Source organism: Aminivibrio sp., assembly GCF_016756745.1.
Lineage (GTDB): Bacteria > Synergistota > Synergistia > Synergistales > Aminobacteriaceae > Aminivibrio.
This window is the reverse complement of sequence record NZ_JAESIH010000022.1, coordinates 1-42,768: the sequence shown is the minus strand read 5'-3', so window position 1 is coordinate 42,768 and position 42,768 is coordinate 1. Positions and strand designations below refer to the sequence as shown.

The 42,768-nt window shown below is 61.4% G+C and carries 38 protein-coding genes; 21 read left to right on the top strand and 17 right to left on the bottom strand.

The genetic code is table 11. The features are described 5' to 3' along the window. Positions 1-234: 234 nt before the first annotated feature. Genes JMJ95_RS01775 through JMJ95_RS01750 form a run of 6 tightly spaced genes read right to left on the bottom strand, consistent with a single transcriptional unit; the run spans position 235 to position 3,707 of the window. A complete protein-coding gene (locus JMJ95_RS01775; protein ID WP_290681766.1) occupies positions 235-999 on the bottom strand; it encodes an Mrp/NBP35 family ATP-binding protein in 765 nt (254 codons plus the stop codon). A gap of 18 nt (positions 1,000-1,017) precedes the next feature. Beyond that, positions 1,018-1,356 (bottom strand): NifB/NifX family molybdenum-iron cluster-binding protein, encoded by a 339-nt coding sequence (locus JMJ95_RS01770; protein WP_290681763.1) that lies wholly within the window; start codon positions 1,354-1,356, stop codon positions 1,018-1,020. Further along, positions 1,353-2,228, bottom strand: coding sequence for an ATP-binding protein (locus tag JMJ95_RS01765; RefSeq protein ID WP_290681760.1), 876 nt, complete (start codon positions 2,226-2,228; stop codon positions 1,353-1,355). Before JMJ95_RS01765 ends, JMJ95_RS01770 begins: the two co-directional genes overlap by 4 nt. Then, positions 2,225-3,067: an ATP-binding protein gene (locus JMJ95_RS01760; protein WP_290681757.1), complete on the bottom strand. Its 843-nt coding sequence runs from the start codon at positions 3,065-3,067 to the stop codon at positions 2,225-2,227. Before JMJ95_RS01760 ends, JMJ95_RS01765 begins: the two co-directional genes overlap by 4 nt. Next, positions 3,064-3,450, bottom strand: coding sequence for a NifB/NifX family molybdenum-iron cluster-binding protein (locus JMJ95_RS01755; RefSeq protein WP_290681754.1), 387 nt, complete (start codon positions 3,448-3,450; stop codon positions 3,064-3,066). The genes JMJ95_RS01760 and JMJ95_RS01755 overlap by 4 nt, the downstream gene beginning before the upstream one ends. Further along, complete coding sequence (locus JMJ95_RS01750; RefSeq protein ID WP_133957903.1) at positions 3,447-3,707, bottom strand: DUF5320 domain-containing protein; 261 nt, start codon at positions 3,705-3,707, stop codon at positions 3,447-3,449. The genes JMJ95_RS01755 and JMJ95_RS01750 overlap by 4 nt, the downstream gene beginning before the upstream one ends. Positions 3,708-3,811: 104 nt before the next feature. Between JMJ95_RS01750 and JMJ95_RS01745 the strand changes: the two genes are divergently transcribed. Continuing rightward, positions 3,812-4,357: a Fur family transcriptional regulator gene (locus JMJ95_RS01745; RefSeq protein ID WP_290681748.1), complete on the top strand. Its 546-nt coding sequence runs from the start codon at positions 3,812-3,814 to the stop codon at positions 4,355-4,357. A 56-nt stretch (positions 4,358-4,413) separates the two neighbouring features. Here the strand turns inward: JMJ95_RS01745 and JMJ95_RS01740 are convergent, their stop codons facing one another. From JMJ95_RS01740 to JMJ95_RS01720, 5 genes are all read right to left on the bottom strand, one after another. After that, on the bottom strand, positions 4,414-5,715 hold the full coding sequence (locus tag JMJ95_RS01740) for an NCS2 family permease (protein ID WP_290681744.1): 1,302 nt from the start codon (positions 5,713-5,715) through the stop codon (positions 4,414-4,416). Positions 5,716-5,746: 31 nt separating this feature from the next. Further along, the gene (locus JMJ95_RS01735; protein ID WP_290681741.1) at positions 5,747-7,468 is read right to left on the bottom strand and encodes an adenine deaminase; all 1,722 of its coding nucleotides are present in this window, start codon (positions 7,466-7,468) and stop codon (positions 5,747-5,749) included. Positions 7,469-7,792: 324 nt separating this feature from the next. After that, on the bottom strand, positions 7,793-9,106 hold the full coding sequence (locus JMJ95_RS01730; protein WP_290681738.1) for a TRAP transporter large permease subunit: 1,314 nt from the start codon (positions 9,104-9,106) through the stop codon (positions 7,793-7,795). A 9-nt stretch (positions 9,107-9,115) separates the two neighbouring features. Then, the gene (locus tag JMJ95_RS01725) at positions 9,116-9,661 is read right to left on the bottom strand and encodes a TRAP transporter small permease subunit (RefSeq protein WP_290681735.1); all 546 of its coding nucleotides are present in this window, start codon (positions 9,659-9,661) and stop codon (positions 9,116-9,118) included. A gap of 100 nt (positions 9,662-9,761) precedes the next feature. Then, entirely contained in the window at positions 9,762-10,829 is a 1,068-nt protein-coding gene (locus JMJ95_RS01720; protein WP_290681732.1) for a TRAP transporter substrate-binding protein, read from the bottom strand. Positions 10,830-11,656: 827 nt separating this feature from the next. Here JMJ95_RS01720 and JMJ95_RS01715 point away from each other — a divergent pair. Beyond that, positions 11,657-12,502 carry an IclR family transcriptional regulator gene (locus JMJ95_RS01715; protein ID WP_290681729.1) on the top strand — a complete coding sequence of 282 codons (846 nt, stop codon included), beginning with the start codon at positions 11,657-11,659 and terminating at the stop codon, positions 12,500-12,502. Positions 12,503-12,504: 2 nt separating this feature from the next. Beyond that, positions 12,505-13,449, top strand: a complete 945-nt coding sequence (locus JMJ95_RS01710) for a hypothetical protein (RefSeq protein ID WP_290681726.1) — start codon at positions 12,505-12,507, stop codon at positions 13,447-13,449. Between the two features lie 32 nt (positions 13,450-13,481). On the opposite strand, the gene JMJ95_RS01705 is transcribed toward JMJ95_RS01710, so the two are convergent. Further along, positions 13,482-13,781 (bottom strand): hypothetical protein, encoded by a 300-nt coding sequence (locus JMJ95_RS01705; RefSeq protein ID WP_290681723.1) that lies wholly within the window; start codon positions 13,779-13,781, stop codon positions 13,482-13,484. Positions 13,782-13,797: 16 nt separating this feature from the next. Here JMJ95_RS01705 and JMJ95_RS01700 point away from each other — a divergent pair, with 16 nt between their 5' ends. The 7 genes from JMJ95_RS01700 (at position 13,798) to JMJ95_RS01670 (ending at position 21,433) form a co-directional block, all read left to right on the top strand. Next, on the top strand, positions 13,798-14,235 hold the full coding sequence (locus JMJ95_RS01700; protein WP_290681720.1) for a hypothetical protein: 438 nt from the start codon (positions 13,798-13,800) through the stop codon (positions 14,233-14,235). 175 nt (positions 14,236-14,410) lie between these two features. Beyond that, a complete protein-coding gene (locus JMJ95_RS01695) occupies positions 14,411-15,493 on the top strand; it encodes a hypothetical protein (RefSeq protein WP_290681718.1) in 1,083 nt (360 codons plus the stop codon). Next, positions 15,490-17,490, top strand: coding sequence for an Hsp70 family protein (locus tag JMJ95_RS01690; protein WP_290681715.1), 2,001 nt, complete (start codon positions 15,490-15,492; stop codon positions 17,488-17,490). Before JMJ95_RS01695 ends, JMJ95_RS01690 begins: the two co-directional genes overlap by 4 nt. A 24-nt stretch (positions 17,491-17,514) precedes the next feature. Next, positions 17,515-18,120, top strand: a complete 606-nt coding sequence (locus JMJ95_RS01685; RefSeq protein WP_290681712.1) for a LysE family transporter — start codon at positions 17,515-17,517, stop codon at positions 18,118-18,120. 373 nt (positions 18,121-18,493) lie between these two features. Further along, positions 18,494-19,612: an iron ABC transporter substrate-binding protein gene (locus JMJ95_RS01680; protein ID WP_290681709.1), complete on the top strand. Its 1,119-nt coding sequence runs from the start codon at positions 18,494-18,496 to the stop codon at positions 19,610-19,612. Positions 19,613-19,616: 4 nt separating this feature from the next. Beyond that, positions 19,617-20,684, top strand: a complete 1,068-nt coding sequence (locus JMJ95_RS01675) for an iron ABC transporter permease (RefSeq protein ID WP_290681706.1) — start codon at positions 19,617-19,619, stop codon at positions 20,682-20,684. Beyond that, positions 20,681-21,433, top strand: a complete 753-nt coding sequence (locus tag JMJ95_RS01670) for an ABC transporter ATP-binding protein (RefSeq protein WP_290681703.1) — start codon at positions 20,681-20,683, stop codon at positions 21,431-21,433. Before JMJ95_RS01675 ends, JMJ95_RS01670 begins: the two co-directional genes overlap by 4 nt. 7 nt (positions 21,434-21,440) lie before the next feature. Here the strand turns inward: JMJ95_RS01670 and JMJ95_RS01665 are convergent, their stop codons facing one another. Further along, a complete protein-coding gene (locus JMJ95_RS01665) occupies positions 21,441-21,806 on the bottom strand; it encodes a cyclophilin-like fold protein (RefSeq protein WP_290681700.1) in 366 nt (121 codons plus the stop codon). Positions 21,807-21,930: 124 nt separating this feature from the next. Between JMJ95_RS01665 and JMJ95_RS01660 the strand changes: the two genes are divergently transcribed. The 9 genes from JMJ95_RS01660 to nudC all read left to right on the top strand — a co-directional run bounded on the left by JMJ95_RS01660 (position 21,931) and on the right by nudC (position 34,651). Next, positions 21,931-22,668 (top strand): HAD family phosphatase, encoded by a 738-nt coding sequence (locus JMJ95_RS01660; RefSeq protein WP_290681697.1) that lies wholly within the window; start codon positions 21,931-21,933, stop codon positions 22,666-22,668. Between the two features lie 173 nt (positions 22,669-22,841). Beyond that, positions 22,842-25,334 carry an EAL domain-containing protein gene (locus JMJ95_RS01655; protein ID WP_290681694.1) on the top strand — a complete coding sequence of 831 codons (2,493 nt, stop codon included), beginning with the start codon at positions 22,842-22,844 and terminating at the stop codon, positions 25,332-25,334. 105 nt (positions 25,335-25,439) lie between these two features. Further along, the gene (locus tag JMJ95_RS01650; protein WP_290681691.1) at positions 25,440-27,110 is read left to right on the top strand and encodes a glucan biosynthesis protein; all 1,671 of its coding nucleotides are present in this window, start codon (positions 25,440-25,442) and stop codon (positions 27,108-27,110) included. Beyond that, entirely contained in the window at positions 27,094-27,486 is a 393-nt protein-coding gene (locus tag JMJ95_RS01645) for a hypothetical protein (RefSeq protein WP_290681688.1), read from the top strand. Before JMJ95_RS01650 ends, JMJ95_RS01645 begins: the two co-directional genes overlap by 17 nt. Beyond that, the gene (mdoH, locus tag JMJ95_RS01640; RefSeq protein ID WP_290681685.1) at positions 27,479-29,647 is read left to right on the top strand and encodes a glucans biosynthesis glucosyltransferase MdoH; all 2,169 of its coding nucleotides are present in this window, start codon (positions 27,479-27,481) and stop codon (positions 29,645-29,647) included. The genes JMJ95_RS01645 and mdoH (JMJ95_RS01640) overlap by 8 nt, the downstream gene beginning before the upstream one ends. A gap of 142 nt (positions 29,648-29,789) precedes the next feature. Further along, positions 29,790-30,170 carry a hypothetical protein gene (locus JMJ95_RS01635; protein ID WP_290681683.1) on the top strand — a complete coding sequence of 127 codons (381 nt, stop codon included), beginning with the start codon at positions 29,790-29,792 and terminating at the stop codon, positions 30,168-30,170. Then, positions 30,163-32,313 (top strand): glucans biosynthesis glucosyltransferase MdoH, encoded by a 2,151-nt coding sequence (gene mdoH, locus JMJ95_RS01630; protein ID WP_290681680.1) that lies wholly within the window; start codon positions 30,163-30,165, stop codon positions 32,311-32,313. The genes JMJ95_RS01635 and mdoH (JMJ95_RS01630) overlap by 8 nt, the downstream gene beginning before the upstream one ends. Before the next feature lie 528 nt (positions 32,314-32,841). Further along, positions 32,842-33,681 carry a hypothetical protein gene (locus JMJ95_RS01625; protein WP_290681678.1) on the top strand — a complete coding sequence of 280 codons (840 nt, stop codon included), beginning with the start codon at positions 32,842-32,844 and terminating at the stop codon, positions 33,679-33,681. Positions 33,682-33,865: 184 nt separating this feature from the next. Continuing rightward, the gene (gene nudC, locus JMJ95_RS01620; protein WP_290681675.1) at positions 33,866-34,651 is read left to right on the top strand and encodes an NAD(+) diphosphatase; all 786 of its coding nucleotides are present in this window, start codon (positions 33,866-33,868) and stop codon (positions 34,649-34,651) included. 329 nt (positions 34,652-34,980) lie between these two features. Here the strand turns inward: nudC and JMJ95_RS01615 are convergent, their stop codons facing one another. The 4 genes from JMJ95_RS01615 to JMJ95_RS01600 all read right to left on the bottom strand — a co-directional run bounded on the left by JMJ95_RS01615 (position 34,981) and on the right by JMJ95_RS01600 (position 39,506). Then, positions 34,981-35,805, bottom strand: coding sequence for an aspartate dehydrogenase (locus JMJ95_RS01615; protein WP_290681673.1), 825 nt, complete (start codon positions 35,803-35,805; stop codon positions 34,981-34,983). A 15-nt stretch (positions 35,806-35,820) separates the two neighbouring features. Continuing rightward, positions 35,821-36,792: a TAXI family TRAP transporter solute-binding subunit gene (locus JMJ95_RS01610; protein ID WP_290681670.1), complete on the bottom strand. Its 972-nt coding sequence runs from the start codon at positions 36,790-36,792 to the stop codon at positions 35,821-35,823. Between the two features lie 35 nt (positions 36,793-36,827). Beyond that, positions 36,828-38,699: a TRAP transporter permease gene (locus JMJ95_RS01605; RefSeq protein WP_290681667.1), complete on the bottom strand. Its 1,872-nt coding sequence runs from the start codon at positions 38,697-38,699 to the stop codon at positions 36,828-36,830. Positions 38,700-38,783: 84 nt separating this feature from the next. Continuing rightward, positions 38,784-39,506: a FadR/GntR family transcriptional regulator gene (locus JMJ95_RS01600; RefSeq protein ID WP_290681664.1), complete on the bottom strand. Its 723-nt coding sequence runs from the start codon at positions 39,504-39,506 to the stop codon at positions 38,784-38,786. Positions 39,507-39,744: 238 nt separating this feature from the next. Here JMJ95_RS01600 and JMJ95_RS01595 point away from each other — a divergent pair, with 238 nt between their 5' ends. After that, the gene (locus JMJ95_RS01595) at positions 39,745-41,271 is read left to right on the top strand and encodes an alkaline phosphatase (protein ID WP_290681661.1); all 1,527 of its coding nucleotides are present in this window, start codon (positions 39,745-39,747) and stop codon (positions 41,269-41,271) included. A 75-nt stretch (positions 41,272-41,346) separates the two neighbouring features. Further along, a complete protein-coding gene (locus tag JMJ95_RS01590; protein ID WP_290681659.1) occupies positions 41,347-42,462 on the top strand; it encodes a YibE/F family protein in 1,116 nt (371 codons plus the stop codon). The last annotated feature ends 306 nt before the right edge of the window (positions 42,463-42,768 follow it).

The window sequence follows — 42,768 nt, the reverse complement described above, 5'->3', positions numbered from 1 at the left end:
CTTCGCCTTTTCAGTCATAATGATTGCACCTCTCTGGTGAAGGGTTGTGCCTTCGTAAACACTACCTTACCACTGTTCTCCGAACAGTCCAGAGAGGTTTTTTATTTTTTAGGGTGCGGATTTAGGAAGTCCCCAAATCCGCAGGCAGCGGGGAGTGTCACCTGTGCCTGCGGATTGAGGGAACCAATAAAAAAACGCCCCTCCGGAGAGGGGCACCCATGGAGTCGAATCCGGCTACATGTTTCCATGCAAGCCTTTCGTCAGAACCGAGAAGACTTCTTCGTTGTGGTAGTTCTCGATAGCGCCGCTGTCGGCCATCTCCGCCAGGGAGGGATCAAGGGGGAGGCTCCCCCAGAAGGAAGTGCCGAGGTGCTCCAGGAGAGCCGGGGAATGGCTTTTGCCGAAAAGCTCCACCCGCTTGCCGCAGTCGGGGCAGACAAAGGCGCTCATGTTCTCCACTACGCCCATAAGGGGGATGGAGAGCATTTCCGCCATTTTCGCCGCTTTCCGCACCACCAGGGAGGCGATCTCCTGGGGGGAGGTCACCAGGAGGAAACCGTCGAGGGGAATGGTCTGCATCACCGTGAGCACGGCGTCGCCTGTTCCCGGGGGGAGGTCGATGAAGAGCACGTCGAGATCGTCCCACTTCACTTCAGTAAAGAACCGAGTCACGGCGTTGCCGAGCAGAGGCCCTCTCCAGACCACGGGCTTCGCCGGGTCATCCAGCAGGAGGTTCATGGAGATGACCTTGATTCCGAGCTTCGTTTTCGGCGGATCGATCCCATCGGCGTTCCCGAAGGGGAAAGTGCTGAGCCCGAAGAAGGCGGGTATTGACGGTCCCGTGATGTCGGCGTCCATGATGCCCGTTTTTTTCCCCTCACGGGCTGCTGCCACGGCGAGAAGGGACGTGACGGAACTCTTTCCCACGCCGCCCTTTCCGCTGCCTACGGCGTAAATTTTCTTGATCTGCTTCCTGTCGCTTTTCGGCGGTAATGTCATGAATGAAGTCCGCTCCTTCTATTTGGCTATTTTTTCAAGGGATGAGTTTTTGTATCCGTCCAGGGCCTGCCTGACCGTCATTCCTTCGGCACAGTATGCCTCCATGTTCGCCTGTTGTATAAAACCGAGGGCGTTCGGCCCCATCCTGGGAGCGAGCAGCACGGAAACCTGTTTCTGCGATAGGGTCATAAGGGCCCTCGACGCCGCTCCGTGCTGCTCCGCCCCGGCGTCGTTTTCAACAGCCTCCAGGATCTTCCCTTCTTCGTCCGCTATGATAAAAAAAGGGGCCCGTGCAAACCTGTCCGCCACCTTGGATGTTTCTTCTTTTCCTGATGCCGCGACCGCGATACGGATCATTGTTCCAGCCTCCCTGTTTTTCGTATTGAACCCCACAGTGCCGGCAGTGCGTTCCCCATCTCGGGGACGGGTATGCGGCCTGCTCCTACGGCCTCCGCGATTCTTTCGTCGAAAGGAACCGTGCCGAGCAGGGACCATCCTTGCTCCCTGCACGTCGTTTGTATCGTTTCCGTCAGCTTTTCCGAGAGGTTCCACCGGTTGATCACGATCCCGAAAGGCACCGTCAGTATGCCGCACAATTCCGCAGCCCGACGGAGATCCGACAGGGCGGACCGGGAGGGCTCGGAAACAATTACCGCGAAATCGGCCCCCGTTACCGACGAGGTCACCGGACAGCCGATGCCCGGAGGCCCGTCGGTGATTATGAGCGGTGCCCCGGTTCTTTCCGCTTCCTTCCGGGCTTCCTCCCGCAGAAGGGCCACCATCAGGCCGGTGTTCTCGCCGCCCGGATTCAGCCGGGCATGCCACAGGGGCCCCAGGGCCGTATCTCCCCGGCGTATGGTTCCCCGCTCGATACTTTTCAGGGAAATGCACCGTTCAGGGCACACAAAAAGGCACACCCTGCACCCCTCGCAAAAGCCTTCGTCGACGACGGCCTTTCCGTCCCGGACATGGATCGCGTCGTACCTGCAGGCCGATTCGCAGATCCCGCACCCGGTGCACCGCTCACCGTCCGCGTCAGCTATGGACATGCCTGAAAAGGGATCACGGTGCGTTTCTGCGGGATGCAACAGAAGGGCCAGGTTCGGCGCGTCCACGTCGGCGTCCGCAAGGATTTTCCTCTCATCCGCGACGGCTGCGAGAGAGGCCGCCAGGGTGGTCTTTCCTGTTCCGCCCTTGCCGCTGATGATCACAACCTCTCGGATGCTCATGAGAATCTCCTTTCGATCTCCGACCAGAGCGACCGTGTGGTTTCAGCCCATCCGGCGTCGGTCAGGAACGGAGATTCCCCCCGGGCCCCGGATTCCGCTGCTGAACGGGAGAAAGGGAAACGGGCGAGGATCTCCACGCCGAACCGTCCGCACAGGTCCTCGAGCGAAGTGTTGCCGATGCCCGTCTTGTTGATCACGAGAGCGGAAGGAATTTTCATGTCCGCTGTCAGTTCGAGCATACCCTCCAGGTCGGACCTTCCGAAGGGTGTGGGCTCCGTCACCAAAAGGGCCATGTCGGCACGGCGAAGGGACGCCGCCACGGGGCAGGCCGTGCCGGGAGGGCAGTCCATCACCCAGTCGGAGACTCCCAGCGTTTCCGCCTTTTTGACCGTTTCCCCGATGACGTGCACTGTATTGACGCTTCCGACCCGGAGTCTTCCCTCAAGAAAAGAAATGCCGCCGCAGTTTCCTGACCTGACCTCGCCGACCGTCTGTTCTTCCTCGAAAATCGCCCTCGGGGGGCACACCCTGGAACAGAGCCCGCACCCCCGGCACAGGGATTCGTTGATGACGGGAATCCCCCCGCCCAGCCAGGCGATAGCCCCGAAGACGCACGCCTTCGCACATGTGCCGCACGAAACGCATGCGCTCCCGTCGATTTTCGCCGACGGCATCGTTACGGACAGGGCTTCAGTTTCAGCGCAGCCGAGCAGAATGGAAAGGTTCGGCTCCTCCACGTCAAGATCGACCGCCAGTACCCGAGGCCTCGCAAGCACAAGGGAGGCCGAGATGCTTGTCTTTCCCGTGCCTCCCTTGCCGCTGGCCACCGCTATTTTCATTTTCCGCAGTCGTGACCGGATTCGGGGCTGCAGTCATGGTCCGCTCCGTGACCGCAGTCGGTTTCCACTGTCCGGACTGTTCCCAGAAGAAGGGCTTTCACACCCTCTTCAACATCCATGGAAGGCACCGTGAGGACCCGGACTCCGAGGGCCTGGAAAAACTGCTTTGCCTTGACGCCCATGCCCCCCGCCATAACCATGTCCGCCCCCATGGATTTCACCCAGTTGGGGAAAACGCCCGGCGCATGATCGGCCGAAGGGGCGGGGATGACCTCCCTGGAAAGCTCTTTCCCATCCTCAAAGGTCACGAAAAGGAACTCCCGGACTTTCCCGAAGTGTTCCGAAATGATATTCCCGTCCAGAGCGATGGCCGCCTTCGTCATTCTCCCCTGTCCTTTCCGAGCCGCGCCTGCAGCTCATCCATCCTGGATCTGAGCATTTCCATCTCCTGCCGGAGAGCCTGCTCCTCCATCTCCGGCGTGACCGGGGCCGCCCATACGCCGCCGAACCCCCGTCCCATGCCGAACCTGCCGTATCCGGCGAAGCCGCGGCCCATACCTCTGCCGCCGCCGCACCATCCTCTTCCCCAACCTGTCATGGGCCCCATTCCGAGGGGTCCCGTTCCGTTCCGTGCAGGCATTGTTCATTCCTCCTTTAATGATACTGATTATCAGTTGCATAATAGACCCCTTTGTGCCATTATGTCAAGAGGAAAACCATGATTCCCCTGCAGGAGGAGATTCTATGGACGAACAGCAGCATGAAAGCGCCGTGACCGGCTTTCTTGAAAAACTGAAAGGCAGGGGCCTCCGGCTCACTGCCCAGCGGGAAGTGCTCTTCCGGGTAATCGCCGAAAACCTCGGCGTGCCCTCCACAGTGCAGGACATCTGGGGGAAGACGAGGGATCTCGACCCCTCCATCGGCATCGCCACGGTCTACAGGACCATCAACCTTCTCGCCGAGATGGGCGTGGTGAACGTCATCTACCTGAACGAGGGGGAATTCCGGCTCGAAATGCCGGAGCAGAAGCTCCATATCTCCGCCTTCTGCCGCCATTGCGGATCCCTTTTCCCTCTCGGGGGAGAGGACAGGAAACAGGAAACCCTGGAACAATGGCTTGCGGATATCGGAATGGAGCTTCTCCCCCAGTCCATCGCCATTGCCGGGCTGTGCGGCAAATGCCGGGAAGAGCTGAAGGACGAGAACGCCTCACCGGCGGACCAGGGACCCTTCGGACGGTCGGGGCACTGCCCGAGACGCCGGAGGTTCCGCGGAGGGCTGGGCAGGTAAAAAAACCAGGGCCTCCCGGACAATCCGGAAGGCCCTGGTTTCGATGAAAAAAGATTTTAGAAAAAGATTTCCTTGGCGATGAAGAGGACCGCCAGGCCGAGCATGATGGAGCTGACTTCCTTCGCCTTGCCGCCGAGGATCTTGAGCACAGCGAAAGAGATGATGCCGAACTCGATGCCGTTGGCGATGCTGTAGGTGAAGGGCATGATGAAGAGGGGCACGCATGCGGGAACGAAGTTCGTCCAGTCGGAGAAGTCAAGGTCCTTGAGGCCCGCCATCATGAAGATGCCGACGAGTACCAGCGCCGGAGCGGTGGCACATGCCGGGACGATGGAGACGATGGGGGAGAAGAAAAGGGCCAGGAGGAAAAGGACTCCCGTGACGAAGGCCGTGAGGCCCGTCCGGCCTCCCTGCTCCACGCCGCTTGCGCTTTCCACGTAGGAGGTGACCGTGGAGGTTCCGAGCACGGCTCCGGCCGTGGTTCCGATGGCGTCCGCCATGAGAGCCCGGCCGGCCCTGGGCAGCCTGCCCTCGGAATCGAGCATGCCGGCCCGGTTTGTGACACCCACAAGGGTTCCCACCGTGTCGAAGAAGTCGACGAAGAAGAAAGAGAACATGACGATCCAGAAGTTGGGGTTGGCTATCCCCGAGAAGTCCATCTTCCCGAAGATGGGCATGATGGAAGGAGGCATGGAGACCACGCCGTCGGGCATTTTCGTCACGCCGAGAGCCACGGCGATCCCGGTGACGGCGAGGATGCCCCAGAGGATGGAGCCTCTCACCTTCCGGACTTCCAGGGTGACCATGATGAAGAACCCGGCAAAGGCGAGAAGAACCTCCACGGACTTCATGTTCCCGAGGCCGACGAGGACCGCGTCGTTTTTCACGATGATTCCGGCGCTCTGGAGGCCGATGAAGGCGATGAACAGGCCGATTCCTGTGGAGATGCCTATCTTGAGAGACTTGGGAATGCCGTTGACGATGTTCTCCCGGATTTTCGTGAGGGTAAGCAGGATGAAGAGGATACCCTCGATGAAGATGGCGGCCAGGGCCACCTGCCAGGAGATTCCCATGCCGAGGACCACGCCGAAGGCGAAGAACGCGTTGAGCCCCATGCCCGGCGCGAGGGCGATGGGGTAGTTGGCCATGAAGGCCATGAGGAACGTGGCCAGGGCGCTCGCCAGACATGTGGCCGTCATGAGGGCACCGAAAGGCATGCCGGCGTTCTGCAGAATTCCGGGGTTTACGAAGATGATGTACGCCATGGTCATGAACGTGGTGATTCCTGCCAGGACCTCCGTGCGGACGTCCGTTCCCGCCTCCTTCAGATGAAAGCGGTTTTCAAGCAATGAAGCCATTGCAACTCCTCCCCTTCTATTGAGAATGAATTCATTCCGTAAAGAGTGACTGGATGCCTCCCCTGCCCAGATCCACGTACCCCTGGTCGGTGAGCTTGAGTTCGGGGATCACCGACAGGGAGAGGAAGCTCATGGCCATGAAGGGATGGTCCACGGTGGTGCCGAGGGACCGGGCCGCCTCTTCCGCCGCCTCCAGGCCCTTTATGACCTCATCGGCGCTTCCCGGATTCATGAGGCCTCCCACCGGAAGGCCGAGGGAGCCAAGGACTTCCCCGCCCCGGACCGCCACAATACCGCCTCCCTCGGAGGCCAAAAATCCGAGGGCCGTTCTCAGGGAAAGGATGTCCGTTCCGGCGGCCACAAAATTGTGGGCGTCGTGGGCCACGGAGGACCCTATGGCCCCTTCTTTCAGCCCCAGACCATGGACGAAGCCCAAGGCAAGGCGTCCGGTGCCGCGGTTCTTCTCCAGAACGGCCAGCCAGCAGATGTCCCTGGAGGGGTCGGCGGCCGCCAGCCCGTCTGAGACAGGGGGATCCATCACCAGGTGGTCCGTCACCACCTGCCCGGGACGGAGTCCCACCACCCGGATCTTCGCTCCACCGGGAACAAAAACTTCAAAAGCTTCTTTTTCGGGGACGGAGATGTTCCCCCGGGCGGAAGCAGGCGCCTCCACCCTCGGGACAGGTCCGCAGAGGAGCCTGCCGTCCCGGGCAACGAGCCTTCCCCGCTTCCATACTCTTTTCACGGAGCAGTTCTCCAGGGAGTCCACCGCTGCAAGGTCGGCGATCCTTCCCGGCGCCACCGCTCCCCTGTCTTTCCACCCGAAGTATTCCGCCGGGGTGAGGGTCACCATACGAAGGGCCGCCAGGGGCGAAATGCCGGACTTCACGGCGAGGCGGATCTTCTCGTCCATGTGCCCCCGGTCGCGGAGATAGCGGGCGGACAGGTCGTCGCTCACCATCATGCACCGGCTCGACCGGGCCTCGTTTCCCCGCACCAGGCAGGCCAGCTCCTCCAGGTTGTGCTCCGTGGCCCCTTCCCGGATCATGAGCATCATGCCCCGCCGGAGCTTGTCGAGCCCTTCCCCGGCGGTAAAACTTTCGTGGTCGGAATCGCACCCGCTGAGGAGATAGGCGCACAGGTCCTTCCCCGTCAGGCCGGGTGCGTGGCCTGACTTTGCCCTCGTACCCGAGGCGTAGAGTTTCGCCCAGAGGGCCGGGTCTCCGCCTATCACCCCCGGATAATTCATCACTTCTCCGAGGGAATCGCACCATCCCCTGGCGAACATCTCGGCCACCGCCCCCGCGTCGAGCTCCTCGAAGGGGGTCTCGAAGGATGAAGCGGGAACACAGGAAGGCGCCGTGAAGAAGAGGTCCACCGGGCAGTTCAGGCTCTCCCTCCACATGTACTCCACTCCTGCCATGCCGCAGGTGTTGGCGATCTCGTGGGGGTCGGGGGCCGCGGCCGTGGTACCCCGGACCGCGGCGAGTTCCGAAAATGCGGCGGGGGTGAGCATGGTACTCTCGATGTGGCAGTGGCCGTCGATGAAGCCGGGGACGATTACCATCCCCGACAGGTCTTCTTCCCTGACGCCCTTGTAGTTCTTTCCGACCCCGGCGATCCGTCCCCCGAAAAGGGCCACGTCCGCTTCCTCGTATTCCAGGGTGAAGACGTTGGCCACCCGGGCTCCCCGGAGCACCAGGTCCGCAGGCCGGTCACCCCTGGCCACCGCGAGATAGTCCGAAACATTCACCGGTTCATCCCCCCGTTCTTTTCCATGGTGAAGTGTAGCGGAAAGGCTTGCGGAGCGCAATACCGGAAGACATCCCCAAATCCGCGCCCCAGCGGGGAGCGTCACCTTATGCCCGGCGACACTCCCTCTGCCTGAAAAATTTGCGGATTTAGGCCTGGAACAGGGACGCACCAAAACCACGCAGCCGTATCTCCCCATTCATATCCCCATTCATAGCCTCCTCCCGTCCGTGCGGCCATGAAAGGACCGGCCGGCGTCTTTTTTACGCGCCCCTGCGGGAATAAAAAAGGCGGGGCTGCCCGCCCCGCCTTTTCGTCTGAACGGTTATTTGAAAAGCAGATCGGGAAGCCAGGTAACAATCCTGGGGAACATGATGCACAGCACCAGGCAGAAAAGCTGAGTCGCCACGAACGGCACGATGGAATAATAAATGTCGGTCATGGAAACTTCCTTCGGAGCGATGCCCTTCATCATGAACAGCATGGTGCCGAAGGGAGGCGTCAGGTACCCTGTCTGGGTGTTCACGGCGTACAGCACCCCCAGCCACAGGGGATCGAAGCCATACAAAGGCAGGAGCGGAAGAATGATGGGAAGGGTTATCATGAGGATACTCCAGGCGTCGATCACGCACCCGAGCAGGAACCATACGACCTGTATGCCGATCAGCATGGTCCACCAGCCTACCTGGTAAGTCTGGACCAGGTTGACGACCATCCTGGAGGCTCCAAGGCCCATGTAGACGGCCGCGAACCCCTGGGCGGCAAAGAGGATCCACATCATGAACCCCTGGACCTGTATGGTGGTATAGGCCACGTTTTTGATCAGGTCCCAGGTCAGCCGCCTGTGAAGTGCGCTGCAGACGAACGCGCCCAGGGCTCCGACCGCGGCCGCTTCCGTCGGGGTGGCGATGCCGCTGTAGATGGAGCCCAAAACAGCGGTGATAAGGAGAAGGGGAAGGATGACTCCCTTGAGGGAGGATATCTTCGCGTTCCAGTCGGCCCGTTCTTCCACGGGAATGGCCGGGCCCAGTTTCGGATTGAGGTGGCACCTGATCAAAATGTAGCCGATGATCAGCAGGGAACAGAGCATTCCCGCAGCCATCCCTCCGGCAAAGAGGGCGCCTATGGAGACCTGGGCCATGGTGCCGTATAGCACCAGGGCGATGCTCGGAGGAATCAGGGGCCCAAGGACGCCTCCGGCCAGGATGCAGCCTGTGGCGATTCTCTTGTCGTACCCCCTCTTCAGCATTGCCGGGAGAGCCATGACGCCCATCATGACGACTCCTGTGGAGGCAATGCCTGACATGGCGGCGATCAGGGTACAGGCAAGGACGGTTCCCACCGCCAGCCCTCCCTTGATGCCCCCGGACCACCGGTACATCATTTCGTAGAGGTCTTCCGCCACGCCGGAACGTTCAAGCACCACGGCCATGAGGACGAAAAGGGGCGCCGCCACGAGGGTCGTGGTGGACATCATGGAAAAAGTTCTGGCAAGAATGATGAACAGAGACTCCGGCCCCCAGAAAACACCGGTAAAAACCACTGCGAGGCCTCCGAGGACAAACGCGACGGGAAGCCCCAAGGCGAGCAGAAGGAGCATGCTGCCGAAAAGCAGAACGGAAATCATTTCAATACTCATGAGCTCACCTCAGTTCCCGGCGGCAGCGCCGGCATCCGGCGCGACCAGGAGCTCTCGCCCCGTTACGACCAGGTACGCGTCCTTGATTGTCTTGGTCATTCCCTGGAGAAGCATCAGAAAAGATGCAAAAGGGATACTCATCTTGACGGGCCAGACATAGGGTCCCCACGTGCTGTCGGAGAATTCACGGACCAAGAAGCTTTCCCATGCCCATGGAAGGCTCTCCCAGAGCAATACACCCACAAAAACATAGAACATGGTCCAGGTAAAAAGATCAAGGATCGCCTGCGTCCGTCGTGAAAACCGCATATAAAAAGCTTCGACGTTGACAAAGGCGCCCTTTTGCAGGGCATACGATCCCCCGATTATAAAGTGTGCGCCGTAGAGCATGCAGGACGTCTCGTGAGCCCAAATGGTCGGTCGGGTAAAATAATAGCGCATGACAACCTCGTACACCAGCACGAGCATGGTCGGATAAATAAGAAAGCTCGCGGCCTTGCCGATAAAGTCAATCGCGGCGTCGACACATCGAATGAAACCTCTTAAAAACTGCAATCGCCTCACCCCATTGAAAGATTCCGCCGCGGACGGCGTAAAAAGAAATACCCCCTCCCGGAGAGAAGAAGGGGGTACCCGTACCCTCACGGATCAACTCTTATTTGATATAGCCGTAGTCCTTCATGAACTGCTTGATTATCTCGACGGCCTTGATGACCCTCGGGTCCTTCTTTCCCTGCTCTTCGGCGATCTTGTCGAGGTAGGGAAGGCTGAATTCCTCGGTAATCCTGACCACTTCTTCGGGGCTGAATTCGGTGTAGGTGGTTCCCCACTCCTTGAAGGATTTGTTGAACATTTCCCTTTCCTCCATGGTCACGGCGTCCATGAAATTCGTGTTGAAGACTTCAGCCGCAGTCTCGACGATTGCCTGAAGATCCGCAGGCAGCTCATCCCATGCTTTCTTGGATGCCCACAGCTCCATACCCTGGGGTACCTGGAAGGCGGGGCCGATGAAATACTTGCAGACCTCGTAGAGCTTCAGGTCGCGGTAGAGCCACCAGGCGGTGCCGCTGCCGTCGAGAGTGCCCATGGCGATGGCCATGTAGGTCTCAGGATGGGGAAGCATGACGGGAGAGGCGCCGAAGTGCTCCACGAAATCGGACATGGAACCGAAGAAACGGATTTTGAATCCCTTGAGGTCTTCCAGTGAATTGATGGGCTTTTTGCTCCAGAAATAGGTGTTGCCCACGCTGTGGCATCCGAGGTACTTGATGCCCCGCTCAGCAAGGGCTTCTGCCACCAGCTGGTCAATTCCCCTGTGATGGAACAGCTCGTTGAACTCGTCGTTGGACCGGGTGACAAAGGGCGGCATGTTGGGCGCCGTTACCCACCCCATGGGGATAGCTCCCCTGAAGAAGAGGGAACTTGTATTGGCTATCTGGATCATGTTCGCCTGGAGGGCCTTGTCTACTTCAGCATAATCAACAAGTTCTCCCGCATAGTGCAGGCTCATTTTCAGCCTGCCGCCCGACATTTTTTCCACTCTTTCGATAAACGGCTTGATTACGGATTCGATTGCAAGGGAACCGGGGGTATGATGGCTCTGGAATTTCCACTGATACACCTTTCCCTCCGCGGCAAGGGCGGGTGAAATAAAACCGACTGCAAAAACGCTTGCGACAAATGCTGCGGCCACGAACAACGTACCTAGGTTTCTGTTCCTCATTAAAGCACCTCCCTTAAATTAAATCCGTTTTTCTTGAAAACTCACATATTTTGGTGCGTGGTTTTTTATTATCCTCAACATGGTTATATTGTCAAGGTGCCGGGCCGGGCCTAAATCCGCACCCCAGCGGGGAGTGTCACCGGAACTTGCTTGGGCGGGGGGTGCAGATTGTCGTTCGTGACAACTGCCCAAGCGAGTCCCGCGGCTCCCTGCGTTCGCCGGTTGCCTGCCTGTGAAACCGACATCCGTGTCGGTTTCTCTCACCTCAGGCGCCCTTCCCCAGGGGATAATCTCTTCGCCCCTGGGGAGGGCGAATTCACCTTATGCCCGGCGACATTCCCTCTGCCTGAAAAATGCGCAGATTTAGGCCGGGTATAAAATGCCGCCGCACTTGACAGGGACGCACGGAAGATATACCCTGTCGCCATGTTTGCAAAATGTTGTTTTGACAGTCAAAACAAGACCGTCGGAATGAAATCGGAAGATCGGTTGCTTGTCGTCACGATAGTGTCAATCTTTTTGGGGTATATGCCCTGGTACGGTTTTTCGGCCGTAACATCGCTGATACCGGGAGAGTTCGGCCCGGCTGCCCCGGACACGGATTTCATTCCCGCAGTTTTCCAGCCGGGGGTATGTCCTCGCGGTCATCGCGAGCGGCATGCCTGCCGACAGGACAGGAATCAACCCCGTCCCGTGGACGCCACCCTCGCCACAGACATCTTTTCGCGGGGCTTCATGAGTCCGGCCCTGGGGGCGGCGATCGCGCCGCCGGCCGTCTCTTTTCTTCCGTATGGCCGGACGGGGAAGAAATTGGGAGGGTCTCCATCGTGAGAAGGAAAGAAAATCCGCGGCAGTTGCTCCAGTCCGTCATCAGGGCGTTCCGGATTGCCGAGATGCTGGCCGAAGAGGGAGAACTCGGAGTCACCGAGATCGACGGCCGCCTCGGCATCGACAAGAGCACAGCCTATCGGATTCTCGCGACCCTGCGGGAAATGGGCTATGTGCGGCAGAACCCCCTGAACAGCAAGTACTCGAATACGCCGAAGTTCTCCCTTCTCGGGGGAGCCGCTCCGGATATGCAGCAGATCAGGGAGCGGGCCCGGCCGGCGCTGCGCTCCCTGTCCGAAAAGGTGGGCGAAGCCGTGAATCTCGGCTGTCTTGACGGGACCGACATCGTGTATCTGGAAAGGATCCAGTGCGACGAGACGATCCAGGTGAATCTTCCGGTGGGCCGGAGGATGCCCGCCTACTGTTCGGCCCTCGGGAAGGCGATCCTTGCCTTTCTGCCGGCGGAAACCGTGAAAAAGCTCTTCTCCGGCACGTCCTTCGTGCCGTACACGGAGCGGACGGTGAAATCGCTGAATATGCTGATGGAGGAACTCGAAACGATCCGGACGGACCGCTTTGCCCGGGACATGGAGGAATCCCACCCGGGACTTTCCTGTCTTGCGGCCCCGGTCTTCCATGCCTCGGGGAAGGTCACCGCGGGCATCAGCGTTTCCTTTCCATCCTTCCGGCATCCCGACATGGAGAAAGCCGAAAGTACCATCGTCCCCCTCCTTCTGGACGCAGCGGAAAGCATCAGCGGGGAACTGGGATACAGCGGACGGAACCGGGAACACGACCATCCGGGCGGACAACCGGTCCCGGAGAGAAAACGACAGGAGGAATGAACATGGCAGTAACGATGGATGCGGTATCAAAAATGATGGAACAGGCGGGAATTCCCGGACGGGATCTCTACGACCGTCCCGCGAGCGGAAAGAGCTTCCCGGACGGATGCCACTACCGCATCGAAATGTCGGGCGTGGAGGGGCCGAAGGTCCTCGAGGCCCTGATCCGGGAGCGGAGAAAGCGGAACGTGCCCATTCACCGGCTGGTCTCTTTCTGCCAGGGAGGCACCCTCTACGACGACGCCGAACTGAAGGACTTCGCCCAGATGGCCGCCGAGGAAAAGATGGAAGTCATCGCCATCCCCGGGCCGAGGAACGCGTGGGACATCGGGCGGCAGTTCGTCACTCCGGACGGCCAGCGCTGCGGGGGACTGAACCATCGCGGATCGGACGAAATCCGCAAGGTGATCGCCGATATGCTGAGGATGTACGAAATAGGTTTCCGGGGTTTCATGCTCGTCGACCGAGGCGTTCTGGCCCTCGTGGGCAAAATGCAGGAGCAGGGGAACTTCCCGAAGGATATCGTGATCAAGCTCTCCGTCTGGGCCGGAGTTTCCTCCCCCGCCGGGGCTCTTCTGGCCCAGCAGCTCGGCGCAAGTTCCTTCAACCCCGTGGCGGACCTCACCCTGCCCCAGATGGTCGCCATCCGGTCCGTGACCGACATTCCCATCGACTTCTACATCTGGACCTTCGACACCTACGGCGGATCGAACCGCATGTACGACGCCCCGGAGGTCGCGAAGGTCTACGCACCCTGCTACTTCAAGTTCGAGCCGGCGCCGACCGCGGGCTACTACAACCCCTTCAACTCCGACGAGGAGCACATGCGCCTCATGGAGAAAAAGGTCAAGTGGGCTGAATGGGCAATCGGGCACGTCACCCTCAACGAGCCGGGGGTGCGGGTTTCGCCCCAGGGAGCACCGGACCTGCACGTTCCGAAGATCTGACGGACAGATATCCTGCCCGGAAAAGCGGTCCCTCAAAAGGGTCCGCTTTTGCTTTTCTCCGCCTCCCGTGGTCCCGTGGGGACCCGGCAGTCCGGCATCGAGAGAGACAGGCGCTCCCGTCGTAGGTTTAGCCCAGCCTCCGAGCGGTATCGGAACGAGGACATGCCGTCCTCGTGGAAGTGCTCCTCTTCCGCAGAGAGAACGACCGCAACGGAGGCTCCGGAAAACAGCCTCGGCTTCCCCTTCTCCACAAAGCCCACCACACCATCGAGAAAGTCCGCGAACCTCTGGGCGGCCTCATCCACAACATGCTCCCGGGCCGGTAGCTCCATTTTCCCCGGATTCATCGTGGCGACCAATCACTTCGTCGCAAACCACAGCTATGATGCCAACAACGAGAGAACTGATTTCCCAATGACATTCTTCGGCGATGAAGACTATGCTCCTCTGAGCGCAACCCGTTATCACACCGCATTCTGGCAGGCAAAGATGAACTTCGGAAAACTCGATGCCGACAAGATCAGGAAGATATGGACATCCCACTCCTACATCACCAAGAAGGGCGAGCTGGTGGAAAAGATTACCAATGGGAAAGAGTGGCTTCCTGCCCATCTTGCAAGCCGCACTATCTGCAGCCATGACGGAGGGTATCCGGAGACATATATCGGTTCGACCACGGACACCAAGATTGCGACCGTGGACTTCAACCAGGTACGGTACTCCGTAGGAAGGCCCTGCGAATACGAGGGCATGGCCAGGACCTTCGACCTGCACCCGAAATATTAATCACAATACCCCACACGTACCGCCAAAGAAGCGGAACTCCTTTCCGGAATTCCGCTTCTTCTTTGCGCCGGCCCATGGAATGAACCTTCCGCTTTTTTCGCGAAATACCCCTTGCCCTTCCGCCCCGGGAAGGATACGCTAGTGCCCATCCATAAAGAATAAAGGAGGTGATCCCGTGAAACCGGGACCATTGACCCTTGATCAGTTTTTAAAGACAACGGAACCTTTTCGGAAAAAGGCGGCGGAGGAAGGCAGGGACGCCTTCCTGGCCCTCCTTCCCGAAGAGGGGATTCCCGGAACCGGGGCCTTCCGCACGGCCTGCGGCCGCGCGGAAGGCCGGGCGCTGGAGGTTGTCTCGCCCGGGTTCGCCCGGGCCCTCGGTCTGGAGGACGAAGGAAAGGGCGCTCTCTTCGCCCTGAGGCTGCAGGAACACCTTCCACCCTTCCCGGCGTCCGCCCCCACGGTGGACCGGAGCGCTCCTCCCCTCCGGACGGGGCTGGCGGCGGGGGCGGGGGCCCTGATCGGCATGGGGTTTTTCTCTCCCCTCACGGCCTTCTTTTTCGGCTCCCGGGAGGCGGGATTCCTTCTCGGCGCGCCTCTTGGAGCCTTCGGCCTCTCCCTTGCCGCCCTCCGCCTTCCCGAAAACCGGAAGCTGCTCGGGGCACTGGCTGGGCTTCTCGGCCTGGCCACACTTCGGGAGGCTCTCGCCTTCCTCGGATCCGGATCCCTTCTCTCCCGGGGCTGGAATCTCCTCCGGACAAACCGTGGCTCCCTTTCCCGCCTTGTGCTTTTTCCCGCCCTCCTGGCCCTGCTGCTCCTGCTCGGCCGAAGAACGGAACGGCTGGACCGCACGGCATGGGCTGAAAGGATCGAAGAAGACCTCTCTGCCTGGCTCGAAGCGGCCGCCCGGGTTGCCTTCCTGGTCGGCCGGGCGGAAACAGGCGCGGAACCAGGTGCCGAAACACCCCTCGCCGACAGGGAAATGCCGGCCCTCGCGGCGAAAATTCTCGCCCTGGAGGGGGCTTCCCGGGACGACCTGGCTGCCGGAATGGACGAACTCGCTGGTGACGTCCGCAACCTCGGATTCGGCAGCGCCGGAGAAGCTGGGGAATTCGGGTGGAATCCCGAGGCGGCGGAGAGGTTCGAGGTCTTCGGGTATGTCGAACCGGGCGACCGGGTGAGGGTGGAGCGCCCTCCCCTCCTGAGGGACGGCAGGGTTCTCCGCCGGGGTCTGGTGCGGAAGGTGCGCAATCCATGAGCGGCCGTTCCGTGCTTGCCGCCGACTTCGGCACTACGAAAACCTACTTCTCCAAGTGCCCCGGCGACGACCCCTCACCGGTGAGCATCGATTTCGGCGACGGAAGGGACGGTATACCCTCCGCCATCCTCTACCGGGAGGGAAAGGACCCCCTTGTGGGCCAGACGGCCCTGGACGCCTACGGCGAGGCCTCCCCGGAAGAGCGGCGGACCCTTCGCCTGCGAACCAACTTCAAGGCCGACCTGGCCCGCTCGGAAGCGGCAAGAACCGCGGCATCCGATTTCCTTGCCGCCGTGCTCGCCGGTGCGAGGAAACAGCATCTCGACCTGGAGCCGGACCGCAGGCAGGTTCTTTTCGGCGTTCCCAGCGAGGCCGACGAGGCCTTCCGGGCCGCCCTCCGGGAAACAGCCCGGCAGGGGGGCTTCGGCCTTCCGGATCTCGTGGACGAGCCGAAGGGGGCCCTGCTCTACCACCTCAGACAGGGGGACATTTCCGCCGAACAGGCCCTGGAGGGCGTCCTTGTGGCGGACTTCGGAGGGGGCACCTGCGACTTCGCCTTCCTGGAAGGGGGGAAACCCGTCCACTCCTGGGGAGACATGAACCTGGGGGGACGGCTTTTCGATGACCTGTTCTACCAGTGGCTTCTCGACCGGAATCCCGGCCTGGAAGAAAAATTGGAGGAACAGGGATCCGCCTACTTCGTCCAGTCCCACCTCTGCCGGGAGGCGAAGGAGTTTTTCTCCCGGTCCATGGCCCGGGACAGGGACGAGACCGTATCGAAAATCCTTCCTGGCTACGGAGGGATACGGAACATGACGTGGGCGGAATTCCAGCGCCGGGGGTCCGTCTACTCCCCCTCGGCCTTTCTCCGGCGAACGGCTCAGGCGGAAGGGGTCCCGGGGCTGACGCCGGAAGGAACCGATCTTTTCCTCATGTTCAGGGAGTGTCTGCTCTCGGGACTGAACGAGAGAGGCATAGAGCCCCTGAGGATTTCCCTGGTCATTCTCGCCGGAGGAAGCAGCCTCTGGCCCTTCGTCCCCGACATCCTCAGGGAGGAACTCCGCTTTCCCCTCTCCGACCGGCAGACTTCGGAGCGGAGGATCCTTCTCCGGAGCGAACGGCCCTACGCGGTCATCTCCATGGGGCTGGCCCTTCTCCCGGCCCTGACGGCGAAGTTCGCCTCCGTCAGGGAGGCGCTCGCCTCCGAGCTTCCCGGCTTCCTGGAGAACGAGATTGGGCCCGTTCTCGTCCGCAGGTGTACCGCCGTTAAGGAACGCATTCTCGCCGAGACGGGGAACGAATTCTTCCGGAAGAAGCTGCGCCCCCTCCTCGAGGAGTTCAGGAGCACCGGGGGGTCCCTCGCATCCCTCCGCAGGCGGCTCGACGAACGGCTCGCCGCGGAGGCCCCCCTGATTCGGGAAAGCCTGGAGAAAAATTTGCCCGGGGTGCTTCCGGGCCTGGCGGAGGAAACCCGGGAGCTCACCGCCCGGTGGTTCGCCCGCCACGGCGTCACCCCTCCTCCGGGAAGAGCTTCCCTAAGTGCAGACAGCGGCCGGAAGGAAGATTCCATCTCCATTGAGATTTCGGGAATGGACGGCGTGGTGAACGTCCTCGCCGGGGTTCTCGGAAGCCTGGTCACCGCCGGGACAGCCCTGCTCTGCGGGGGGGCCGGTACGGCCCTCGTGGCAGCCGGACCCCTGGGGCTGGCAGTAGGCGGCGCTGCCGGGCTTGCCCTGTCGGTACTCATGGTGCGCTGGGGACGGGACAGGGTCAGGAAAATGGCGGAAGAGATTCCCCTCCCTCCGGCGGCAGCGGTTTTTCTCATGACGGAAGCGGGAATGGAGGAAGCGGAGAGGAATCTCGAGGAAGCCATGGCTGCCTGGCTCGATTCCAGGCTTGCCGCGACCAGAAACGAGCTTGAAGACCATGTCCGCGCCCTGGTGGCGGACGAACTGAAATCCCTGACGGAGATCGGGGGGCTGCGGCCTGCCCCCTGACCCGCCCCCCGAGGAGGAACCACCATGGAATGGACCGCCTTTCTCACCTATGTTCTCATCGCGTCCCACACCCCGGGGCCGAACATCATCTTCGCCATGAACACCGCCAGGATCCACGGCTTCGCCGGAGCCCTGCCCCTGGTGTCCGGCATGATCTCCGGGCTCGTGATCATCATGACGGGCTGCGCGGCCTTCAACCTGCTGCTCGTCCGGCTTCTGCCGGCAGTCCTCCCCTGGTTCAGGGCGGCTGGGGCGGTCTACATTCTCCGGCTCGCATGGAAGATCGCCTTCCCGAAATCCCGGGGAGGAGAAGAAGAGACCGTACCCTCGGCTCCGGGCTTCCGGCAGGGTTTCGTCCTCCAGTTCCTCAACCCGAAGGTGATCCTCTTCGGCCTGACGGCCCTCTCCGCCTTCGTCATTCCCTGGACGTCCTCGAAAGCCTGGCTCTTCGGGACCGGTCTCTTCCTCGCCCTGGCCTGCTCCAGCGGGGTCATCCTCTGGACCGCCCTCGGGGCGGCCCAGAAGCGGGTCATGTCCAGGCAGGGAAGGGCGGTCGACCTCGTCATGGGCGGCCTGCTCGCCTGGTGCGCCTTCTCCGTCTCCGGCCTCGGGAATGTCCTCTTCGGATAACGCGTTTTGGTGAGCGGCGCCTCCACCGAGCTTCATCATGAGCGACATTCCGCGCACGTTCTTCTTTGCCTTCATCGGAGCACCTCTTCCATAAATACAGAATTTTTCTTATTCCAGAAAAGAGTATTCCAGGGATAGCCCCTACCTTTCGAAATGTACTCTTTCACGATAAAAACAAAACGCTTCTTATGACAAAAGAAATTTGAATACCGATCAGGGGTTTTCGTTTCCCTTACGGCCTTTTTGCTCCGCCGGCGAACCTTTCCGGAGTTGTTCCGTTTGGGGATCCCGGAGGAACGCAATGGCACAAATACTCCTATTCGTGCTACTATATGGGCCGTCCAGGTTCATCTTCCGTAAAGGAGTGGGTTTCATGCAGCGGTTCCGCGCGTGCTTCCTGTACGTCTTCGTTTTTCTTTCCATCGCCTTCCCGGCCCAGGCCGGGAAGATCACCGTGACCGACAGCCTGGGGCGGGACGTCGCCGTGCCGGTGTCACCGGAGCGGATTATCGGCTCGGGTTCCGGGGCGCTCCGTCTGATCGTTTATCTCCAGGCCCAGGACAGGGTGGTCGCCGCAGACTCGGCGGAAGGGCGGGGGGGCGGCCTCGCCGTCCCGGCGTCGGTCCGGCCCTATTCTCTCGCCAACCCCCGCTTCCAGGATCTGCCCATATTCGGCGAGTTCCGGGGGATGGACAACCCCGAGCTGATCGCCGGACTCTCTCCCCTGCCCCAGGTGATCTTCAAGGTCTCCCCCCTCTCGGGCCCCCATCCGGACCAGCTCACCGCCAAGACTGGAATCCCCGCGGTAGGCCTGGAGTACGGCAACCTCACCGACAAAAAGGGCGACTTCTACGCCACCCTGCGCCTGATGGGGAAAATTCTCGGCACGGAGGAACGGGCGGAGGAGGTTATCGCCTTCTTCGAGGGACATCTGGCCGAACTCGCGGCCCGCACGGCGAACATCCCCGAAGAGAGGCGGCCTTCCTGCTACATCGGCGGCGTGTCCTCAAGGGGAGCCCACGGCTTCACCTCAACGGAGCCGGGATATCCCCCGTTCCTGTATACGGGGGCGAACAACGTGGCGGCGGCGCCGGGAGAAAAGACCTCAGCCGTCGTCCAGGTATCAAAGGAAAAGCTCCTCGAATGGGATCCGGACATACTCTTCGTGGACCTGAGCACCGCAGCGGCGGGGGAGCAGGCCAACTCCCTTCATCAGCTCCGGCACGACCCGGTCTTCTCCGCCCTGACCGCCGTGCGGGAGGGGCGGATATGGGGCGTGCTGCCCTACAACTCCTACACCATCAACTACGGGTCGGTGCTCGCCAACGGCTATTTCGTCGGCAAGGTCCTCTACCCCGAACGGTTCGAAGACGTGGACCCGGCGGCGAAGGCGGACGAGATCTTCACATTCCTGGTGGGAAAACCGGTCTTTTCGGTCATGAACGAGGGATTTTCGGGGCGGGCTTTCTCGAAGATCCTCCTTGAGGAGTAGCGCAGTGCATCTGGAAGGACATCATCTCTCCCCGAACTACGAACGGCACGTGGGACGCAAGAAACTCTTTCTTTTCGGGCTGGCGGCTGCCTGCCTGCTGACGGGAATTTTCTCCGTCTCCCGGGGGGCCGTCTCTATCCCGATCGCCGACGTGGTAAGCACTCTTCTCGGAGGCGGGGAGGGGAAGTGGCGCATCATCGTGCTGAACATACGCCTTCCCCAGACCCTTGCGGCCCTCCTTGCCGGCGGAGGGCTCTCCCTGGCGGGGACGGTGATGCAGTCGGCGCTCCGGAACCCCCTCGGTTCCCCCTTCACCCTCGGCCTGTCCAACGCCGCAGCCTTCGGCGCCGCCTTCTCCATCATCGTGCTGGGAACGGGCAGCATGCAGAGCAGCGCCGTGAACGCAGTCACCATCGTCAACCCGTGGCTGACCACCGGTGCGGCCTTCCTCGCGTCCCTCCTCTGCATGGGGGTGGTGCTCGTCATCTCCTCGGTCACCAGGGGCATGCCGGACGTGATGATCCTCGCCGGGGTAGCCCTCAGCTCCCTTTTTACTGCAGGGACCATGTTCCTGCAGTACTTCGCCGACGACAGCCAGATCGCCGCCACGGTCTTCTGGACCTTCGGGGACGTCTCCCGGGCCTCCTGGCGGGACATACCCCTCATGGGAGGGCTGCTGGCTGCCGCCTTTGTCCTGTTCTTCCTCCGCCGGTTCGACCTCAACGCCATCGACTGCGGCGACGAGACGGCCCTTTCGCTGGGGGTCTCCGCATCCCGGATCCGCATGGAGGCCATGGTGGTCACGTCCCTGCTGTCGGCGGTGATGGTGGCCCTCCTCGGCGTGATCGGCTTCGTGGGGCTGGTCTGTCCTCACATGCTCCGGCGCTTTCTCGGTTCTGACCACCGTTTTCTCATCCCCGGATCGGTGCTGATGGGAGGTCTGCTTCTGCTGGCGGCCGACACGGTCGCCCGGCTCGTTTTCGCGCCCCGGACCCTCCCTGTGTCGGTTTTTACGGCCTTTCTCGGGGCGCCGGTCTTCCTCGCCCTCATCGCCCGGAGGCGGCGGACATGATCCTCTCGGTGAACGGAATTTCCTTCGCCTACAGGGGTGTACCGGTGCTCGAGGACGTGACCTTCACCCTGGCGGAAGGAGAGATGGCGGCCCTTCTCGGCCCCAACGGCACGGGGAAGACGACCCTGCTGCGGACCATAGGCGGCATCCTCCGCCCGGCGGGGGGCACGGTGCTCATGGAGTCCAGAAACGCCGCGGCATGCCTTCCCCGGGAACGGGCAAAGTTCTTCGGCTACGTTCCCCAGCGGGGAGAACCGGTCAGGCTCACCGTCTTCGACGCCGTGCTGCTCGGCCGCCGGCCCCACCTGGGGTGGTCCGTGGAGCGGCAGGACATGGAAAAGGTGGAATCCGCCCTCGAAAGCCTCTCCCTTGAGCGGTTCGCCCTGCGTTACATCGACGAACTGAGCGGAGGGGAGTTCCAGAAGGTGCTCCTTGCCCGGGCCCTGGTGCAGGAACCCCGGGTGCTGCTCCTCGACGAACCCACCAGCAGCCTCGACCTGAAAAACCAGCTCGACATGCTGGCCACCCTCAGGAAGGTGGTCAAGGGACACGGCGTGGCTGCTCTGCTGAGCCTCCACGACCTGAACACCGCCTTCCGGTACGCCGACCGGCTGCTCTTCCTGAAGGACGGATGCATCCGGGGGGTGTTCCTTCCGTCGGAGGTCCCGGGGGAGATCATCGCCGATGTCTACGGCGTGCCCGTGGACATCGTCCGCCACAAAGGCGTTTCCCTGGTGGTGCCGTCGTGAAGGGGGGTCAGGGCAGGATCCGGACTTTTTTCAGCGACCTGCCGCAGTCCCGCAGTACCGTTGCGTCGCCGGCGATTCTTCCCAGAAGGACGCCGGGGGAGGCCATCCGGGGCTCGGTTCCCTCACTTGCCGGCGTGGGGCCGAAAAAGATGCACAGGGCGTTGCCCGCCGGCCAGAGAGCCACGTCGCCGATTTCGAAGACATCTCCGAGCTTGTCGGCGCCGGAGTCCACCTTTTCTTTCAGCGTGCCGTAGAATTCATCGCCCCAGCGGGACATGGAAATCTCCTGGGGCAGTGTTTTCTCAAGGTTTCGCGCGGCGTCACCGCCGCAGAGCTCCACTTGGAAGGTGTGCTTTCCCGTCTCAATGATCATGATATTTCAAGCCTCCTTTGATTTTCTCCGCCCTCATTCTATACCATGGCCGGATGCTGTATGCAGAAGAGGGATCCATGGTACAATTTGGGAAAACGGAACCGAAGGGAAAGTGGGAATAACCATGATGGAATCTCCTCTGGCTTTTCTCGCCGGAGAGAAAGGAACCTCCTCCGGCCCCGTCAGGCGAACTCTGGAGCTCGCTCTTTTCGACCTGGACGGAACCCTCATCGACAGCGAAGACAACCACTACGAAAGCGACAGGATCCTCCTCTCCCGGCGGGGCATTTCCTTCTCCAGGGAAGACAAGGCCGCTTACGTGGGGAAGGACATCCACGAGATGGTCCGGCGCATCAGGGCAAACTACGGCCTGGAGGACGACGTGCAGGCCCTGGTGGACGAGAAGAACGCTCTGTACCGGAAGATCGCTCTCTCGTCAAGCCGACTCTACCCGCCCATGAAACCCCTTCTCGAGGGGCTTGCCGGAAGAGGGCTTCCCATGGCGGTGGCCACGGGATCCAACAGCGCCATCGCCTCGGAAATCCTGGAGGTTCTGGGCGTCCGCTCCTTTTTCACCCACATCGTCTCTTCCTCGGAAGTCCGGCGGGGAAAACCCGCTCCGGACATTTTCCTCGAGGCTGCCCGAAGAATGAACACAAAACCGGAATCGGTCATCGTCTTCGAGGACACGAAATACGGCGTGGAGGCGGCCCTGAACGCCGGAATGACCTGCGTCGCCCTGCCCGCCCCAGGCGAGAGGACCGACGACCCTCTCTTCCGGAGAGCTTCCTACCTCGTTCCGGGAGGCCCTGACGCCCTGGTCACGGACGACTTTTTCCGGTGGCTCGACCCCCTTCTCTAACCGCCCGCTCTCCCCGGGAAACCTGCGGGGAGTTTTTTTCTCCCTTCCGGGGTCCGAGGACCCAGAATTATTGAGGACAAGAGCTTCTGCCTGGGGCATTTTTTTCCTGATATAATACAGGAATGGCTCGGAAAACGGTTTCCGGCCTCTTATACCGGAAGGAGAGCCTCCCCATGGCGGAAAGACCCCAGGCTCCGGCCTACAACATGGAAAAGGTCGTTCAGCTCGCCGGAGATCGGGTGTTTCTCCGAACCTTCCTCCAGACCATGGCTCCTGTTTCCTTCCTGCTGGTTATTCTTTTCGCCGTGATTTTCGGCGTTCTGCTTCCCCTCCTTGAAGAAAGCCACATGGCGGAAAAAAGGGACCTCTGCAGAAATCTGATCCTGGTGCAGCTCCATTACCTCGAAGCCCTGCACAGGGAGGAACTCGCAGGGAAGATCCCTCCGGGGGAGGCCAAGGCCCGGGCTCTCACCCGCATCCGCTCCCTCCGCTTCGGAGAAATGGAAAAGGACTACTTCTGGATCCTCGGGCCCGAAAGAACCCTCCTCATGCACCCCTACCGGCCCGATCTCGAGGGCGCGAACCCGGACACCACCGCCGGGCCGGACGGCGTTCTCCTCCGCAGGCTCTTCGACAGGATCGAAACCGCCGTCTCCTCCCCCGAACGGAGGGGAATAGTGGACTACCAGTGGCAATTCAAGGACGATCTGAACACCCTGACCCCGAAAACATCCTGCGTGGCCCTTTTCGAGCCGTGGAACTGGATCGTGGGGACGGGAGTCTACATCGACGATGCGAAAAAGAGCATGGCCGCATGGAAAATGCGCTTCGTGGCCGCGGGACTTCTTTCCATCGCTGCGGCGGGGGCGGTCTCTCTCTTCCTGAGCCTCAGGGCGGTCCTTCTCGGAAGAAAGGCAGCCCATGCCGCGCTCCTGGACCGGAGCCTGAAGGAAAAAACCCTGGAGCTTGCCCGGTCCGAGAACCAGCTCGCCCTCATTACCCAAATCTACCGGAACGCAGCCGAGGGGATCATGATCACCGACACCGAGGGGCGCATTCTCGAAGTCAACCGGGCCTTCACCGCCATCACAGGGTACGGTCCGGAAGAGATCATAGGCAAAACGCCGGACATGCTGAAGTCGGACAAGCACGGCCCCGATTTTTACCGGAAAATGTGGGACGCCCTCAGGAAAGACGGCCAGTGGTCGGGCGAGATATGGGACCGCCGGAAGAACGGCGAAGCCTTTCCCTCCCGGCTGAACATCTTCGCCTACGCCGGCGGCGAAGGGAAAGTAAGCCGCTACATCGGCGTCTACCAGGACCTGACCGAACTCCACCAAAGCCGGCACCTGCTGCTGCACGAGGTGAACCACGACGGGCTGACGGGCCTGCCCAACCGCTTCCTCTTCCATGACAGGCTCTCCCTCGCCTTCTCCAGGGCCAGGGAAAAACAACAGATCCTTTCGGTGATCATGATCGGCCTGGACCGGTTCGGGTCTGTAAACAAGACCCTGGGCTACCCCGTGGGAGACGGGCTGCTCCAGGAGGTGGGCAAAAGGCTCGCCGGGGCGGCCGCCGAACCGGGAGCCGTGGCCCGATTCGGCGGGGACGAATTCGTCGTTCTGCTCACCGGGGGAGACTCCTACTCTTCCTCTCTCCGGACGGTGGAGCGAATGTTCGCGATCCTCAGAAACCCCTTCTCCGTGGGGGGCCATTCCTACAGGATCACCGCCAGCGCCGGAGTCACCTTTTATCCCCGGGACGGGGAAACCCCCGAGGAACTCCTCCAGAACGCCTCCCTCTCCATGGAGCGGGCCAAGCGGGAAGGGGGGAACACCTGGAGGCTTTTCACCGAGGACCTCGACAGGAAAATCCAGCGCAGGATGCGCCTGGAGTCCGACCTCCGGCGGGGTTTCGACGCCGGGGAGTTCCACCTTTTCTACCAGCCCAAGATCAGCCTGGGAGAACGGAAAACCGTGGGGTTGGAGGCCCTGCTCCGCTGGACTTCGGCAGACGGGACCATGATCCCCCCCGACATCTTCATCCCCCTGGCGGAGGAAATCGGCGAAATCCGGGCCCTCGGCGCTTTTGCCCTCGAACAGGTCTGCCTCCGGTGGGTGGAGTGGGCCGCCCGGAAAATGGAAATCCCCGTGGCGGTGAACATCTCGGCGAAGCAGATCTCCTCGGAATCGTTCGTGACGGGTGTCCTGGAAATCGTGGAGCGGACGGGCATGAACCCCTACTTCCTCCAGCTCGAGATCACCGAGTCCGCCTTCATGGAGAACCCGGACCACGCCCGGGAAGTTATGGCGAAACTGGGAGAGAAGGGCATCCGCTTCTCCCTGGACGACTTCGGCACCGGGTTTTCCTCCCTTTCACAACTCCGCATGCTGCCCATATCGGAACTCAAGATCGACCGGTCCTTCATGCTGGACATGGAAAACGAAAAAACCCGGGGTGTGGTCTCCACAATGATCCACCTCGCGGCAAACCTGCGGATGGAGGTGACCTTCGAGGGGGTCGAGACCATGGAGCAGCTCAAAAAGCTGAGAAGACTCATTCCTGAGGGGATGGCGGCCTCCATCCAGGGCTACATCTTCTCCCGTCCCCTGCCGCCGGAGCGGATCCCCCAGTTCGTCGTCTCGGAACTTCCGGATGTTTTCTGAAAACAGGGAAATTTCCCTCCCTCATTGCGCTCCGGCAAAAAAGGCTTATCATGATGTATGTTATTTCACAACCGGTCCGGAAAATCCGGCCAAGGAGGGTCCTTCGTGTTCCCCTGCATTCGGCGCCATCGCTCATACCGTCAGATAGCCGTCGCCGCGTTCCTCGCGGCGGCGTTTTGCTTGCTTCCCGCGTCCCCCGGGGCATCGGAGACGCCCCCGGGGGACGCCGTTCAGTCCGGCCCTGCGGCAGTCCTCCACTTCTCCTTCGACGATGTAAAGCAAAAGGCCGAAGAACTGGCATCCCGGCCCTTCGAGAACCCGGAGGGGCAGGTTCCCGATTTTCTGCTGAACATCAGCTACGACCAGTGGCGGAAAATCCGCTTCCGTCCCTCCGAATCCCTGTGGAGGGCGGAAGGCCTGCCTTTCGAGGTGCAGTTCTTCCACCCCGGGCTTTTCTACAACAGGTTGGTCACGATCAACATCATTGAAAACGGACGGTCGGAGAAGCTCCCCTTCTCCTCTTCGGCCTTCGACTACGGCGACAACGAATTCGCTTCGAAAGTGGCATCAACGCCCCTCGACTTCGCCGGTTTCCGGATTCACTGCAACCTCAATTCCGGGAATTACAAGGACGAGGCGGTGGTCTTCCTGGGGGCCAGCTACTTCCGTGCCGTGGCCCGGGACGTGCAGTACGGTCTTTCCGCCCGGGGGCTCGCCGTCGACACGGCCCTCCAGTCGGGGGAGGAGTTCCCCTACTTCCGCGAGTTCTGGATCGAGAAGCCCGCCCCGGAGAGCACCCTCATCAGGATCTACGCACTCCTGGACAGTCCCGGCCTCACCGGCGCCTACGCCTTCACCGTCATTCCAGGGAAGGAGACCGTCATGGACGCCGAGAGCACCCTTTTTCTGCGGAAGGACCTGCAGAAGCTCGGCATCGCCCCCCTGACGAGTATGTTCCTTTACGGGGAGACGGAAAACGGCCGGCAGGGGGATTATCGCCCCGAAGTCCACGATTCCGACGGTCTCCTGATGCACACCGAGTCCGGCGAGTGGATCTGGCGTCCCCTGGCAAACCCCTCCCGCCTTGCCGTTATCCTCTACCCCCAGGTCAATCCTGCCGGCTTCGGCCTGATGCAGCGCGACGGGACCTTCGACCACTACCAGGACCTGGAGGCACGATACGAGAAGCGCCCCTCCCTCTGGATCGAACCCCGGGGTTCATGGGGACCGGGAAGGGTGGAGCTGGTGGAAATTCCCTCGGAACTGGAGATTCACGACAACATGGTGGCGTACTGGGTTCCCGATAAAATTGAAGAGACGGGCGCAGACGGTCTGCCGATAAATGACGTGCGGAAATACCCCGGCGAGATGTCCTTCGCGTACCGGATGCGATGGATGCACCCCTCGGAAACCGTCCACCCCCTCGGCAGGGCCGCGGCGAGCAGAATGGCCGCCGGGAACCAGGAAGGGACGGTGCGCTTCGTCCTGGACTTCGAGGGCGGGCAGCTGGCCGACCTTCCCGGGGACTCGGGACTGACGAGCGTGGTCACCGTGGGTGAAGGGGGCCGTCTTCTCGAGAAGCAGTTGCTGAAAAACGAGGTCACCGGGGGATGGCGCCTCGTCCTGCACATTGCCGTCGACCCGAAGGGCAAACTCAAGACCATTTTCCCGACCCAGGCGGCAAGGCCCTACATCCGGATCACCGCCCTTCTCAAAAAGGGAGAGAACCTCCCCGATCCCCTTACGGAGACGTGGACCTATGACCTCCATCCCTGAGACCGGAATGAATAGGCCCGCCGGATCCCACGACGAGTGGCGCTACTCCAGGGACCGGGTTCTCCTCTACGTCCGTGCCCTTGACCTGCCTCCCTTTCGAGGGCTCGACCTGGCCGTGGAGAGCCTCAAGGCAACCGGCCCCGCGTCCACCTCGGAGGCCGTGAAAAAACTCCGGGAACTCCTGGCGGAAAACGGCCTCGACAGGGGAATCCTCGACGAGGAAGGGAAGCACATCTCCTCGATGCCTTCCCTGAACAGGGGAGTCATGGTGGCGGAGCCCCTCGACCGGGTTCCATGGAAATCAGCCCTTGGCCGCTTCCTCCGCCGGTGGAGGCGGAATCTTTTCGGCCCCTGGGAGACAAACGGCCATGCATGACACCGGGATGCCCAACCCTTCGTGGAACCGCGCCGCCAGTTGGCGGCGCATTCTGCTCATCGTCCTGGTCATCCTTCCCACGATCGCAGCCGCCCGCACCATGGCCGCGCTGCTGCCCTTCCGGGGCGGCACGGCCATGGAGTTCCTCCTCGTGGCGGTGTTCGCCGTCCTTTTCGCCTGGATTTCCGTGGGATTCTGGACGGCCTCCATGGGCTTCTTTCTCCTCCTGGGGAAAAACAACCGTTTCTCCGTTTCCCGGGCCTGCGAGCATATGGACTGGTCCATCGCCGACAGAACAGCTCGGACCGCCGTCCTCATACCGATCTACAACGAGGATGTAAAACGTGTGATGGCGGGGCTCCGCACCGTGTTCACCTCCCTGGGGAAAACCGGCTCCTCAGACCTGTTCGACGTCTTTCTGCTGAGCGACACCACCGACCCGGACATCTGGGTTGAGGAGGAAGAAGCCTGGCGGCGATTCTGCCGGGAGGAGAACGCCTCAGGGCGGGTTTTCTACCGGAGGCGTTCCAGCAACTCACGGCGAAAGAGCGGCAACGTGGCCGACTTCTGTCGCCGGTGGGGGAAAAACTACCGCTACATGATCGTCTTCGACGCCGACAGCATCATGGCCGGCACAACTCTGGTCCGCATGGTGCAGTGCATGGAGGCCCGGCCGGACATCGGCATCCTCCAGACGCCTCCCGCCGGAGTGAACCGGGAGACCCTCATCGCCAGGGCCCAGCAGTTCGCAAACCATGTCTACGGCCCGATGTTCGCCGCAGGCCTCCATTTCTGGCAGCTCGGAGACGCCCAGTACTGGGGACACAACGCCATCATCAGGACGGAACCCTTCATGAAGTACTGCCAGGTACCCCGCCTTCCGGGAAAAGGCCCCCTGGCGGGGGACATCCTCAGCCATGACTTCGTGGAGGCCGCCCTCATGCGGCGGGCGGGCTACGGCGTCTGGCTGGCCTACGACCTCGGGGGAAGCTGGGAGGAAACCCCGCCCACCCTGCTGGACGAACTGAAGCGCGACCGGCGCTGGTGCCAGGGGAACCTCCAGCACATGCGCCTTCTCTTCACCAGGGGGTTCTTTCCCACCCACAGGGCCCTGTTTCTTAACGGCATTCTCTCCTACGGGTCCGCCCTCCTGTGGCTTGCCTTCCTGCTGCTGAGCTCCGCCCAGGCCGTTGCTGAAGTTTTCTTCGAGCCGGTGTACTTTCCCGGGACGAAGACCCTCTTCCCCCAGTGGCCCGTGTGGCACCCCCACTGGGCGCTCACCCTACTCGGCTCCACGGCGGTGCTCCTCTTCCTCCCCAAGCTCTTCAGCATGGTCCTCATCCTCCTGAGGGACCCATCGGCACGGGCTTTCGGCGGCAGGACAAACCTTGTTTCGGGCATCCTGCTCGAGGTGGGGCTTTCCACCCTTCTCGCCCCGGTGCGGATGATCTTCCACAGTCTCTTCGTCACCGCCACACTGCTAGGAAAAAGCGTGGGGTGGGGCAGCCAGTCCCGGGACGACCGGGGAACATCCTGGAGCGAGGCACTTTCCGCCCACTGGTGGGGAACCCTCTTCGGCGCTGCCTGGGGCGGCCTGGTCTACCTGGCCAACCCGTCCTTCTTCCCGTGGATTTCCCCCATCGTCGTCTCTCTGGTTCTCTCGGCGCCCCTCTCGGTCTTCACGAGCCGTGCGTCCCTGGGGAGGGCTTTCCGGAACTCCGGCCTGCTCCTGATCCCGGAGGAAGTGGAACTCCCCGCCGAACTCGCCGACCTCGAGGAAAACCTCCGGCGTCCCGAACCCTATACGCCCTTCCCCTTCTCCCGGAAACAGGGATTTCTCCGTGCGGTGGTGGACCCTCTTGTCCACGCCCTCCACACATCTCTCCTGCTGCGCTACAAAAAGAAAGCCCCCGCCCGGGAGAACGCCATGGAAGGGCTGGTGGAAAAAGCCATCGCGAAAGGCCCGGGCAGTCTCACCCAACGGGAGAAGATAGAGCTTCTGAAGGACCCCCGCCGCCTGGCGGAACTCCACCGCCGGGTATGGGAACTGGAAGACCGGGACGCGGCCGCCCTCTGGGGACTGGTCGTGCTCCCGCCGGCCGGGGATAGGAATTCCCCCTTCCTTGCAGGACGGAAGGAATGCCCGTATGATGTCTCATAGGCTTCATAAACACAAGACCGAACCGCCAGGAGGTTTTCCCGGTGTATCCAGAGAAGACGTTTCCCGGAAGGGGCCTTCCGTCCCGACGCCCCTCCTTTCATTTCCGCTCCCTCGCTGCATCCCCCTTTTCCCGGAGGCTGCCGTGACCTGTCCGGGCGACCGCACCGCACCCTGTTCCGAAGAGCCCGCCCCCGGGCAGTGGGCTGCCGGGGACAGGGTCCTTCTTTATATCCGGGGGCTCGGCATCCAACCTGCCAGGGGTCTCTCCCTCGCCGCGCGGAGCCTTGAGGAAGCCCCGTCATCCCCTGAAGAAGCCATGGACGCCCTTGAGCGGCTGCTCCGGGAAGAAGGATTTTCACCCGACATCATGGATCGGGGAGGACGGCGCATCTCCTCCTTTCCTCCGCTGAACCGGGCCGTCATGGTGGCGGAGGAAATGGACCGCCTGCCCTGGAGGACGTCCCTCGTCCGTTTTCTTCGGCGGTGGAGCCGGGAACTCTTCGGAGGGAAAACCAATGGCTGACGGCGGACCCGTTCCGGCCTGGAGGCGCACCGGCAGCAGGCGGCGCCTGCTGCTCCTCCTGATCGTCCTCATCCCGACCATCATCTCCAGCAACACCATGGCCCGGCTCCTGCCCGACCGAGGAAGCATCCTGCTGGACACATTCCTCGTGGCGGTGTTCACCACCCTGTTTGCCTGGATTTCCGTGGGCTTCTGGACTTCCATCGCGGGGCTGGTCATCCTGCTGACGAAAAAGGACTCCTACCGGGTCTCCCGGGCCTGCGACGGTCTCGACTTCACCATCGCCGACAAAGCGGCACGAACGGCCATCCTCATCCCCATCTACAACGAAGATGTAAAGCGGGTCGTCGCGGGATTGCGGACGACCTACGCGTCCGTCCGGGCGACGGGCTCCCTGGACCGGTTCGACTTCTTCCTGCTCAGCGATACCACCGATCCCGACGTCTGGGTGGAGGAGGAAGAAGCCTGGTACAGGTTCTGTTCGGAGGAAAACGCCTTCGGACGGGTCTTCTACCGGAAGCGGACCAGCAACACCAAGCGGAAAAGCGGCAACGTGGCCGACTTCTGCCGCCGGTGGGGCAAAAGCTACCGGTACATGGCCGTCTTCGACGCCGACAGCATCATGAGCGGCGAAACTCTGGTGCGGCTGGTGCAGATCATGGAGGCTCGGCCGGACATCGGCATCCTCCAGACGCCTCCCAAGGCGGTGAACCGGGAAACGCTCATCGCCCGGGTGCAGCAGTTCGCCAACCACGTCTACGGCCCCCTGCTGGCTGCGGGTCTCCATTTCTGGCAGCTAGGCGATGCCCAGTACTGCGGCCACAACGCCCTAATCAGGGTGGACCCCTTCATAAAGCACTGCGAGCTTCCCCGCCTTCCCGGCAAAGGTCCGCTGAGCGGGGACATCCTCAGCCACGACTACGTGGAGTCGGCCCTCATGTGCCGGTCAGGGTACGGAATCTGGCTCACCTACGACCTCAAGGGGACATGGGAGGAAACGCCCCCCACCCTCATCGACGAGCTCAAGCGGGACCGCCGGTGGTGCCAGGGCAACCTCCAGCACACCCGCCTGCTCTTCACCCGGGGCTTCTTCCCCGCTCACCGGGCGCTGTTCATCAACGGAATCCTCTCCTACGGCTCGGCCCTTCTCTGGCTGTCCTTCCTGACGGTCAACTCCGCCCAGGCCATTTCGGAAGTCCTCTTCGAACCGGTGTACATGCCCATACTGCGAAAATTCCTCCCCGAGCTTCCCGTATGGCGTCCCCACTGGGCCATCTCGCTGCTGGGCTCCACCACCCTGCTCCTCTTCCTCCCGAAGTTTCTCAGCGCTTTACCCATTCTCCTCGCCGATTTCAGGGCCAGGCTCTACGGTGGGAAGTTACGTCTTTTCCTGAGCATCCTCCTCGAGGTGGTTTTGTCCATAATTCTCACCCCCATCAGGATGGTCTTCCACAGCCTCTTCGTAGTGTCCACCCTCCTGGGAAAAAGCGTGGGGTGGGGAACCCAGTCCCGGGACGATCGGGGAACCACCTGGAGGGAAGCCCTCCGGGCCCACTGGTGGGGCACCCTCCTCGGCATCGGCTGGGGCACGGTGGTCTACCGGATCACTCCGTCCTTCTTCTGGTGGATCTCCCCCGTCATCTTCTCCCTGGTCCTCTCCGTCCCCATCTCCGTCGTCACAGGACGGGCCGCCGTGGGACGGCTGTTCCGGAGATCAGGGCTCTTCCTCATCCCCGAGGAGGTGGAGCTGCCCCCCGAACTGCAGGTCCTGGAGGAGAATCTCCTGCGCCCGGAACCCTACTTCCCGTTCTTTTTCGACCGGAAAAAAGGTTTTCTCCGGGCGGTGGTGGACCCCCTGGTCCACAGTCTCCACACATCCCTGCTGCTCCGATTCCGGCGGGGAGCTCCTTCCCGTGAACGGGCCCGGGACAGGATCGTGGAAAAGGCGCTGGCCTCGGGGCCTGACGCCCTGAACCGGAAGGAAAAGACGGCCCTCCTCAGGGCCCCGCACCACCTGCGGGAACTCCACAGGAAGGTGTGGCGCCTCGGCGACGAAAAGGACGCCGCTCGATGGGGCCTGGTTCCTCCCGAAAAGAAAGAGAAAAAGCGAGGGTCGGATTCTTCGCTTCGCTCCTCAGGATAACAGAACAGGAATATGACATGCTTACAACGGCAGATGACGGTATGTCATTCTGAGCGCGGCGATTGCGTCCCCGAGGGGGAAGGATCCCGGTTTCCCCTTCGGCCGTCGGAAAATATACCTGTCTCCCTTTCGCTGATCACCATCCGCCCCAGGCAGTCGCCGCAGGTCCCGCTGCTCTCCGGTCCTCTTCAAAACCGCACGGAAACGAGAACGCCCCTCGTTTCATGGCGAATACATCCTCCCGCTCTCTTCCGGCTGCCGGGCATAACATATTACAACAATATGGAGTTTCCGATATATAGCCTTCCGTAAGCCTAAATCCGCACCTCAGCGGGGAGCGTCACCGGTGCCTGCGGATTTAGGGTAAGTAAAGACGGCTAACATTCCGGTTCGGTAGAACAGCGGTACCGGTTCCTGACCTTCCGTCTAAAATAATGATTAAACTCATGGGTCGTTTTGTTCATCTTCCGCCGGCCGGACTGTCGGCTTTTCTTTCGGCGGCGGGACAACGAAAGGAGGCGAATTTTCATGGAAGATACACCGCACCGTTTCAGCTTTCCTCCCCCGGCCCTGTTTTCAGCCCTTGCCGTCCTCTCTGCGGCATTTCTTTCCCTTCCCGCGGAGGCAGCCCCCGTCTTTTCTTCAGGGAGCGCGGCCGTCATTTCCATTCCGGCGGCTTTTTCCGCTCCTTACTCTCTCCCCGGCTCCGCTGAGGACGACGGGTTTTCTTTCGCCGAAGTCCTGGCGGAAGCGGATAACGGAGACCCGGAGATGGAGTTTCTTGCCGGCCTGGGTTTCGACAGGGGTGACAGGGGGTATTCCGAGGACCCGTTCCAGGCGGCCTACTGGTACGAGAGAAGCGCCGCCGGAGGAAACCCCATGGCCCAGGCCATGCTGGCGTACCATTACCACACCGGGTACGGCCGCGGGGTCGATAAACGGCGAGCCCTCGTCCTCTGGAGAGACGCCCTTCCGGGACTTGTGCTGGAATACGAAAAAGGGAACGTCCACGCGTCCCTCATTCTCGACCTCTTTTATTACAGAGACCGGGACAGGTGGCACCCCCGGGGCCCCGCGTACCGTCACCCCCTTCCCCCCAGGAGGTACTACCACGACTCCCTACGGAGGATGCCTTTCCCTCCCCGGCGTTATTGGTCCGATGACCGGAGAATGCCTCCGCGTCACAGGTGGAATCCCCCCGGACACCACCACGGCCATCCCCCAGTACATTACGGCCCGCAGAAGGGCGGCCCCGGCCATCCGCCGCAGTACGCCCCTCCCCCGAAAGGCCACGGCGGTCCGGGGAAGGGCAATCCGAAAGCTCCGCCCCCCAAACACGGGCATCCGCAAAAACACGGAAAGAAGTAATAGCGCGGGGCTCCGAAGAGCCCAAGAAGAGCCCCCGAACAGCATCGGGGGCTCTTCACCTTGGGATATAATAGTTCTGTCTGTCACACGCCGGGGCACTTTGAGGTCTCCGGAAGCGGAATCCTCCACCCCGCCAGGAATGACAGGAATATAACGACAATATAACGACATTGGAGGCCCTGTTATGACCTTCTCCCGCCCCGGAGGCGAATGGCTGCTCTTTCACAAGGATCTTCTGCTCGTCAAATCGAAAACCCCGCTCTCCCTTCCGTCGTCGGAGGACGAACCCCTCTTCCGGGACCGTTTGACGGTCACCGGCGTTCTTCCCCCAACAAGGGGAAGCTTTTCTTGGGGCGAATACCCCGGGGACGAGGTACCGCCCCCGGGGTATGAAACGGTGGGCCTGCGGGAACTGTGGGCCCTCGGGGGAAAAGCCCTGTTCCACGCGGCGGGCACGGCCTTCCAGATGATGGACTGGAAGCGGAACAGCCGGTTCTGCCCACGGTGCGGCGCACCCATGAATCTTGCGGACAGCGACAGGGCCTACGGCTGCCCGGAATGCGGCTACATGGCCTATCCCATTATCAGCCCCGCGGTCATCGTGGCGGTGACCAGGGACGAGAGGCTCCTCCTGGCCCGGAGCCCCCACTTTCCGAAGGGACGGTACAGCGTCCTCGCCGGGTTTGTGGAACCGGGGGAGAGCCTCGAGGAGACCGTGGAGAGGGAAATTTTCGAGGAAGTGGGTATCCGGGTAAAGAACATCGCCTATTTCGGAAGCCAGCCCTGGCCCTTCCCCCACTCCCTCATGCTTGGCTTCACGGCCGAATGGTCCGGGGGGGAGCTGACCCCTGACGGGAAGGAAATCGAGGATGCCGGGTGGTTCACTCCCGGGACCATGCCGGAAATCCCCCCGTCCATCAGCATATCCAGAAGGCTCATCGAGCACTGGCTCGCCGGAAGGAAGGAATAGAGCACTCCAGGGAGGTGGACCTATGCAGGATCGGTCCTCCCGCTGGTGATTCTGTTCGCCCCAGGGACGGGGGCGGACGGCACACCGGAGGTACGGGGAGTGACGAGGAGCAGGGTGCGGCTTTCTCTTTTCAGCGATTCGGAGATGGACTTCCAGCTCCTCCGCAGCCCGGGCGCGGACGGCAGCGGCGGAGGAGATGTTCTTCTCCGTGGGCAGGGCTGCCCTCGACCGGCTGGACGAACAGTTCAGGTAGACAGAGAAAGGGCGGGCCCGGAAAGACATCTCCCCGACCCGCCCTTTTTCGGCCGTCTCTCGGCTCTCAGCGTGGATCAGGCGCCGATAATCCTGTTCCCCGTCATGTTCTTCAGCACGAAGAGGGTGCTGAGACAGGCCTGGTATGTCGTCTTCGGGTTCGTGGGGACCGGCGTGTTTTCGAAGAGGACCGTCACTTTTCCCGTGGCTCCTTCCCAGCGGATCTCGTGGGTGTTGTACTCCACCGTCGGGTCGGCGTAGATTCTGATGATCGTCCTGTCGAAGCCGATCCCGGCGATGCTCAGGGCCGCGCCGATGTTGATGCTCTGGGGGTACTTCTTCATGCACTCCCTGGCGGGGCCCTCGAAAAGAAGCAGGGGCTCCTTCAGGTTCTCCAGGTCCACCCCCAGCTCGTCCACGGCGGGAATGCCCTTCCACGTGGTGGAGTATTTCCTGGTGGTCATGGTCACCTTCTCCACACCGCCGATCAGGGCGGTCTGCAGAGCGTCCAGGGCGCCGATGCCTCCCGAGGGGATGTGGAGCCTGCTGCCGCCCTTTTCCGCCGCCGCCGTCATGGTCTCCATAAGACCGGGTTCCACGAAGGCCCCGAGGCTCAGAGGGATGAAATCCACTCCCCTCTCCAGGATTTCCGGCCCCATGGCCACTACGACGTCATGGGCGGACGCTTCCACCACCACGTCGGGCGAAAACGTGAGAAGATCTTCGAGGCTGGTGACCCAGGGGATCTTTCTCGACTCGAGGTGCTCTCTTCCCCTGGATTCCGGAGAACGGAGACAGACCGCCACCGGCTCACACCCGGGCACCACCCCGTCGGCGAGGTGATCAAGGACAAACCGTCCGATGGTTCCGCAGCCAAGGATGGCCACGCGCAGTTTTTTCAACGCTCCTCCTCCTCTCTATTTCTTCGGCGAAACGTCGATTCCCTTTTCGGCATAGAACTTCACGGCGCCGGGGTGGAAGGGCAGGGAGGCGATCTTCGACACGTTCTCCAGGGTGATGTAGCTTCCCACCGCATGGATGCTCTTCAGAAAATCGGTGTTCTCGAAAATGGTTTTCGTCATGTCGTAGACATCCTGCTCGGGAAGGTCCCCCCGGCCGGACAGGGTGATCCACACGGCGAAGGTGGTGACATCCTTGTCAAGGGACTTGTAGGCCTCTTTGGGTATTTCCGCCGGGACGAAATGGCCGAATTTCCCGGTGAACTTTTCAATCTCTTCTTTCGAAAGCTCGATGAACTTCACTTCGTGGCTCGTTTCAAGGTCCACCACCCAGGGAGCGGGAGCGGCGGTGTTCACGATGGCCGCGTCGATGGAACCGTCACGGAAGGCGTTGGTGGTCTCGGCAAAGGAGAGGTACTGGGGCTGGATGTCGTTCAGCGTCATTCCCATGGTCTCCAGGATGATCTGGTTCGTGGCGAGGATGCCGCTTCCGGGAGAGCCCACGGAGATCCTCTTGCCCTTCAGGTCCGCGAAGGTGTTGATGGGGGAATCCTTCAGCGTGACGATCTGGATCACGTTGGGGTACAGGGGAGCGATTGCAACCATGTCCACCGGCGCCTTGAACTGGGCCTTCCCCGCCAGGGCGTTCTGCATGACGTCCACCTGCATGACGGCGAGTTCCACCCGGTTGCTGTCGAGGAGCTTGACGTTCTCCACAGAACCCGCCGTCACCTCGGCCACGGAGTTCACGCCGAGCTGTTTGCCGAACAGATCGGCGATTCCCGCGGCCATGATGTAAAACGTTCCCGCCGTACCGGCTCCCGCGATGGAAATCTGCTTCAGCTCAAGGGCCGAAGCCGTCAGAGGCGCCCCGAAACACATCATGAGCGCCGCCGCAAGGGTGATTCCTTTCCATACCTTTCCTTTCATTTTCTCTTCCTCCTTTGAATGGTGTGCTTTCTCTTTCACTGCTCTCCGAAAGGACGCTGCTCCGAGTGTCGGTTCTTCAGCTTCTTCCGGAATACCCATACTGCGAAAGCAAGAAGAATACCCGCGATATTGCTCGGCCACCCCGGCAGGATAAGCAGAATGCCTGCGGTGCAGAGGATCGCCCGGTCCGGAAGGGAAACCTTCAGGAAAAACCAGCCCGACAGCCCTGCCCCGAGGATCACGGCCCCGAGCAGCCCGCTCGCCGCCGCGGAGAGAACGGACACGATATCTCCAAGACCCACCAGCGACGGGTGAAACACAAACATGTAGGGCACCAGGAAGGCCGGAAGGGCCAGGAGAAGGGCGTTCTTCGACGTCTTCCAGAAATCCGCCTCCGCTATGCAGGAGGCAGCGTACACGGCCAGCCCCACCGGCGGTGTGATCATGGACATGCAGCCGAAATAGAAGACGAAGAGATGGGCCGCCAGCGGCTCCACTCCCAGCCTCACCAGGGTGGGCGCCCCGAGGACCGCCAGGATGAGGTACGCGGGGGTTGTCGGGAGCCCCATGCCCAGCAGCAGGCTGGCGAGCATGATCATGATGAGTACGAGGATCAGGCTGTTTCCCCCCACAGCGAGAACGAGGCTCGAAAACTTCATGCCCAGCCCGGTCAGGTTCATGACCGCCACGATGATCCCGGCGCATGCCGTGGAGGCTATGACCACCAGGGAGACCCTGGCGCCGCTCTCGAAAGCGGCGATGATGTCCCGCCAGCCCATCCGCTTCTTGAAAAAACCCACCAGGACCGTGGCGAGAAGAGAGTAGACCGCCGCCTTCATGACGGAGTACTGGGCGATGATCATAAAGTAGATCAACACGAGGAGGGGAATGAAAAAGATGCCCTGGTCCCGGAGAATGGCCTTCATGGGAGGAAGGGAATCCCGGGCCGTCCCCGAGAGGCCGAGGATCTTCGCCCTGCAGTGGACCATGGTGAAGACCGTGCCGTAGAAAATCAGGGCGGGGATGAGGGCGCCCAGGGCCACCTTGTAGTAGGGAATGGCCAGAATCTCCGCCATGATGAAGGCCGCCGCGCCCATGAGGGGAGGCATGATCTGCCCTCCCGTGGACGCCACCGCCTCCACCGCCGCCGCGAATTCCGGCCTGTAGCCGATGGAGCGCATGAGGGGGATGGTCACCGCTCCCGTGCCCGCCACGTTGGCCACGGCGCTGCCCGAAACGGAACCGAAGAGGCTGCTCGCCACCACGGCGGCCTTCGCCGGGCCCCCGGCGCTTCCGCCTACGGATTTCACCGCAAAGTCGATGTAGAACCGCCCCGCCCCGGTGACCTCAAGGAACGCCCCGAAGAGGACGAAGATAAAGACGTAGTTCGCCGACACACCGAGGGGCGTGCCGAAGATGCCCTCGGTGCTCAGGGAGATCTGGTAGACGATCCGGGTCAGGTCGTACCCCCTGTGCCGGAGCATCCCCGGCAGATAGGGGCCGGCAACGGCGTAGAGAAGGAACACCACGGCGATCCCGGGAAGGACGTTCCCCACAGAACGCCGGGCGAAATCCAGGACGAGTACGATAAGCACCGTCCCCACCACAAGGTCCGGAGTGTCGGGCTCTCCGAACCGGAGGATCATGGCCTGGAAATTGAGAATGAAATGCCCCAGGCAAAAAAGGGAGGCCGCCGCAGCAATCAGCGGGAATATCTTTTCCCGCTTCAGGGAGGCTCCTCCGACCACGGTCAGGTAACAGATGAGAAATCCGAAGGTAAGATGGATGCTCCGCTGCCAGAGGGCGGTCAGCACCCCGAAAAACGCCGTGTAGACGTGAAAAATTCCCATGGCTGCTGAAACGGCAGTAATCAAAAGGTTCATTTTTCTTTCAGGAAAACAATCCAAAATTCAAGCCTCCCCGATCAGCAACATTTCCTTCTTCCCCTGCACGAGACAATTTTTTCTCCGTCTGCTCCAAAACCTCTCAGATCATTTTCCAGTCCCTCCTTCTTTCGCCGGACCGTCCTGGAGGGCCATGATGAACCTCTGGGCCTTCTCTATCTCGTCGATATGCCGGGCAATCTGAAGGGCGGCATCGTCGGGAGACCGCCTCCGCAGAGCCTGGAGCACTCTTTTGTGTCCCTCGAGAGCTTTCTTCCGCCCTTGGGGAAAGGTGATGGTGGTGGAACGGCCTATCTGAAGATGAGAATCCACCTCCTGGAGAAGGTGAAGAAGCACGGGATTTCCCGCAGCTTTCGCGAGACTGTAATGAAAATCGAGGTCGGACTGGACCACCCGGTCCGGGTCGAGGTCGGCGTCCGCCCCTTCGAGAACGGACAGGGCAGACTCCATCCGCTCCAGGTCCTCTTCCGAGGCCCTTTCGGCGGCAAGGCGGGCCAGGCTGCTCTCCAGCACTTTCCTCGCCTCCATGAAGTGCCCCAGGGCGCTGGAGGAAGGGTCGGCCATATCGGGAAAGGGGGTATAGTGTTTTTTAAGGAAAGTACCCTTTCCTTGGATGATTTCCACCACTCCCTCCTGACGGAGAACCGAAAGGGCTTCCCGGACGCAGGTCCTGCTCACCTTGAAGATCCTCATCAGCTCCTGCTCCGTGGGAATTTTGTCCCCCGGCTGAAGAGAATCCGCCTCGATGAGCACCTTTATCTCGTCAATAAGCAGTTCCGTGAGCTTCTTTGCCCTCAGGGGCAACGGCATGGGCGTATCCCCCCTCCTTTTTGTCGTTTCATCCTATCATACGATGATTTTGTTTTCAATTGTACCGCGGAAAAATGTTACGAGACAGTGATATTGTCACCCCCGGAACGGGACACCCGCCCGGATCGGCCACCCTGCTTCCATCCCCCAACTTTTTACACCTCCGATACACTTCCTTGCTGCATCCGTAACGCTCCCTCCGGATAATGGCGTCAAATACTTTAAGGAGGGAAAACATATGAAGCGATCATTGCGGAACAAAACTGGACTGGCGCTCCTTGTCCTGCTGATGCTGGCATCGGTTGTCTGGGCGGCAGGGACGGGCAACGACTGGAGCGGCCCGAAAGCAAAATACGTATTTCTGTTCATCGGCGACGGTTTGGGGCTCCAGCAGGTCAACGCGGCGGAGGTCTACAACGGGTCCGTCAACAGTACGGGCGGCGAGCCCGCGATCAAAAAGCTGGCCCTGAGCGGCCTTCCGGTGCAGGGGATGATCACCACCTACTCCACCAACTCCTTCATCACCGACTCGGCCCCCGCGGCAACGTCCCTCGCCACGGGCTACAAGACGGAGAACGGCGTCATCGGCATGGACCCGGCTAAGAAGCGGAAGTTCACCACCGTCGCCCAGATGGCTCACGCCAAGGGAATGAAAGTAGGCATCCTCACCTCCGTGTCGCTGAACCACGCCACCCCCGCGGCCTTTTACGCCTCCGTCCCGTCCCGGAACGACTACTACGGCATCGGCAAACAGCTCATCGACAGCGGTTTCGACTTCTTCGCCGGGGGCGGCCTGCACCAGAACACCGGCAAGGACAAGGACAGCAAAGATCTGTACGAGATCGCGAAAGAGAAGGGCTACCAGGTCCTCCGCACCCGGGAAGACATCCTCTCGGCTCAGCCCGGCACGAAGATCATAGCGGTAAACCCAGTCCTCGACGGCAGCAACGCCATGCCCTACGACATGGACCGGACGGAAAAGGAACTCTCCCTCGCCGAGTTTACCCGCAAGGGCATCGAACTGCTCAATAACCCGAACGGGTTCTTCATGATGGTCGAGGGAGGCAAGATCGACTGGGCCTGCCACGCGAACGACGCAGCGGCAGCCATCGGCGACACCTTCGCCTTCGACGCGGCCGTGAAGGAAGCTCTGACCTTCGCGGAGAAACACCCCGACGAGACGCTGATCATCGTCGTGGGAGACCACGAGACCGGCGGCATGAGTATCGGCTTCGCCGGCACCGAGTACGAGACATTCTTCGAGAAGATCGCCCACCAGAAAGAGTCCTACGAGGCCTTCGACAAGAAAATAGCCGCCTTCCGCAAAGGAAGCGAAAAAACCTTCGAAAAGATGATGCCCCTCATCACCGAGTCCTTCGGGCTCCGCACCGCCACCGCCGAAGAGCGCTCCGCTCTCGAAGAAAGGGCCAAAGCCGGCGACGACGAAGCCCGGATCGCTCTCTCCATGACCCTCTCCGACCTTGAGCTGGCCGAACTCCGGACGGCCTTCGAAAACAGCATGCTCGAGAAGAAGGAACGGGCGAAGGATGAAGCCACCTTCCTGCTCTACGGCGGCTATGAGCCCCTCTCGGTGAAGATCACCCACATCCTCAACCGGAAAGCCGGCATAGGCTGGACCACCTACGCCCACACGGGCATCCCGGTTCCTCTCTTCGCCATGGGCCTCGGCTCCGAGATCTTCGCCGGATACTACGACAACACGGACGTCGCCTGGAAGACCATGTCCATCCTCGGCGTGCGGTAAAAAAGCCGGAAACTCACATCACAAGGCCGGCCGGAGGGGACTCCCTCCGGCCGGCCTGTTTACGGAGGTTATTTCATGGAATCGAAACGGCGGGACCACCTGCTGACGCTGCTCTTTCTGCTGCTCACCCTGGCCCTCTTCCTTCTCCCCTCCTGGAAACAGGCTCCCGATTCGGCGGAGCGGGTGAAGGTGCGTGTGCTGTCGGTGGACAACTCGAACATGCGACAGTTTGGCATCGTGCGGACCGGTGACCAGGGGCTCCGTATCCGGATCCTGGAAGGGAACTTCAGGGGAACGGAAATCGACGCGGTGAACCACCTGGCGGGACGGCTGGAACTGGACAAGGTCTTCGTCCCCGGCGACCTCGCCTTTGCAGTGGTGGACGCCGACGCCGGGCGGATCGCCAAGGCCAACGTCCTTGACCATTACCGGCTGGACATCCAGCTTCGGCTGCTCCTGCTCTTCTGCGCCCTCCTGCTTCTCTTCGGCGGCTGGACGGGCGCCCGGGCCCTGCTCTCCTTCTTCTTCACCGGCGCCATGATCTGGAAGGTGCTGCTTCCCGGATACCTCGCAGGACTTGACCCGGTGCTCATCTCTCTTTTCACCGCCCTTGCCCTCACCGCAGCCATCGTTTTTCTCGTGGGCGGGGTCAGCCGCAAGGGAATGGCGGCCTTCCTGGGATCCGCCCTTGGGATCCTGTTGACCTGCGGCCTGTCCCTCTATTTCGGCAGCGAATTCCGCATCCACGGTGCGGTGAAGCCTTTCTCGGAGACCCTGCTCTACAGCGGTTTTGCCCACCTCGACCTGACGCGCATCTTCCTGGGGGGAATATTTCTGGCGTCCTCCGGGGCGGTGATGGACCTCGCCATGGATGTATCAAGCGCCATGGCCGAGATCGCGGAAAAACGGCCGGACCTCTCCCGGAGACAGCTTGTCCTGTCCGGGTTCGCCGTGGGCAGGTCGGTGGTGGGAACCATGACCACCACGCTGCTGCTGGCATACACGGGCAGCTATTCCAGCCTGCTGCTGGTCTTCGTCGCCCAGGGCGTCCCCCCGGCCAATATCCTGAACATGCAGTACGTCTCGGCGGAGATACTGCACACTCTCGTGGGGAGCTTCGGCCTGATCACCGTGGCTCCCTTCACCGCCCTGGCCGGGGGATGGCTTTTCGCGGGAAGGAAACGCAGATGAACCGGGAGCGATAATTTATGGCTGCCGCAGGAATTCTAAATTCCTTCTGGAGCGAGAATCCTCCTCGCTTTCGCTCTTGTTCTGTCGTCCTGAGGGCTGTTTCACCCCCCGATCGCGAAGCATCCCGAGCACTGCGAGGGAAGGACCTCGGGGTTGGTCTTGCCCCTCAAGACCGAGATTCTTCGGGCTTCGCCCTCAGAATGACAAGAAGTACCAGATCCTTCGGCCAAGATGCCGGCCTCAGGATGACAAACAAAAGCCTGTCGACCTGAGGCCTTGTTTTTTGTCATCCTGAGCGAAGCGATC

What these genes read in the sequence shown, in the direction of transcription:
- JMJ95_RS01775 (WP_290681766.1), bottom strand. Translation starts at nt 999, where the DNA reads ATGACATTACCGCCGAAAAGCGACAGGAAGCAGATCAAGAAAATTTAC.
- JMJ95_RS01770 (WP_290681763.1), bottom strand. Translation starts at nt 1,356, where the DNA reads ATGATCCGTATCGCGGTCGCGGCATCAGGAAAAGAAGAAACATCCAAG.
- JMJ95_RS01765 (WP_290681760.1), bottom strand. Translation starts at nt 2,228, where the DNA reads ATGAGCATCCGAGAGGTTGTGATCATCAGCGGCAAGGGCGGAACAGGA.
- JMJ95_RS01760 (WP_290681757.1), bottom strand. Translation starts at nt 3,067, where the DNA reads ATGAAAATAGCGGTGGCCAGCGGCAAGGGAGGCACGGGAAAGACAAGC.
- JMJ95_RS01755 (WP_290681754.1), bottom strand. Translation starts at nt 3,450, where the DNA reads ATGACGAAGGCGGCCATCGCTCTGGACGGGAATATCATTTCGGAACAC.
- JMJ95_RS01750 (WP_133957903.1), bottom strand. Translation starts at nt 3,707, where the DNA reads ATGCCTGCACGGAACGGAACGGGACCCCTCGGAATGGGGCCCATGACA.
- JMJ95_RS01745 (WP_290681748.1), top strand. Translation starts at nt 3,812, where the DNA reads ATGGACGAACAGCAGCATGAAAGCGCCGTGACCGGCTTTCTTGAAAAA.
- JMJ95_RS01740 (WP_290681744.1), bottom strand. Translation starts at nt 5,715, where the DNA reads ATGGCTTCATTGCTTGAAAACCGCTTTCATCTGAAGGAGGCGGGAACG.
- JMJ95_RS01730 (WP_290681738.1), bottom strand. Translation starts at nt 9,106, where the DNA reads ATGAGTATTGAAATGATTTCCGTTCTGCTTTTCGGCAGCATGCTCCTT.
- JMJ95_RS01720 (WP_290681732.1), bottom strand. Translation starts at nt 10,829, where the DNA reads ATGAGGAACAGAAACCTAGGTACGTTGTTCGTGGCCGCAGCATTTGTC.
- JMJ95_RS01710 (WP_290681726.1), top strand. Translation starts at nt 12,505, where the DNA reads ATGGCAGTAACGATGGATGCGGTATCAAAAATGATGGAACAGGCGGGA.
- JMJ95_RS01705 (WP_290681723.1), bottom strand. Translation starts at nt 13,781, where the DNA reads ATGGAGCTACCGGCCCGGGAGCATGTTGTGGATGAGGCCGCCCAGAGG.
- JMJ95_RS01690 (WP_290681715.1), top strand. Translation starts at nt 15,490, where the DNA reads ATGAGCGGCCGTTCCGTGCTTGCCGCCGACTTCGGCACTACGAAAACC.
- JMJ95_RS01685 (WP_290681712.1), top strand. Translation starts at nt 17,515, where the DNA reads ATGGAATGGACCGCCTTTCTCACCTATGTTCTCATCGCGTCCCACACC.
- JMJ95_RS01680 (WP_290681709.1), top strand. Translation starts at nt 18,494, where the DNA reads ATGCAGCGGTTCCGCGCGTGCTTCCTGTACGTCTTCGTTTTTCTTTCC.
- JMJ95_RS01670 (WP_290681703.1), top strand. Translation starts at nt 20,681, where the DNA reads ATGATCCTCTCGGTGAACGGAATTTCCTTCGCCTACAGGGGTGTACCG.
- JMJ95_RS01665 (WP_290681700.1), bottom strand. Translation starts at nt 21,806, where the DNA reads ATGATCATTGAGACGGGAAAGCACACCTTCCAAGTGGAGCTCTGCGGC.
- JMJ95_RS01660 (WP_290681697.1), top strand. Translation starts at nt 21,931, where the DNA reads ATGATGGAATCTCCTCTGGCTTTTCTCGCCGGAGAGAAAGGAACCTCC.
- JMJ95_RS01655 (WP_290681694.1), top strand. Translation starts at nt 22,842, where the DNA reads ATGGCGGAAAGACCCCAGGCTCCGGCCTACAACATGGAAAAGGTCGTT.
- JMJ95_RS01645 (WP_290681688.1), top strand. Translation starts at nt 27,094, where the DNA reads ATGACCTCCATCCCTGAGACCGGAATGAATAGGCCCGCCGGATCCCAC.
- mdoH (WP_290681685.1), top strand. Translation starts at nt 27,479, where the DNA reads ATGCATGACACCGGGATGCCCAACCCTTCGTGGAACCGCGCCGCCAGT.
- mdoH (WP_290681680.1), top strand. Translation starts at nt 30,163, where the DNA reads ATGGCTGACGGCGGACCCGTTCCGGCCTGGAGGCGCACCGGCAGCAGG.
- JMJ95_RS01625 (WP_290681678.1), top strand. Translation starts at nt 32,842, where the DNA reads ATGGAAGATACACCGCACCGTTTCAGCTTTCCTCCCCCGGCCCTGTTT.
- nudC (WP_290681675.1), top strand. Translation starts at nt 33,866, where the DNA reads ATGACCTTCTCCCGCCCCGGAGGCGAATGGCTGCTCTTTCACAAGGAT.
- JMJ95_RS01610 (WP_290681670.1), bottom strand. Translation starts at nt 36,792, where the DNA reads ATGAAAGGAAAGGTATGGAAAGGAATCACCCTTGCGGCGGCGCTCATG.
- JMJ95_RS01600 (WP_290681664.1), bottom strand. Translation starts at nt 39,506, where the DNA reads ATGCCGTTGCCCCTGAGGGCAAAGAAGCTCACGGAACTGCTTATTGAC.
- JMJ95_RS01595 (WP_290681661.1), top strand. Translation starts at nt 39,745, where the DNA reads ATGAAGCGATCATTGCGGAACAAAACTGGACTGGCGCTCCTTGTCCTG.
- JMJ95_RS01590 (WP_290681659.1), top strand. Translation starts at nt 41,347, where the DNA reads ATGGAATCGAAACGGCGGGACCACCTGCTGACGCTGCTCTTTCTGCTG.